Source organism: Bacillus sp. JJ783 (assembly GCF_036963225.1).
GTDB classification, from domain to species: domain Bacteria; phylum Bacillota; class Bacilli; order Bacillales; family Bacillaceae_G; genus Bacillus_A; species Bacillus_A cereus_U.
On sequence record NZ_JBALMG010000009.1, the window covers coordinates 1 to 54037 of the forward strand.

Here is a 54037-nt window from a genome sequence, read left to right on the forward strand (position 1 = left end):
TCTTCTTCAGTTATTCGTAAATTAAATAAACCAGAATCTTATTTAGTATTTATTAATCAAAACGGTTGGTTGAACCTTGGTGGAAATCAGTGGGTGTATAATGATCCATCATATATTAAATATAATCAATATTGAAAATATAATTGAACATGTCTCCATCTTATTGCTGAAATGATAAGATGGAGACATGTTTTTGTATTACTTATTACTTATGTTATTTGTTGACTGGAATAATAATTACTTTCTTATGGTCATTGATTTTTCAAATGTTTCGAATGAAAAAATGAGGGTTAAAGACGGATATATATGTATTTCGAATGGGGAAGAGTGTCTAAATTATATATATTTAAAAAGTTTTCTGATATATGTATTGACAATATGTAAGATATACATTACTCTTTTAAATGTTATTGATAATCACTTTCAACTAGGGGGACATATGACACGAACTAAAAATATGCTTATACTTTGTATTATGTTACTAATGGTCATAATCGCAGGGTGTGGTAAAGAAGAGAAGAAAGAAAACGATACATCGGTAAAGGCAAAAGATTCATATAGTATCAAGCATGCAATGGGCGAAACGACAGTAAATGGGACACCGAAAAAAGTTGTTGTTTTAACAAATGAAGGTGCGGAGGCACTTTTAGCTGTCGGAGTAACGCCAGTTGGAACTACAAAACCACGTGCTGGTGATGAATGGTATCCTCATTTAGCGAAAGAGTTAAAAGATACGAAAGTTGTAGGAACTGAGCGTGATATTAATTTAGAGGCAGTTATGAAGCTTAAGCCGGATTTAATTATCGGGAATAAAATGCGTCATGAAAAAATATATGAGCAATTGAACGAAATAGCGCCAACTGTATATGCTGAAACATTGCGCGGGGATTGGAAGGAAAACTTTACGCTCTATACAAAAGCTGTAAATAAAGAAAAAGAAGGGCAAAAGGCTCTTGAAGATTATAAAAAACGTATTAAAGGAATACAAGAGAAGTTAGGAGATAAATTGAATTCTAAAGTTTCTATTATTCGCTTCGTACCAGGTGATGTTCGGATTTATCAGAAAAACTCATTCTCAGGTGTTGTTTTAAATGATATTGGATTTAAGCGACCACCACTACAAGATAAAGATGAATTTGCGATAAAAGGAATTACAAAAGAGCAAATTCCGAATATGGATGGGGACTACTTATTTTACTTCACATCTGATAAAGATGCAGATAAGAATAACGAAGGAACCACGTTAGCAAAAGAATGGACAGAAGACCCACTCTTTAAGCAGCTACAGGCTTCTAAAGACAATAAAGTATTCCAAGTGGATGAAGTAATTTGGAATACAGCAGGCGGTATTAAAGCTGCAAACTTAATGCTAGATGATATTGAAAAATATTTTTTGAAATAAATGAATGGTTGAGTGCATCACTTTAAATAGGTGATGTACTTTTTTGTTGAGTTAAATACAGAAAATTCCTTCTTTTAAGTGTGGATAAGTTGTACAATAAAACCAATCATGGAATAAAGGAGTGGGAAGGAATGAAAGCTACTCATAAAGATTGGATTTTGTTTAACGGAAGACTTATAAATACGAAAGAAGAACAGCCAATGGTTGCGTTAGAAGAGCGAGGACTCCAATTTGGTGATGGCATATATGAAGTATTTAGGCTATACGATGGGAAGCCTCATTTATTAGACTTACATTTGGAACGCTTTTTTAAATCTATGAGGGAAATAAATATTGTTCCGCCGTTTACAAAGGAAGAGTTAGTTGAAGAACTTCATCAAATGATTGAAAGAAATCAATTTCAAGAGGATGGGAATGTATATCTTCAAATATCACGTGGAGCTCAAGCTCGAAATCATGTGTATGAAAAAGATTTACAGCCAACATATTTTGCGAATATTGTTTCGTTTCCAAGACCTACTACTACTATGGAACAAGGAATAAAGGTTACTGTAGAAGAGGATATACGCTGGAAGTTCTGTCATATAAAATCTTTAAACCTTCTACCTAATATCATGATTAAAAATAAAATAAACGAGCAAGGGTATCAAGAAGCGATATTAGTACGAGATGGAGTTGTAACAGAAGGGTGTCATTCGAATTTCTTTATGGTGAAAAATAATAAATTAATTACACATCCGGCCGATAATTTCATTCTACACGGCATTACTCGCCACTACGTTATTACATTAGCAAAAGTTTTACATATTGAAGTAGAAGAGCGTGAATTCTCATTGCAAGAAGTATACGAGGCTGACGAATGTTTCTATACAGCGACACCACTTGAAATATTCCCTGTTGTTCAAATTGGTGATGAGAAGTTTGGAAGCGGCGAAAGAGGACCAATTACGAAAAAACTACAAGCTGCATATGAAGAAAGTATTAGTTTGTTTAAAGTGACAAATTAATAATGAGGGAAAAAGCTGGTATTCCCCCAGCTTTTTTTCATGATATAATTCAACCATAGGACAAATTTTGAAAACGCTGTAAAAAAGGGGATTTAATGTATGGATTATGAAGATTTTAAAGAAGTAATTCACGGTAGACGAAGTGTTAGAAAGTTTACAGAACAAGAAGTATCCACTAGTGATATAAAAGAAATTATTGATTGTGCTCGTTATGCACCGAGTGATACGAACTCACAAACGTGGGAGTTCTTGGTCATTATGAATCGAGAGAAAATTAAAGAAATTGAACAAATGACATGGGATGCATTACATAAACTTGCGGCAAAGGCAGCAGAAAATGGAGAAGAGAAAGCAGGGAAATTACTTACACGTTCTTTCGGTCCATATGCGACAGCTTTCTCTGAGGCGCCAGTATTAATCGTATGTTTGGCAACACCATATGAATCAAAGTTTCGTGAAAAGATATTTGATCCAATTGCCTTCGTTCCTGATTCAGTGTGGGAAGAGGAAGGAATTAAGAGTAGCTGTCTAGCAGCACAAAACTTAATGTTGGCTGCACATGCGAGAGGACTTGGCACTTGTCCAATGACAGGACCTGTATTGTTAGCTCAAGATGAACTGCGACAATATTTACAAATTGAGCCTCGAAAACAAATTAATATGGTAATTTCACTTGGGTTTCCGAAAGATAGGCCGAAGAAACTTTCTCGAAAAGAAGTTGATGAGATTACAACATTTATTTTCTAAATGTTATGTAGAAAAGACATTGAAATGCCAATGTCTTTTTATTTTGAATGAATATTTCTTTAGTGAATTGGGCTAAAATGATGAATAAGGTGGAATTACTATTTATTTCTTTAAAAAAATTAATGTTCTTAAAATGAAAGTATGGTACAGTAATCGTGAGCGAGCTAATATTTGTTCATGAAAGTGTTAAAAACTAGTTTTAAAATTAAGAAGTTATTTTTGTATAATAAATTATAATGAAATAACAGGGGGGATGAATTTTGAAGAAATTCATAATCACTGGATTGTCTGTATTGTTATTAGTAGGCTGTGGTGCTCCAAAGGAAAAAGAAGATGCACAGTCAAATCAGGAAGAACAAGTTGTAAATGCAAGTGATGAGAATATGGTCGTATTTCCTGAAGGAGCGGTGCCAATCGGGGAAGGGAAAGTAAAAGTAACTACGCCAGATGGTACTTCTGAAAATGGCAATATACCGACTGTATTTATCAAAAAAGATACTTTAATTCAGCAAGTTGAATTAGAACTTTCTAATTTTCAAAACGATAAAGAAACATTCGTATTTGTAGATCAAATATTTGCAGATAAACATCAAGTAACTAGTACAACACAGACAACAGTACAATTAAAAGAAAAGACACTTGAGACAGGTAGTCATACGATTACTGCAGCTCAGTTTGAAAACAATGACCCGAAAGGAAAAGTCATTAGCTTTAATCAAGCGACGTTTGAAACGAAGCCTGCGTCTTAATATGAAAAAAAGTACATTACTCAAAAGTAGTGTACTTTTTAATTTGGATAGAATTAGGTTGTTGAGAATAATTTGTTTCACTTTCTAGTACGTATGAATAGTAAGAAATTACTCTTTACTACTACGAAAGTGAAAGAGGTTGAAGATGTGAATCGGTTTGTTCGTATCTAAATTAAGTTAAGTTATCAAATCCATGACTTGATAATAGGAACTGTATGTTTTGTCATTGTGTACCGATTGTAGGATAAACTCGGATTAAGGTAAGTATTGAGAGGGAAATGTAGGTATTTCATTTGTAATGTCGAATAGTACATACGATGTCGTAATAACAAATTTTCTATTGTTTACTGTGAAACAGAAGAAGGAGAGATTGTAGTTATGAAAAGAGCTCTTATAAATATTGATTATACATATGATTTTGTAGCTGAAAAAGGTGCTTTAACTTGCGGAAAACCAGGTCAAGAAATTGAGAAGGAACTTGTGAGTGTAACGAAACAATTTATTGAAAAAGGTGATTACGTAGTATTTGCGATCGATAAACATGAAGACAATGATGTATATCATCCTGAAGCTAAGTTATTCCCACCTCATAATATAGCAGGTACAAATGGAAGAGACTTGTTTGGTGAATTACAAGATGTATACGAAAAATATAAAAATGCTGAGAATGTATACTATATGGACAAAACACGTTACAGTGCTTTTGCAGGAACGGATTTAGAAATGAAGCTAAGAGAAAGAGGAATAGAGGAAGTGCATCTTGTAGGTGTATGTACAGATATTTGTGTCCTTCATACAGCAGTAGATGCTTATAACAAAGGGTTCCAAATTGTGGTTTATGAAAAAGCAGTTGCATCTTTTAATGCGCAAGGACATGAATATGCACTTGGACATTTTAAATCTTGTTTACATGCAGAAGTGAAGTGAAAAAAAGAGGCCTTCAAAAAGGTCTCTTTTTCACATTTAAATAGAGACGACTTGCTGTTGAATTAACTTTTTAATGAACGGGCTAATGTTTTCTGGTAGCCCATTTAAATCAAAAAATTGTACATGTAATGATTCAACTCCATCAGCTTTTAGCAAGCCACCTTTAATGTCTTTGCAAAGGTAAGCGATTGTTATAGGATAAAATTCATCTCCGTTCGCTAATTTCACAAAAAACTCTTTACCTGAAAATACACTTACTAACTGAAGTGTACCAATTTCAATACCTGTTTCTTCAAGCACTTCTCGTCTTCCGGCTTCTTCTGTGGATTCACCAAGTTCCACAAAACCTCCAGGAACACCCCACATGCCATTTCGTCTTTGTTGTAGTAATATTTGTTCTTGATCATTTAAAACAGCTACAGCAACTCCTGCTAAATTGAGTGGCCTTGATCCAACAATCTCTCTTAGTTCTTCGATATATCCCATTAATTGTAACCTCCGTGAAAAAAGTATCAAATGAACTATTCGGTGTTATGTGAATGTATTCCTTTGAACGAGGTGAGTATTACAAAGTTGTTTATAAAAATTTCTATTGTAATCTCCCTTTAGATTATTAAAAAGGGTATATTTATAGTAAATAGAAAAGAACATCTGAAGTTGAAAGATTGATGAAAGGGTTATATTGTTGAAGATGAACAATGAATACAAATACATAGTTAAGAAAGTACGATTTAAGATCAGGATGAAAGATGTTTTGAAAACAAGTTTTGAGATAATCAATAAGTATTTACAATAGATTAGCTCTGCATGAAATTTTCATTAGTAAGGAAGTGGATAGATGAGTTTATTAACGTATACTGAGGAGTTTTTTAATTATGTAAGGGAGTTTTTACTTTTAAGATTTTTACTATTTGCTTTAGTTCTTATGATTATTTCTTTTGTCATAAACCGCATTATTGATTGGTTTTTTAGAAAATCAAGCTTTTTTGATGAAGAGGTAGAGCAGACGATTCAAAGTGTAATTCGATCTATTTTTAGGTATATCATTATCATCAGTCTGATCATATATTTAATTAGTCAATTTGTAGATATAAAAAGTATTATTGCAGGCGCAGGGATAGCGGGAGTTGTCATCGGTTTTGCTGCACAACAGATGCTAAAAGATGTCATATTAGGCTTTGCAAGATTAGCGGACAAAGAGTTTCGTGTTGGCGATTTTGTTACTTTTAACGGAACAAATTCAGGAACTATTGAGGAAATTAGTATTCGTTTTATGCAAATTCGTGAATGGTCAGGAAAACTCCTTACCATACCACACGGAGAGATTAGAACGATACAAAATTTTAATAAAGGATGGATGCGAGTTATTGAACGCATCACGGTAAGTTATCAGGAAGATCCTACAAGAGTTAAGGAATTGTTAGAAGAGGTCTGTGTTATGTGTAATGAAGAATTGGATCAAAGTCTTTATAGAGTAGAGGATGAGGTTGTTGAACCATTTAAATATGTTGGTGTTACAGACTTAAATCCTAACCTTAAATATGTTGGATATGAATTTTGTATTACAGGTTTGATTAAACCGGAAGATTATTTTGAAACTTCTAGACAAGTAAGATTTGAATTAATGTCTATGTTCCATAAAAATCAAGTACAAATGCCAGCAGCGAATATGTTCGTTACTACTGAAAGTTTACAAAATATCCATGTGGGACAATCTTTATCAGACAGTTAATGAAAACTAGCTAATTTCTGTTTTGGTTTAGAATTTAGATTTGCAAATCAGCAGACTTGAATGAACTGTATGGGATATCTCCTAAAAAAGAGCTGAAGGAATTCAGTTCTTTTTTTGTTTGTAGTATTTAGAAATTTCTTAATGTTATAATGATAGTTGGTGATGAGAATGAACATAGATGAAAAAGAGATGCATCGTTTAGAAGCATTAAAAGAAATTGCTGAGTTACTAAATGAAGCAACAAACTTACAGGAAATGTTAGGAAAAGTGTTACATACATTATTACAAGTTATGAATTTACAAACAGGGTGGATATTCTTTATTGATGAAAGTGGAAAGCATCGTATGCTTGTAGACCAAAACCTACCCCCAGCTCTTACGTGGCAGGAAAAGAAGCCGATGTGTGAAGGAGATTGTTGGTGTGTAGAACGTTTTGTGAATGGAAGATTGGAAAAAGCGACAAATATTATTGAATGTAAACGAATAGAGGATGCGATTGAATGTAATTGGGGCGAGACAGAAGATGTTACACATCATGCGACAATCCCGCTAAGATCGGGATCAGAGAAATTTGGTTTATTAAATGTAGCCTCGCCCCATAAAACACATTTTTCTGAGGAAGAGTTAGCGTTATTAGAAGCGATTGCATTTCAAATTGGAACGACAATACAACGTATTCAATTAGTTGAGAAAGAACGAAAATATGTAGTAGTAGCTGAAAGAAATCGACTTGCACGTGACCTACATGATTCCGTTAAACAATTGTTATTTTCAATTATGCTAACAGCGAAAGGGACTCTAAATATGACGAAGGATAGAGACTTGCAAGAGATGTTAAGTTATATTGGAGAATTATCACAGGAAGCATTGCAAGAGATGACACTTTTGATTTGGCAATTAAGGCCTGAAGGATTAGAGAAAGGTTTAGCAGAAGCGATTCAAAATTACGGAAAACTGTTAGGGATTCAAGTGGAAGTTCGAATTGATGGAATGGTTTTAATTGAAGATGAAATAGAAGAAGTTTTATGGCGTATAAGCCAAGAGGCATTACATAATTGTAAAAAGCATGCTTCGTGTGAAAAAGTATGTGTTTATTTAAGGATTGAAGATAATAAGCTGCACTTTTACATAGAAGATAACGGAATAGGATTTATACAGGATCAAGTAAGAGAGTCAGCACTTGGTTTGAAAAGTATGAAAGAACGAATTGAATTAATGAGGGGAATTTTTCGAATAAAAGCAGAACCGGAAAAGGGGACAAAGATAGAAATTCAATTACCGGTTTGAGAGGGAGAACATCAGTGGAAATTAAATTATTACTTGTAGAAGATCATCATATCGTTCGAAGGGGACTCGTATTCTTTTTGAAAACGAGAGAGGAATTTGAAATTATTGGAGAAGCAGAAAATGGCGAAGAGGCATTAACATTTGTTCAAAAAGAAAAGCCAGATGTAGTTTTAATGGATATATCAATGCCTATAATGGACGGTATTGAAGCGACAAAACGTATAAAACAATATGACGAGACAATAAAAATTCTTATGCTCAGTAGTTTTTCGGAACAAGATTACGTTTTACCAGCATTAAAAGCTGGGGCAGATGGTTATCAATTAAAAGAGGTGCAGCCAGATCAACTCGTTGCGTCAATTGTTGCGGTATATCAAGGGAATACGAATTTTCATCCAAAGGTAACACCTGCGCTATTAGGGCAGTCAGCAGTCAAGAAAGAAAAAGAGAATCCTTTTTCCATGTTAACGAAAAGGGAGCAAGAAGTACTTCGTGAAATTGCGAAAGGAAGAAGCAATAAGGAGATTGCAGCGGTGCTTCATATTACAGAACAAACGGTTAAAACACATGTTTCCAACGTATTGGCTAAATTGGAAGTAGATGACCGCACACAAGCTGCATTATACGCAGTAAAGCATGGGGAAAACTAAAAATAAGTATGAATAATTGTGTCATATGTTACGGTAGAATACATAGGAGCAAATAAAATGTATAGTGATGCGCCAAATAGAGGTTTTTCTTCTTTCAATAATTAGGTACAATAAAGTGAAACTTTAATCAGTGGGGGGGCCATCCCCACTGATTATTAGTTGAACTAATCGGGTTTTTACGGGCAGTTGATCTCCCACCTAACTCCCTTGCATTCATCGAATTTTGAGGTGGGAGTCTTACTGCCCGTTAATACGGGATAAAGCTACTATGGAAGGGGAAGATACACTATGCCTGGTACAAAAAGTGGGATTGGAAAGATTCAGGCTTCGTTAAATGGTTTATCACCGAAATTACGAAGTATTGCCGAACATATTTTGAAACATCCACAAGATGTTGTACATAAATCGATTACGGAATTAGCGGAAGTTACGCGTAGTTCCGAAGCAACGATATTCCGCTTATGCAAACACCTAGGTTTTCAAGGGTTTCAAGACTTAAAAATTACATTAGCTCGTGAGATTGTACATACCCCGATGCAAAACATTCATGAGGAAGTATCGGTAGAAGATAATATGGTCACTGTTGCTAAAAAAGTTTTTCATTCACATATTACAGGACTGCAAGATACATTACATTTGTTAAATGATAACGCGTTGGAACAGGCAGTAAGTGCGCTGAATGAAGCAAAACGAATTGAGTTTTATGGAAATGGTGGGTCGGGTATTATTGCGATGGATGCTTATCATAAGTTTATGAGAACGGGTATTTCTTGTATTGCCCATACGGATTCTCATTTTCAAATTATGGGAGCTGGCTTGCTGACAAAAGAAGCAGTGGTCATTGCAATTTCTCATTCGGGTAGTAATAAAGGATTACTGGAAGCATTAGAAGTAGCAAAAGCAAGAGGAGCTCGCATTATTGCGATTACGAGCTATCAAAAATCGGCATTAAGCCAACTTGCTCATATAACGCTATATACTTCGACGCGTGAGACTGAATTTCGTACAGAAGCAAGTTCATCACGATTAGCGCAGCTTAGTTTATTAGATACTTTGTATGTTGGTTTGTCGTTGCAACGACAGGAGGAAACACTGCAAAATTTACAAAGCATACGTGAAACAATTTCAATGAAGCGAATATAAAAAGCTCTTCAAATGAAGAGCTTTTTAGTTTGTTGATATATCCTCAAGATCTACTTGCCCGTAGAAATATGCAACATGTTCATCTTTAGCGTTTTAATTAGTTTAATCCCGCTATTTTGCGGGCAGTAAGACTCCCGCCTCAAAATTAGGCATATGCGAGGAAGTTAGGTAGGAGATTAACTGCCCGTAAAAGCCCGATCGGTGATATCCCATCACAATCAAGCTAAGAAAAATAAATACCCCAAGATGAACTACAAAAAAATTGTTTGAAACGTTTTACTTATAGTCATAATCTCCCATCTTTACAACCATTCATTTTTTCTAACCTCTATATACTTCACATTTAAAATCAAAAGAATAGCTTGATAAATTCAAATGTAGATATAATAAAGTTTCAGATTTTCCTTTTAAATACATCAAAAATCCTTTATGTAATAATTCGAATATTGTTCAATATTTCGCAATTTGTTTATAAAATTCCATGTTATGATGAACCTGTAATGATGATTGAACACTTAAATTTGGTACAATAATTAGCCAAAACAGTGAGGATAGAATTTGTGAGATGAACTCATTAAAACTCTAAAACACTAAAGGGGAGATCACATATGAAAGCAGTAGTAGTTAATAAAAACAGCAAAGCAAACATTGAAGTTATTGAAAAAGAATTACGTCCGTTATGCTCAGGCGAAGCGTTAGTAGATGTAGAGTATTGTGGAGTTTGCCACACTGACGTACACGTTGCGAATCATGATTTTGGTAATACAGATGGCCGCATCCTTGGTCATGAGGGTGTAGGTATTGTTACGAAAATTGCTGATGATGTTACTTCACTTAAGCTTGGTGACCGTGTAAGTATTGCATGGATGTTCCAATCTTGTGGACGTTGTGAATATTGCGTAACTGGTAGAGAAACATTCTGTCGTGAAGTTAAAAATGCTGGTTATACAGTAGATGGTGGTATGGCTGAACAATGTATCGTTACAGCAGATTATGCTGTGACAGTACCAGAAGGATTAGATCCTGCTCAAGCATCATCAATCACATGTGCAGGCGTAACTACATATAAAGCTATTAAAGTATCAGACATTAAACCTGGTCAACCTATCGTAATCTATGGTTGTGGTGGATTGGGTAACCTAGCAATCCAATATGCTAAAAATGTATTTGGTGCAAAGGTAATTGCAGTAGATATCAATGACGACAAATTAGTCTTAGCAAAAGAAGTTGGTGCCGATATGACTATCAATCCAATTACTCAAGGTCCTGCTGATAAGATTGTTCAAGAGGCATTTGGTGGCGCTTATGCTGCTGTAGTAACAGCGGTTTCTAAAGTAGCCTTCAACTCAGCAGTTGATGCAGTACGTGCTTGCGGTAAAGTAGTTGCGGTAGGTTTACCAGTCGAAACTATGGATTTAAACATTCCACGACTTGTATTAGACGGAATTGAAGTAGTTGGTTCTCTAGTAGGTACTCGTAAGGATCTAGAGGAGGCATTTATGTTCGGTGCAGAAGGCAAAGTAGTGCCGGTTGTTCAAACTTGTCCACTAGATGAAGTACAAGATGTATTCGAAGAAATGGAACAAGGTAGGATTCAGGGCCGTATGGTAATCGATTTTAAACAGCACAAGTGTAATTGCGATTGTAAATAATTCACTTTGTTTAAATCATCGTTGGTGTGAATCTCTTTAAATATTAAAAGGTAGATTTTTGGGCATGAGTCCGGTATTGAACCGGATTCATGCCTTTTAATTTTGTTTTAATCGGTTTGTAGTAGGAGTGAATAGAGTTCTTCAACTCTTGTTTAATGCCCCATAAACTGTAATGCGTAGAAAATATTGAAGGAATATGTATGTGGTGTTAATGAGAGGAAGTTAGATTGCACGCAACAAAGAATGTAATTCAAACTTTCCATGCAGAAAAGCAAAAATTAGTATGCGCGTGGAACGGAAAGAGAGATTTATATTTAATTATGAAAAAAATTTTCTTTTTTTATATTGATTTACGAAAAAATATTTTATATACTAATTCATGTAAACGGTTTACTAGATCGCATTTTGCTAGAAACGAAGGGAAGATTCGCATGGAAACAAGGGGGAGAGTAATCGGGATTGACATCGGTACCACTAGTACGAAGACGGTTGTATTCACTGAAAAGGGAAAAGTCGTTGCTTCACATGCAATTGATTATCCAATCATTCAACCGAACGTCGGATGGGCGGAACAAGATCCTGATGTAATATGTGCTGCTGTATACAAAACTGTAAGCGTTGCCATCGAGAAGGGTAATGTGTTACCGGAAGATATTTCTTCTATCGGGATTAGTACAGCAATGCATGCCTTAATTGCAGTAGATGAAAACGGTGCGCCGTTAACGCGCTCTATCATTTGGGCAGATAATCGAAGCACAAAACAATCAGAAAAACTCTTACAACAAATGAATGGTCATGACATTTATAGAAGAACTGGTACACCAATTCATCCGATGTCACCACTTTCTAAGTTACTGTGGATGAAAGAAGAAGAATCGGATTTATTCAGAACTGCTCATAAATTTATTTCTATTAAAGAGTATGTCATTTATCAATTGTTCTCACGCTATGTAGTTGATTATTCTATCGCATCTGCTACTGGGTTATTTAATTTAGAAACATTAAACTGGGATGAAGATGTTTTAACTATGTTAAATATGTCACCAGAACAATTATCAACACCTGTACCGACTACATATATTTTATCGGGAATGAAGCCGGAATTAGCACAAAAGATGGGGATTAGTGAGGATACTCCCGTTGTTATTGGTGCAAGTGATGGTGTTCTTGCAAATGTAGGTGTCGGTGCAATATCACCTGGCTCAGCTGCAATTACGATTGGAACAAGTGGAGCAGTTCGAACAATTTCATCAAGTGTTAATACAGATGAAAAAGGAAGAACTTTTTGTTACGCATTAACAGATGAGCACTGGGTAATCGGTGGACCGACGAATAATGGCGGGATTTTATTAAGATGGCTACGTGATGAATTCGGTAGTCCAGAGCAAGAAGTTGCAAGGAAGCTTGGGATTGATCCTTATGATTTATTAATTAAGTATGCAGAAAGTGTACCAGCTGGAGCAGAGGGATTGCTATTTTTACCGTTTTTATCTGGAGAACGTGCACCCTACTGGAATGCAAATGCTCGTGGTACATTCTTCGGTATAAACCTTCAGCATAAACGTGAACATTTCATACGAGCTGTCATGGAAGGAGTTTGTATGAGTGTGTATTCAGTTGCACTTGCCATTCGTGATTGTACGGGGCCACTTTCTGAAATACGTGTTTCAGGAGGCTTTGCAAAGTCTGCATTTTGGAGACAAATGTTATCTGACATGATGGGGAAAGAATTGCTTGTTCCAGAAAGTCATGAAGCATCTGCGCTTGGGGCAGCGGCACTTGCTTTGTATGCAATTGGGAAAATTGATTCGCTTGAAGAGGTGAAGGATTGGATTGATATTGTCCATCACCATGTACCGAATAAAGAAAATACGGCTTTATATTTAGAGATGTTTTATATGTATGAACGACTTTACAATCGCTTGAAAGAAGAATTTGATTGTATAGCTGCTTTCCAACGTAAACAATAGGGGGATTGGGAGAAATGGTAGTTGGGATCATACTAGCGGCTGTTGTCATATTACTTTTACTAATTACGGTAGTAAAATGGCATCCATTTGTCGCGTTAATTTTAACAGCAATCGGTGTAGGGCTAGCAATGGGGATGCCCTTAATTGGAACTTCACCACAACATCCAGGGATTATCGATTCTATTAAATTAGGTCTTGGTAATACGTTAGGATTTTTGGCGATTGTTTTAGCTTTAGGAACAATGCTTGGAAAAATGATGGCTGAGTCTGGCGGTGCTGAACGAATTGCTAACACATTAATTGGACGTTTTGGGAAAAAGCGTGTTCACTGGGCAATGATGTTCGTTGCATTTATAGTAGGGATTCCGGTATTTTTCCAAGTTGGATTTGTACTATTAATTCCGTTAGTATTTACAATTGCGTTAGAAACAGGGGTATCACTTATTACAATCGGTATTCCGCTAGTAGCAGGTCTTTCGGTTGTACACGGACTTGTTCCACCGCATCCAGCAGCTATGGCAGCGGTAGGTATATTTAAAGCAGATGTAGGGAAGACAATTTTATATGCATTAATTGTCGGACTTCCAACTGCAATAATTGCAGGTCCGCTTTACGGGAAATGGATCGGTGCTCGTATACATAAAGAAGTACCATTAGATATAGCGGAGCAATTTATTGAAAGAGATAAGAAGAAGGAACTTCCTAGCTTCGGAAATACATTGTTTACTATTTTACTTCCAGTATTTCTTATGCTAGGTGCATCGATAGCGGAAGTAGCATTAAATAAAACAAGCCAACTTGCACAAGTATTGCACTTTATTGGAGATCCAATAGTCGCATTATTAATTGCAACGATATATTCTTTCTTTAGTCTTGGCTATGCAAAAGGGTTTTCTAAAGACAAAGTCTTACAAGTCACAAATGATTGTTTAGGCCCAATTGCAAACATACTGTTAGTTATCGGTGCAGGTGGCGCCTTTAATAAAGTGTTATTAGATTCTGGAATTGGAACTACAATTGCGGAGATGGCGAAAGAATCACATATTTCACCAATATTATTAGGGTGGGGAATTGCTGCACTTATTCGAATCGCGACTGGCTCTGCTACTGTTTCCATGATGACAGCAGCAGGAATAGTGGCACCGATTGCGGCAAGTACACCAGGAGTGAATGTAGAGTTACTGGCACTTGCAACAGGAGCAGGGTCATTAATATTATCACATGTGAACGATTCTGGATTTTGGATGATTAAAGAGTATTTCGGAATGACTGTGAAAGAAACATTATTAACATGGACTGCAATGGAGACAATACTATCTGTTGTAGCACTTGGACTAATTTCGTTATTAAATATATTTGTATAGAATGGGAGATTGATTAATATGAAACTAGGTTTAATTGGATTAGGAAAAATGGGATTCCCGTTAGCTGAACACTTACATGAAGACAAGCATGAAGTAGTTGTATACGATGTAAATAATGAGCTTGTTGAAAAGGCAGGAAAACTAGGGATTACTGCACGTCATACATTAAAAGAAATGATCGCTGAACTAGAAGCACCTCGTACAATTTGGGTAATGGTACCTGCAGGAGAAGTTGTTGAGTCAGTACTAAAAGATGTATATCCATTATTAGAGGAAGGCGATATCGTTATTGAAGGTGGAAATTCATTCTATAAGGATACGTTGCGCCGTGCTGAAGAAGCGAAAAGCTTTGGCTTACATTACGTAGATATCGGTACATCAGGTGGTGTAGAAGGAGCTAGATTCGGTGCGTGCTTAATGGTTGGTGGAGAAAAAGAAATCTATGATCAATTAGAACCGTTATTTAAAGACTTAGCAGTAGAAAACGGTTATTCTTATGCAGGCCGCGTTGGAAGTGGTCATTTCTTAAAAATGGTTCATAACGGTATTGAATATGGAATGATGCAAGCAATCGCTGAAGGATTTGAAGTGTTAGATAAAAGTGATTTTGATTTCAATTATGAAGATGTTGCAAAAGTATGGGCAAATGGATCGGTTATCCGTGGTTGGTTAATGGACTTAACTGAAAAGGCATTTGCAGATGATCCAAAACTTGATGGTATTAAAGGGGTAATGAACTCTTCAGGAGAAGGGAAATGGACTGTTGAAACTGCGCTTGAACTACAAGCAGCGGCACCAGTTATCGCAATGTCATTATTTATGCGCTACCGTTCTCAAGAAGATGATACATTCCATGGGAAAGTTGTCTCAGCTCTTCGTAATCAATTCGGTGGACATGAGGTTGTGAAAAATTAGTTTTGTGAAACTCATACGAAAGTATGAGTTCTTTTTTTATTTCTCATACTATTTTATGAAGGCTTTTACCTCTTTTTACTGTATTTTGTATAGAAATTTCTGATAATATAAAGGTAGAATTTGAAAACAAAGGGGAGAAATGATTATGAAACTAGTCGTAATTAATGGTACACCAAGAAAGTTTGGAAGAACTCGCGTTGTGGCAAAATATATTGCAGAGCAATTTGAAGGGGAGTTATACGATTTAGCAGTAGCGGAATTGCCTTTATATAATGGAGAAGAATCACAACGTGAATTAGAGGCAGTAAAAAAATTAAAAGCTTTAGTGAAAGCTGCAGACGGTGTAGTACTATGTACACCAGAATATCATAATGCGATGAGCGGAGCGCTGAAAAATTCGTTAGATTACTTAAGTAGCAGTGAATTCATCCATAAACCTGTCGCATTGCTAGCAGTTGCTGGAGGAGGTAAAGGGGGAATTAACGCATTAAATAGTATGCGCATTGTTACTAGAGGCGTTTACGCAAACGCAATTCCAAAACAAGTCGTGCTTGATGGATTACATGTGCAAGATGGTGAACTTGGAGAAGATGCAAAACCATTAATTCATGATTTAGTTAAAGAATTAAAAGCATATATGAGTGTATATAAAGAGGTGAAAAAACAATTAGGAGTTGAGTGATATGTCCTCTCTTTATCATGATTCTCGCTTGTATTACATTCTAGGAGCCAATAGTTTATCCGCTATTGGTTCCGGGATTGTTATGATAACGATTCCGTGGTTGTTAATTAAGGAAAGTGGAGGAGATACAACGTTTGGTTATGTTTCTATCGTTGCGACTCTCATAATGTTTTTATTAACGCCATTTATTGGGCAAAGTATAGATCGTTTTTCAAGAAAATCGTTGTTGTTATGTAACGAAGGTATTGGGATAGCGATTATAGGAATGATGGCTATTTGGGGATTTGCTGGGCAATCATATAATTCTATTCATTACATCATTATTTATATAGCAGGTTCTTTCTATTATCTATTATTCTATCCTACAATTTTTGCATTCAACCAAGAAATATTTCAATCTGAACATTATAAAAGTTTAAGTGGCACGATGGAAATACAAGGACAATTAACACAAGTTATTTCAGGAGCGGCTGCTAGCTTTCTAATTGAGATCGTTTCTTTGAAATGGATTTTGTTAGTAGATATGTTAACTTTTGCAGGAGCATTTTTTCTTTTCTTATGTATACCGTATGTAAAGAAAAAAGAAGTAAAACGGAAAGTAACATTTAAGAAGCAATTGTTCGAAGGTATTCATTTTATGAAAAAACGTCCTAAGTTCTTTTGGTTTTTAATTGCCACTTATATGCCGTTTATCGGTGTTATGATGGCAAATTATTTAATCCCAGTTTATATTTCAGATATACTCAAAGCTAGTGCCTCTGTATACGCGATAGAAGGTATGATGTATGGTGTAGGGGCTGTTATTGCGGGAATAAGTATCCCAATCATGATGAAATATGTCAAAATAGAAGTTTCAATCGTTATGACGATGTTTATTTATGTAATTTCAATTACCGCAATGATTATTGAGCCTTCCATTATGTTATTATATGGACTTGCGATTTTTCATGCGATTGGAAATGCTGGAACGAGAGTGGCGAGAAATGTATTGATGATGGAAGAAATCCCAAATGAATTAATGGGACGTGTGGACAGCTTATTTCGACTAATTGGTACAGGAATTCGAATTGTATTATTAATGTTGTTTACGGCAGGCGTATCTAAAGCCGGGGTAATGATCCCGTTTTACGTACTAAGCTTTATATTGATCTTATCATTAGGGATTGCTTTTTATTATGTAATTTCAAAACGTAAAATGAAAGCGAATGTGTCTAATAAATCAATTGTTTAAAAAATACTTCTGCCTCCTTTTCTTTTTCTATATAATAAAAAGAAAGGGAGTGTTAACTTATTTATGAACAAATGGATATTGCTTATAATCTTATTACTACCTCCGCTATACATCATTTATATGACGTTTCGAATGAATAAAGTTGCTCGTGAAAAATTGAGTAATCACTCTCCATACGTTCTTATATTAGGTGCCAAGTTATTTGGAGATAGGCCTTCTTTATCTCTTCAAAACCGTTTGGATGTGGCGCTAGAATATTTATATTCTCACTCTGAGGTGAAAGTAATTGTTTCAGGTGGTCAAGGGGAAGATGAAGATATACCGGAAGCTCACAGTATGCGAAACTATTTAATGGTACATGGTATAGATGAGAATCGTATTTTAATTGAAGACCGCTCTACAAATACGTATGAAAATTTAAAGTTTAGTATGGATTTATATGATGTAAAGCATGCGGTAGTTGTAAGTAATACGTATCATTTATATCGAACGAAAATAATTGCAAAGCGTTTAGGGATAAAGATGGAAGCACTAGCTGCTGAAACACCGAGTCGTTCTAAGAAAAAAGCGTATGTGCGTGAATATGCTGCAATTATGAAAACGATATTGTTCGACCGTTAGAGCTCAAATGAGAGCTCTTTTTTTGTATAATAAAGCGTATCATTTGAAATGAATTCTATATTCCATCAAAATAAAGGAAACAACATGAAAGGAGTTGTGTCTGTGATTCAATTTAATCATGTGTCAAAAGCGTATGAAGATGGCACAAAAGTAGTGGATTCATTGCATTTAGAAATTAAAAAAGGAGAATTTTTTGTTCTCATTGGTCCGAGTGGTTGCGGGAAAACAACGACAATGAAGATGATTAATCGTTTAATTGAAACGACGGAAGGATCAATTTTAATCGATGGAAAAGATATTCAAGAATATAACATAAACGAACTGCGTTGGAATATAGGGTACGTGTTGCAGCAGATTGCGCTGTTTCCACATATGACAATTGCTGAAAATATTGCAGTTGTCCCTGAAATGAGAAAGTGGAGTAAGGAGAAAATAAAAACGCGTGTTGATGAACTGTTACATATGGTTGGATTAGAACCAGATGTATATCGTGATCGTATGCCAGATGAATTGTCGGGAGGACAGAAGCAGCGCGTTGGTGTCGTTAGGGCATTAGCTGCAAATCCGAAAATCGTTCTTATGGATGAACCATTTAGTGCGTTAGATCCATTAAGCAGGGAACAACTTCAGCAGGATATAGTGCAATTGCAAAAAAAAATTCAAAAAACGATAGTATTTGTAACGCATGATATGCAAGAGGCTTTATCACTTGGTGATCGCATTTGTGTAATGAAAGAAGGGAAAGTTGTTCAATTAGATACACCAGAAGGTATTATACATAATCCGAAAAATGAGTTTGTAGAGGAGTTCATTGGAAATCGTGGACGACCTTGGTATGAGGGGAAGAGTATAGAAGCGGTATTGCCGCTAGACAATGGTATACGAGTAGAAGGGAAGGCTCTATCTTTACATTCGACTTTACAAGAAGCGCTAGTCCGCTTACAAACTGAAGAGTCAGTGCCGGTTGAAGAAAATGGTCAATATGTTGGAGCGTTAACAAGTCGTCATATTGTCAATTACATTGTTGAACAAATGAAGGAGAGAGGCTAAACAGTGACTGATTTTATTCAAACGTTTCAAGAACGAAAAGTAGAATTGCTAAGTGCATTAAGTGAACATTTACAAATATCGCTTATTTCATTATTTTTTGCAGTAATTATTGCGGTGCCTCTTGGCATTCTATTAACGAGAAAAGAACGGATGGCTGAATTTATAATAGGGACTTCTGCTGTTATGCAGACGGTGCCATCACTTGCATTACTTGGACTTTTAATTCCATTAGTAGGAATCGGAAAACTTCCAGCCATTATCGCATTAGTTGTGTATGCACTATTACCTATTTTGCGAAATACTTATACAGGAATACGGGAATTAGATGAATCACTTATAGAAGCGGCGAGAGCTATGGGAATGAATAGCTGGAGAAGATTATGGAAGGTAGAGCTTCCTCTCGCATTGCCAATTATTATGGCTGGTATTCGGACAGCGATGGTATTAATTGTTGGAACGGCTACATTAGCTGCTTTAATAGGCGCTGGTGGACTCGGTAAGCTCATACTACTCGGTATCGATCGGAATGATCATGCGCTTATCATTTTAGGGGCCGTACCAGCTGCGTTACTCGCTTTATTCTTTGATATAGTACTTCGCATGCTTGAGAGGCCCAAACGCTCATATAAGCGCGTTATATTAACGATATGTATAGTTGTCGTAATGATCGCTTCGCCATTTCTTTGGAATACACAAAAGAAAGACATAGTTATTGCTGGAAAACTTGGATCTGAACCAGAAATTTTAATTCAAATGTACAAGCAACTTATTGAACAGGATACAGATTTACAAGTAGAATTAAAACCAGGCCTTGGGAAAACAGCATTTGTATTTGAAGCGTTAAAATCAGGTGAAGTAGATATATACCCAGAATTTTCAGGAACAGCTTTATCTACTTTCGTGAAAGAAGAACCGAAAAGTACAAATCGTGATGAAGTATATGAACAAGCTCGTATGGGAATGGAAAAGAAATTTAATATGGTTATGTTAAAGCCAATGGAGTATAACAATACATACGCACTAGCTATGCCGAAAAAAATAGCAGATCAAAATAACATAAATACAATTTCTGATTTAGGAAATATTGCACAGGAAGCTAAGGTAGGATTTACATTAGAATTTGCTGATCGTGAAGATGGTTATAAAGGTATGCAAAAATTATATAACTATAAGTTTTTAAATGTTAAAACGATGGAACCGAAACTACGCTATAGCGCAATTCAATCGGGGGATGTTAACGTAATCGATGCATATTCAACAGATAGTGAACTTGAGCAATATGGACTTAAAGTGCTAAAAGATGATAAAGGACTATTCCCTCCTTATCAAGGAGCGCCATTATTAAGAAAAGAGACGTTACAGAAATATCCTGAGCTTGAAAAAACATTGAATAAATTATCTGGAAAGATTACAGATGAAGAAATGCGAAAAATGAATTACGAAGTAAATGTGAATGGGAAAAGTAGTGAAGAAGTAGCAAAACAATTTTTACAAAAAGAGAATTTACTTCGTTGATTTTACAAGAAATATACAACTTTATATGTTTAAAATAACCGTTCATTACAAAATGAACGGTTATTTTGTGCATACTTATACATTTTTTCAAAAAAGTATTCCATTTTTCTTCATTTTATTTTAGAATAAGTAATGTTTTCCTGAAAAAATATAAGAGAAACGTCTATTAGAGAAAAGGTGACTTTAATAGTTGAACGAACATAACACCTAGAATGACAGATGGGGTGGTACAAATAGAAAAGAAGTTAGGCTTTTTTCCGTTAATCGCATTAGTAGTTGGAACAATGGTTGGTGGCGGTGTTTTTAGTTTACCGCATGATTTAGCAGTAGGAGCAAATAGTGGTGCAACAATAATTGGTTGGTGTATTACAGCGATGGGAATGATTCCGCTTGCGCTCGTATATCAAACGTTAGCAAGACAAAAACCGGAGCTTGAGGGCGGAATTTATAGTTATGCACGAGCTGGTTTCGGTGAATATATTGGTTTTAACAGTGCGTGGGGGTACTGGCTGGCAGGAATTTTAGGAAATGTCGCAACAATTATGTTGTTGTTTAGCACATTAGGTTATTTCTTCCCGATTTTTAAAGGAGGGAATAATATTGCGTCTATCGTTGGTGCCTCTCTTTTATTATGGACACTTCATTTTCTTATTTTATTTGGAATTCGTGAAGCGTCCATTATGAATGTTATCGCAACAATTGGGAAATTAGTTCCGATCTTATTATTTATTGTTGTGATGGTAACGGCGTTTCGCTGGGATACATTTACACATGACTTTTGGGGCGAAGGAACAATCTCAGTTTCCTCTGTACTAGGTCAAGTGAAAAATACAATGCTTGTAACTCTTTGGGTGTTCATTGGGGTTGAAGGAGCAGTTGTATTATCAGGAAGAGCTAAAAATAGCAGAGATGTTGGAAAAGCGACAGTACTTGGGTTAATTTTAGTTATGTCTATTTATATTTTAATTTCTGTTCTGTCAATGGGAGCTATGACGAGAAATGAACTTTCGGTTTTAGAAACTCCTTCAATGGGACATGTATTAGAACATGTTGTTGGACCATGGGGGGCAGTTGCGATTAACATCGGTTTAGTTGCTTCACTTGTAGGGACATTGATTGGTTGGTTTTTACTTGTTTCTGAAATTTCGCATGTAGCAGGAAAAGATGGCGTGTTTCCGAAAGTCTTTACGAAAACAAATAAGAAGCAAACACCGCATATGGCATTATGGATTTCAAATATCGTTGCCCAAATTATATTTATAATCGTTCTGTTTTCAGAATCGACATATCAAATTATGTATTTTATTGCGTCAACATCAATTTTATTACCGTATTTATTATCAGCGCTATTTCAATTGAAATTAGTCATTACGAAAGAGCTGAAAGTTGCGAGAGTAAAAAATGGCTTATTAGCTTTAATTGCTTGTGTATATTCTGTATGGCTCATTTATGCAGCTGGTTTAAAGAATTTATTACTTGTTTCAATTGTATATGGAATCGGGATTATCGTGTACGTTTTTGCAAGAAAAGAAAAAGGGAATCGTTGTTTTGTAGGTATAGAGAGATATGTGATGTGGGCAATTGTTATTGCAGCTATCACATCACTTTATATGTTGCTGACAGGAAATATAAAAATGTAAAAGTCCTTTTAATTTAAAGGGCTTTTTTCCTTGTCTAGAGAATATTTAATACATAAGATATTCAGGAGGGATGAAAATGGAAGAAAAAGAACAGTTGTCTAGAATTATGGATTTAGCTAGTGATTTAAGGAAAGTATTAGTACAAGAATCTTTTTTTAATCATCATCCTGAACTTCGAGGCGTGATTGAAAATTTAGCTAGTTCTGTAGAGAATTTGGCGAGTTTGCAACAAAATAAAGATGAAAATGCCGAAGATCGATTACGGTACGTACTTGCTAAAATGAAAATCGCTCATAATGCCATTTTACAAGAAAAAAAAGCATTTCCTTCTCATTAATATACGTTTTAATTTTGAACCTGACGGATGACGTCAGGTTTTTTATTTCTAGTTTTAGATTGTAGTTCATACACTAAGAATAGTATGAAAAAAAGAAGGTGACTACGTTGAAGTTACATAAAGCTCTTCATCCAAGTTTTATAAAGCGAATGTATTATATGAGGTTTATTGGGAAGTTTGCAAAAGCTGAGGGAGAGAAGAATGGGGAAAATTTCTTTGTACAATGTCTTTCTCCAATACCTTTAACTTTACAAGAGTTATTTCCGACTGGAAAATATTTGTTTGAAGGATTATGCAGTAATAAAAAGAATGAAAAAATCTTTACTGATTTAAAGAAGCGTAAATTAGAAAAGCAACTGGTTATGTTTCGTCTTTATTATGATCGTGGAAATTTATTACTGGAATTAATATGCACAGAAGAGCCTCGGGAAATAGCATCCTCATATAAATTGATTCCTTCACCAAAGGTCTCAAATTATAAAAAGAGAGCGTCTTTGGAACGGAAGTTAGGCAACGGTTACTTATCATTTCTTATACCTAAATTACCAAAAGACTTTGAGCCTCCAGAATTATTGTGGCATGAAGGAAGGCTATATGGAAATTTATCGTTAAAATCATCAATAAGTTCAATTTCATATTTTGAGCAAAGAAAAGAATGTAAATATATTGAAATAAACGAGTGGATGAAACATGTAGAAATAGCAGTAGATGATCATTTATATTTTGTAAGTGAAAATGTGTATGACCAACTAAATAAACGAATTGTTGAAGAAGGTAAGTTAGTTGAAGTAGAAGATATTAAAATGCAAAAGGAGGACTGGGAATGGGATGAGCGTGAATCCTCTTTTTTGCAGTATGTACAAAGTATGGTTCGTAATAAAGGGCTATATTTGGATGATACAGATATATATAATTTTCACATTAGTGTTAAAACCAATATGTTAACAATTGTTGGTGGTATACCAGGTGTTGGGAAATCACGCTTTGTGCAAGCTTATGCAGAAGCACTTGGATTACGTTATGGTGAAGAATTAATTTGGATTCCGATTTCACCATCGTATCAAGAACCACATGATATTCTCGGTTATCTTCATCCGAATGGTAATTTTATTGAAAGTGAAACAAAGTTAGTTCGGACATTGTTAAAGGCTAAAGAAAACCCAAATCAATTGTATATAATTGTGTTCGATGAAATGAACATGTCACATATTGAGCATTGGTTTACTCCGTTTTTATCCGTGCTTCAACTTGAAAAGAAAAATCGTATTTTGAGTTTGTATGAGAAAGTACAAGAAATAGAAAATCAAATTCCACCTTCAGTGGAAATTGGTGAGAATGTTATTTTCGTAGGCACTGTAAATTTTGATGAAACGACGAAAGAGCTTTCCGATCGATTATTAGATCGAACAAATTTGATTACATTACAAAAAATTCCGTTTTGCGAGATGAGTATAGAACATGAGAAAGTTGTTCAGCAACCCCCGCTGAAAGTAACAACGGGAGAATTTCGACTCAATTGGTTTAGGAATAAAGAGATGATCGAAGTGTTTACTGAAGAGGAATTAGAGTTATTGGATAAGTTACATGATGTATTATCATCGCACGATATATCAAAAGGAATTTCTTTCCGATGTGCAAGCGCAATCGCTACGTATTTGCAAAATATACCGTTCCAAAATAATCAATCCTATATGATTAGCAGGGAAGAAGGTTTTGATTTGCAAATAAAGCAACGTGTATTAACGAAATTAAGGGGGACAGAAATGACAGTGGGCTCTCTACTTTCTGAAGAAGCAAAAAGGGGAGCGACATTGGTACCACTTTTACAGTCTCCGCTTGCAAATCGTGTATCTACATTTGAACATTCTTTAGCTTATATAAGACAAAAGCGTAGAGAACTGGAGCTGTATGGCTATGCAAAATGAGGAGCGTTATGAAACAGCAATCGTCGATACGAAAGAAACGCTCCCGTTTGTATTGAAGCTAATTATTGGTACTGAGGGGAAAGGCGATTTTATCCTTTTAAACCGGCTTTGTACGTCTACTACAGCATTAGTTCAATGTATTTATAAAGTACAGGAATTAAAACCACTGAAATTGCATTTCCATTATCAAAATCCAATGGATATTACATTCATATGGAATAAAGTATATGAGGGACAAAAGAATATAAAAGAGTCACAATATGAATTAAATGAAAAAAAACAAAGAGTATTAGTGTATGAACATGGAAAAACTGAATTTTTTTATCCGTGGCGCTGTGGCTTATACCATTTTGAAGTGCGTATAGAAGATAAAACTTATTATGGTGCGTTTCAAGTTGTTCCTAAAAACTTTTTTGATGACCAATTTGAAATGATTCAAGATTATGTGAAGTCAATTTTAAACGAGTTAATTTTAGATAGAGGTTATTACAAGAAAACTTTCTCAGCACTTAGCGATATTGAAGATTCTTCTTATTTGGTATTGTTAAGAAAGTTGCCACAAAAAATGAAAAGAATAAAACAAATTTTTAAGAAAGTAGAATCGAATGCGGAATTTGTACACGAATATGAATGGGAAACGAAAGAGCGGAAGACAACGAGAAAAACTGCCATTATGACGGAAAGAAAGCTTTATGCGAAATATTACAACCGTAAATTTAAGGAGAAAAAAAATAGTATTGAAAATGCATTTCTTAAATTTAAAACGATGCAATTCTATTATTATTTACTTGAAGCAGAAAGTTTTGTACGTAAAACTATTGAAATACTAGAAGGAGAAAAGAAGAAAAAGTCAGATGAATTTCAAGCTGTTAAAACAATTATGAAAACGATTGAACGAAATGGATCCGTGACGGATAGGGAAAAACAAAAATATAGAAATTTACATTTACTGAAAGAAGCAGATTTACGGAAAAGTTCTGTGAAAATACAAGAATATAAAATATTAGCTCATATCGTATATGAAAGCGTGCAATACTTTCGAAATTTATTGTATTCTCCATTTTGGAGGGAAGTTTCTGAAACAGCTACCATTAATTCGAACACTTTATCTATACCGCATCAACAATTAATCTACCATTTAGAATTGTTACCGCAACATACAGAGCAACCCCCATCTTTATTATTCGTATATAAACCAACGTTTTTAGTGTATGAATATTACGCTTTTTTTATCGTTATTTCTATATTAGAACAAATCGGATTTGAAGATAAGAATCCTATCCGTAAACAAATACAAGAACATTTTTATTTAGACGGATTACAAGATGGAACGACAGTGATATTACATCGAGATGATATAAAAGTGCACGTCGCGTTTAATGATTTAATTGAAACACACCCTCTTATTGCACTAAGCAAAGGAAGTAATTTTTATAACGGAGAGGACACAAAGAAGCCGGATATTCGTTTAGATTGTTATGTAAAGGAAGAAGAAAAGTATGTATATAAATCTTCTATTATTATCGAAGTGAAATACAGCCCTATGTACAATATTTTTCAGCCTGTCGGTAATACGAAAGCAACTGAGCAAATGTATAAATACTGGTCCATTAAGTATGTAGAAGAACAGAATGGCAAACGAATTTTTAAGCGAAGAGCGATTTATGAAGTGATTTGTGTATATCCAGGTAGCCATATGCATAGTAAAAAAATTGAATCTGGTTGTGGAGTGTTTTTACAACTATATCCATATAAAACGAAACAAGGAGAAGAGAAGTTGGCTGGGAAGCATGGGATGATTCAAATTTTTGAGAAATGGTTAAAAAGTAATAAAATGTAAAAGGAATCCTTTTTAATGAAGGATTTCTTTAGGTTAAGAAGAATTATATGCCATAAGGAAAGAAGCATAACGTGGGTCGAACTTGAAAGGATAAACATTTTTCATTAGAGCAATTAACTTTCTTTGTATGTATGATTGTATAAGAAAGTAAGAAATGGTACATGTGGGGGAAAAGAGTGTGAAATAGGAATTTAATTCAATTTGCAGAATATAATAAGACATAAATATTTTTAGTTGCATACGAAGATTTGTTCTTATATGATAGTAAGTGAAAGCGTTATCAAAAACAGAACGGCGATGGGAAAGGCGGGTAAATATGTTCCAGCGTGTTCAAACAAAGGAAGAACATTTTTGGTTCGAGCAACTGTGGGGAGATTTTTGTGAAGAAAGAAACTTAATGTTTGTAGAACGTAATTTAAATCCATCACGATTTTTATTAATAGAAGATGAACATCATATTGGTACAGTAGAATGTATTAAGTTTACAGTACCTGAACAATCAAATTCTGAGTTTTTCTATCCGTTTTCTAAAAATGATTTAGTGAAAGATTTGAAAAATGTGTATGAAATAGGAAAGTTAAGTATTGCGAAAACGTCTCGGGGGAGAGGACATTTCAAAAGGCTGGCAGCTATTTTATTTATGCATGCGTTAGAGACGAAAGCGGAATGGTATATTGCAGCAGTTACAAAAAGAATGTATATGTATTTACTTACACTCGGTTTTCCAATTGAACCGATAGATAGTCCATTCCAGTTTCATGATACTTTACAAGGTGTACCAGTGCGGATTCATGCTCGAAAAGGGGCTACACATCTGTATTCTTTGAAAGAATTCCGTGATATTATTCAAGGGAATGCTCATGCGCAGGTACTTATTGCAGAATACAGTAAAAATATTATGTTAACAAAATGAAAATATATGAATATGTATAGTATGAAGAAGGGTGTCATATTACAGTCATCTTTCTTCATACGAAAAAGTAGACCCTTATTTTGGTAATAAGGGTCTACAAGGTTATAGTCCAAATATACTAAAAATCATTTTACGACGCTTCGGTTTCTTTTCTCTTTCATATGTTGGTTTTGCATCAGGAGTAATGTATATTGGTTCTTCTTTTTTTAGGGCAGTTTCTAGTTTTTGAATTCGTTCTAACATTTCCTCCATTTCGCGGCGATGTTGTAAAAGTTGGTATGTAACGACATCATTTGCTTTATCTTGCATTTGTTCTTCCATTCGATCTAGTCTTCTTGTAATTGTGGTTAATTGAGCTGTTAATTGTTTAAAATCATTCGATGATGTATTTTGAACAATTGTGTTTACTTGAGTTTTTAATTTTTCTACATCATTTGAAGATGTTTTTTGAGTAGTTTGAGAGTTTTGAGGCTGGTCCATTTGAGAACGATGGTATTCTAACATTAGATCTAAATCACCTTGTGTAAAAATAAAATGACCATATTTATTTTTTTTTATCGTAAGATTTAATTGTTGTGCAATCCGGACAACAGCCTTTGGGCTAACACCTAATTTCTTTGCGATAAATGGTGTTTTATATTCCAAAATAATCCCTCCTATATATATCCTGTTGAATGATTTCTAGTTATGTAGCAAGTTCCCTTCAGGTGTGACAAAAGAAGTGTGGAATCGGCAAAGAAAGTGTTTTTTCACGAAGTTTAGCTGTTTAGCACATACGATTTATATAAATCATTTTCAGTTATCGGAAAATTGGGATTATTACAGTTTGACGATAATAAGCTAATTAGATTATCATAATTATAAATATCTTTTTTTATGTATGCATATAATATATAAAAAGGTGGTTACTAATGTAGAATTTTATTAGAGTATAAGAATGCTTACTTCACTTGAATAAATTTAAGTAGGAGGTGGCTTCCTTGCTTACACTGTAAGTAAGGAAAAGTATTTGGACATATATAGTATAAGTATAGTGATTGTTTTAATTGCCTTAACGGCATTTTTCGTGGCAGCAGAATTTGCAATTGTTAAAGTGAGGAGTTCACGAATTGACTATTTAATTGCAGAAGGAAATAATCATGCACTATCTGTCAAAACAGTCATTACAAACTTAGACGAATATTTATCGGCTTGTCAATTAGGAATAACTGTTACAGCTCTTGGGATTGGGTGGTCTGGTAAACCTGCGCTAAAGCACATGTTTGATGTGTTGTTTGCAAATTGGAACGTCCCTACTCAACTCGCAGACATTTTCGCTATAATTTTAGTATTTTTGTTTATCACATTTTTCCATGTGGTAGTAGGAGAGTTAGCTCCAAAAACATTCGCGATTCAAAAAGCAGAACAAGTGAGTTTCTTTGTTGCTAAGCCACTCATTTTGTTTTATCGTATTGCATTCCCATTCATTTGGATTTTAAATGGATCAGCTCGGTTAATTACAAAGTTTTTTGGGTTGAAACCACCAAAAGGGCATGATGAAGTGCATTCAGAAGAAGAATTGCGCTTATTAGTTTCAGAAAGTTATAAAAAAGGTGAGATTAATCAATCTGAATATAAGTATGTAAATAAAATATTTGAATTTGATGATCGTATTGCGAAAGAAATAATGGTACCACGAACAGAGATGAATATTTTAAATAAAGAAATGCCTGCTGAAGAGGCTTTACAAAAAATGTCTCATGAAAAATATACGAGGTATCCGGTTGTTGATGGTGATAAGGACCATGTAATAGGCTTTGTGAATTTTAAAGATATATTTACAGATTTTGTGAAGCATCGAGTTGTTAGTGAAAAGACAGTGGAGCAATATATTAGGCCAATTATTTTAGTTATTGAATCTATCCCAATTCATGATCTATTTTTAAAAATGCAAAGAGAAAGGACACATATCGCTATATTAATTGATGAATATGGTGGTACATCAGGTCTTGTAACTGTTGAAGATATTTTAGAAGAAATTGTAGGGGATATTCAAGATGAGTTCGATACTGATGAACAACCGGAAATCCAACAAGTTAGTGAGACGAAAACGATTTTTGAGGGGAAAGTACTTGTTAGTGAAGTGAATGCATTATTAGGTTTGACTATTGACGACGATGATGTCGATACGATCGGCGGTTGGATCCTAACAAAAAATATTGAGATTTCCGAAGGTGATACCATTGAAATTGAAAAGTATAAGTTTTGTGTGAAAGAATTAGATGGACACTATATTAAGAGGTTAGAAGTAACGAAACCTTCAGAATCGATTGTTATTGTAGGAGATGAAAAAAAGATTTCGCTCCAAGAACAAATTAGTTCGTAAACTCTGCCTTGTAGCAGAGTTTTTTTTGAGCAAAATGTTTTTTGGTGTATTAGGGCTATGATACAATTACATAAGTCAGACCTTTCACCAGGTGAAATAAATGTAATGTATTATTGTATACATATATTTGGAAGGAGAACCACTATGAAACAGCATTTATATATAAATGGGATATGGAAATCAGTAGCGACGTATAAACCATTGTATGCACCATATTCTGAAGAAACATTAGCGGAGATTGCGCAAGGTACAGAAGATGACGTTAAGGAAGCAGTAGTTTCGGCTAAAAATGCAATGAAAGAAATGAAAAAATTATCTGCATACGATCGCGCAACCATTTTAGAAAAGGTTGCACAAAAAATGGATGAGAGAAGAGAAGAGTTTGCAGAGATTATCGCAAAAGAAGCTGCAAAACCAATTCGTGCTGCACGGGGAGAAGTAGATCGCACTGTTCAAACATATAAGTTTGCAGCTGAAGAAGCGAAGCGAATATATGGTGAGACGTTACCATTAGATGCTGCGCCAGGAGCAGAGGGCCGTATAGCGTATACAATTCGACAACCAATCGGGGTTATTGGTGCTATTACACCGTTTAATTTTCCACTTAATTTAGTAGCACATAAAGTGGGTCCAGCAATTGCGGCTGGAAATACTATTGTGCTAAAGCCAGCAGACCAAACGCCACTTTCGTCGTATGCATTGGTTGAATTATTTGAAGAAGCTGGTTTACCAAAGGGAGCTTTCAATATAATTTCTGGACCTGGATCTGTTGTAGGTGAGGCATTAGTAAAAGATGAAAACGTTGCTAGTATTACTTTTACAGGAAGTCCGAAAGTAGGTATTGGAATTAAGGAAAAAGCTGGATTGAAACGAGTGACGTTAGAATTAGGATCGAACGCTGCTGTAATTATTGATGAAGATGTTGAATTGACAGACGAAATAATTGAACGTGTAAAATGGGGCGCGTTTGTGAATAATGGACAAGTTTGTATTTCAGTACAACGTGTTTTTGTGCATGAATGCAAAATGGAGGAGTTTATTACAAAATTAACGAAAGCAATGGAAAACGTTGTAGTAGGAGACCCGCTTCATGTAGAAACAGATGTATCGGCACTTATTTCAAAAAACGATGTAGAACGTATAAATTCATGGGTGGAAGAGGCAGTTAAGGAAGGAGCAAATGTTGTATACGGTGGTAACAAACGTGATGCAAGGATTTTTGAACCAACTGTATTAACAAATGTTCCAGAGTATGTATCTGTTCAGTGCCAAGAAGTATTCGGTCCACTTATGACTGTAAATACATTTAAAGAATTTGATGAGGCTTTAGAACAAGTAAATAATTCACGTTATGGATTACAAGCAGGTGTATTTACAAACAATCTATGTAAAGCAATGCGTGCAATTGATGAATTAGAAGTCGGTGGTGTTATGATTAATGATATTCCAACGTTCAGGGTAGATCATATGCCTTATGGTGGTGTAAAAGAGAGTGGCACAGGTCGTGAAGGAATTAAATATGCAATAGAAGAAATGACAGAAATGAAATTAATATGTATTAAAAAATAAAAAGTACACTTTTTTAATCAAGTGTACCTTTTATTTTACTTCATTTCTTGTTTGAAAATATCATCTTCGGCATAAATGTGTTCTTTATCTACAGCAGTGCTATGAGATAGTACTAAACCGATTGGTGTTTCTGTGCCTTTATTTTGAACAATTGTAAAAGGAACATTTTTTTCATTTGCTAATTTAATGTATTTTGATAAATGTGGGTAAGCAATGCTACCATTTAGGAATAGTTGTAATGATTGAGAAGAACGCATGCTACCTGTTACTTCTGTATACACATTACTTTGCATTACTTGACCGATGGTTAAAGCGATTTCTACACGCTCACGTAATGTAGTTAAGTACATATTACGTTCTTCTGGTTTGTTTTGCTTTTGGCCATATATGCCTTCTTGGAGATAGTCTTCCACATTTTTATTTACCATATTTTTCACACCTTTCACTTCTTATTGTACGCAAGAATTAAAAAGGATGCAAAAAAAGTAGTTTTGAACAGGAAAATAATTTAAAAAATGAGAAGGGAAAAGGGATATATGAATACAACTTATTTAAATAAGAAAGGAAAAATAAATTTTATCAACAGAAATTAACAAAATGTGACAAAAATCTATTAACGAAATGTATTTTTTGTGTTAATATTCAAAATATAAAGGGTATTCGTCGTATGGAAATGGAGGGAATGGAGGTTTTTCCAATCGATAAGGATATTAAAGAAGTATTTTGTTCGCACTTGAAAAACAACAGGCACCAATTCGTAGAGAACTGGAAAAACAAAATGATAATTTCCGAAAAAGATCCATTTAAACAAGAAGTTGTTCAAAATGGAGAAAATTTATTAGAGTTAATTATCGAACTTATTATGGAAGATAAAGACATTAATTATCTTCAGCCATTATGTGAGAAAATGGCTATTGAGCGTGCAGGTGCAGATGCGAATATTGGAGATTTTGTTTACAATGCAAATGTGGGAAGAAATGAACTTTTTGAAGCAATGTGCGAATTGGATGTAAGCGCCCGTGAACTGAAACCGATTATGGCCAAAATACATACTTGTTTTGACAAATTAATTTATTATACCGTTTTAAAATATTCAGAAATTATATCGAGGAATTTAGAAGAAAAACAGCAATATATAAATGAAACACATAAAGAAAGGCTTACGATTCTAGGGCAAATGTCGGCTAGTTTTGTGCATGAATTTCGTAATCCGCTAACTTCGATTATGGGATTTGTCAAGCTATTGAAGACAGACCATCCTAATCTATCGTATTTAGATATTATTTCACATGAATTAGATCAATTAAATTTTAGGATTTCGCAATTTTTACTTGTATCGAAAAAAGAAATGTGGAATGAATCGGAACATTTTTGGCTAAATGACTTATTTCAAGATATTATACAATTCTTATATCCAAGTTTAGTTAATGCAAATGTTTTGATTGAAAAGAATTTGCCGTATCCTATTCCACTCGTTGGTTACCGGAGTGAAGTGAGGCAAGTAGTTTTAAATATTTTAATGAATTCGATTGATGCTCTTGAATCGGTGAAAGAAGAGCGGAAAATTATTATTGATGCATTTGAAGAGGATCAGGCTGTTCGCATGGTTATAAAAAATAATGGGCCTATGATTCCAGCAGAAAATGTAGAGACCATTTTTGAGCCATTTGTAACTACTAAAAAGCTAGGAACCGGTATTGGATTATTTGTATGTAAACAAATTGTAGAAAAACATAATGGATCCATATTGTGTCGTTCGAATAACGATTGGACAGAATTTCAAATTACGTTTCAAAAGTAAACAGTCTACACCATACAAATGGTGTAGACTGTTTTAATTTGTAAGTATAACGGTCTCTAATTTTGGATCCTCAGTTGAATAACCTACCATTGAAATTGTGTAAATTGTATTTGGTTCAACGTTGAATTTCGGAATGGTTAATAGTACTTTTTTTGTATCCGCAAGTGAAACTTCAATATCTGCTGTACCAGGGCTAACTTGTAAAAAATCTGTTATTTGTTTAAAGAGTACATTTTCAAATAAATGATCCCCATCTTTTAAATTTACATTTACTACTGGAGTGTCTGGTGAAAAATGTGCAAACCGTATTTTTGCTTGACCAGATGGTAAATGAGTATTATCAAGAATAGGTTGTAATTGGAGATGATTATCGCTATTGACCACTGCAAGGGTATAAGCGTGATTCCCCATTATTGGTACTAATGCTGAGAATATTGGAGTTTCGTTTCCGACAGGGACAATATCAATACGGTATTTACCTTGTACTAATGATAAATAAGGACTGAATTGTTTAAAAGAAATATTTTTAATAACCTTTTGTCCGTTTATTATAATATCAACTGCTGGTGTATGGGGAGCTGTGTGAAAAATTCTCATATGTGACGGTAAAGTTGCTTCTTGCGAATCTCTCTTTTCATATGCTTGTACAAGTTTTGTAATTGCATCATGGTATTTCATATAGAGTTCTACATATCTTTTAGGATTGCTATATTGATAGTAACGAGCGAGCTGTTCGTAACGTGCAGCTTCTTGGCCGTATTTTTCAATTTCGGATTGAGTCATGAACATTCCTCCTTTATCATCATTACAAATATATGCGAAGCTAGAAAGAGGTTATGCAAAAAACTTGCCCTTCTAGAAGGAAAAGTTAAAATGGGGATTTTTTTATTTATAGGCAAACACACATACAAATCGATAATTGTCCTACATAAATTATAAAGGAAAGGTAGTTTGACTTTGATGGAAGGAGTGGAACCCTTGGAATGTGGAAATCCCAATAGTTATTGGGAATGAAGTTATGGAGGGTTTGGTGCTATAAGCTGTGGGACGAATTATGGATTTGCATTATGAGTATTTCTATTAATTTTAGTGATGCGTTGGATAAGGTAATACCGATAAAAGAGCGTCGTGCCGAACTGATTAATATGGTTAATCGGTTCTTTTTTTATTGTTCTAAACAGGTGATACTATTTGTTAAGTAATAGTTACAATAAATGTGGCGAAGTAAAATGTCGAATTTTGTTTGAAAATATGCAATATAAAGTAGGATAATAGGAAGGAGAATAACGGGAGTTCCGTCGAAGTTTACACAATGTCAGCAATTGAGGGGAGCTGATACTATGTTAAAAAAATATTCAATTTGTTGTTATCTTAAATCAGAGAGGGGTATTTAAGCGTACAGGTAAGGGTTGGTCTTCGTTTTAAGTTCTGAATTTTCTGTTTTCAAAATAATATTTAGCACTCATTTGTATATTTTATAATAGTTTTTTGATAAATTCACTGCTTTCGCAGAGGGTTCTTTTTTATGAAAGAAACGTCAATTTTCTTCATATATATATACAAATTGGAGAAATGGGGGAGCGCTATGCGCGATTACTTAATTAAGCCACTTGTTGGTCAGCCGTATCCAATGATTTCACATGGAAAAGGTGTTTATTTATATGATCAAAACGGAAATAAATATTTTGATGGTTCGTCAGGAGCGATTACGGCAGGTATTGGACATGGCGTAACAGAGATTGCGGAAGTTATTAAAAAACAGGCAGAGGAGATTGCGTTCGTTTATAGATCACAGTTTACGAGTGAACCGGCTGAAAAATTAGCGAAGAAGTTGAGTGATTTAAGTGTAGGAGATTTGAACTGGAGCTTTTTTGTGAATAGTGGTACGGAAGCAAATGAAACAGCTATGAAAATTGCAATTCAGCATTTTCAAGAGCGTGGCATTCAAGGGAAACACAAAATTTTGTCGCGCTGGATGAGCTATCATGGTATTACGATGGGAGCTTTATCTATGTCGGGGCATCCGTTACGTAGACAACGTTTCGTATCAATTTTGGAAGATTATCCGACTATTCCAGCTCCATATTGTTTCAGATGTCCGATGCAGAAGGTATATCCAACATGTCAGCTTGCTTGTGCGACTGAACTAGAAAGAGCGATTGAACGAATTGGTGCAGAACATATTGCAGCTTTTATTGCTGAACCGATTATCGGAGCTGCTGGAGGCGCGGTTGTTCCGCCGAAAGAATACTATAAAGTAATTAAAGATATTTGTAGTCATTACGATATATTATTTATTGCGGATGAAGTAATGACTGGACTTGGTCGTACTGGTGCATGGTTTGCGATGGAGCACTGGGGTGTAGAACCGGATATTATGACGCTTGGTAAGGGGCTAGGAGCGGGTTATACACCAATGGCAGCGACAATTGTAAGTGACCGTGTTATGGAGCCGATTTTACATGGATCACGTTCTGTAATGAGCGGGCATACGCTTAGTGCAAATCCATTGTCTGCAGCAACGGCTTTAGCTGTTATTGAATATATGGAGAAACATAATTTACCTGAAGAAACAGCAGAAAAGGGAGAGTATTTATTAAAAGGTTTGCAGAAAGTTCAGCAACAATCTACAATCATTGCCGATGTGCGTGGAAAAGGATTGCTAATTGGAATAGAATTGCAACCGTTTACAAAAGCGTCGGAGCTTATTTCAGTTGCTGCTAAAAATGGACTGCTCTTATACCAAGCTGTTTCAGGGCAAGCAGGAAAAGAGGATAGTGCACTGCTTGTTGCACCACCAATGACAACTACATATTCTGAGTTAGATGAATTACTTTCAATTTTTGTACAGAGCGTGGAAGAGATGATGCAAAAAGGAGGGCATAGTATCGCATGACAACCATTACAAATACATTTGGTAAATTAAAAGAAATAGAGGAAGTAATTTCTTTGTTCCATGATGATATGACATTAATGTTTGGGGGATTTGGAGGAATAGGATCCCCTCCATCTTTAATTCAAGCTGTTTTAGATAAAGGCATTACAAATTTAAATTTAATAGGAAATGATACTGGATTTCCTGATGTAGGAATCGGTCGTCTTGTTACGAATGAAAGGGTTAAATCTTTAGTTACTTCTCATATTGGTTCAAATCCAAATGCGGGAAGACAATTAAATGAAGGAAGATTGCAAATTGAATTCTCTCCGCAAGGAACACTCGCAGAGCGTATTCGCGCTGGTGGTGTAGGGCTTGGTGGTATTTTAGTTGATGTTGGTGTTGATACGATTGTAGAAGAAGGAAAGCGTACAGTTGAAATGAATGGAAAGATATATTTAGTTGAAACAGCTTTAACGGCTGAAGTCGCAATTGTATACGCGAAAAAGGCGGATCCGTTTGGCAATCTTGTATTTGATAAAAGCGCTCGTAATATGAATCCACACGTAGCTATGGCTGGTGACATAACGATTGTAGAAGCAGAAGAAATTGTTCCACTTGGAAGTTTAGATCCAGAAGAAATTGTCGTCCCAGGTGTATTTGTAAATTATATCGTGCCATCGGAAGGAGTGAATTGGAAATGGGTATGGGCGTAGAAGTAAGAGATAAGATTGCAAGACGTGCAGCGAAAGAAATTCAAAATGGTATGCTTGTAAATTTAGGTATTGGGATTCCATCGCTTGTACCGAATCATTTGCCAGAAGATATGAATGTTATGTTTCATGCGGAAAACGGTATTGTTGGTATGGGACCAACGCCAAGTAAAGGGAATGAAGATGAGAATTTATGTAACGCAGCCGGTTTACCAACATCTCTCATTACAGGAGCAAGTTATTTTGATAGCTGCATGGCATTTGGCATGATTCGAAAAGGATTACTTGATGTTACGATACTTGGTTCGTTACAAGTAAGTGAAAATGGTGATTTAGCGAACTGGATTGTACCAGGAAAACGTGTTCCAGGTATTGGAGGAGCGATGGATTTAGCGCAAAAAGCGAAGCGGGTCGTTGTTGTGATGAATCATGTTGATAAATACGGAAATGCAAAGATTGTTTCGGAATGTACATTGCCATTAACCTCGAAAAAATGTGTAGATTTAATTATTACAGACATGGCTGTCATGGAAGTGACTCCAAGAGGACTTGTCTTACAAGAATTAATGAGTCCGTACACTGTAGAAGATGTAAAACGACATACGACAGCTGATTTTCATATAAGCTCAAATTTACTAGTAATTGAATGAGGGGAGTTGTAATATATGGAGCAATTAAAAAAACAAGTTTGTGATTATATTGAGAGTCATGAAGAAGAGAGCGTAAAATTTTTAACACGATTAATTCAAGAAAAGAGCGTATCTGGTGATGAAAGTGGTGCGCAGGCAATTGTTATTGAAAAGTTGCGTGAGTTAGGTCTAGACCTTGATATTTGGGAGCCTGCTTTTAATGAAATGAAAGATCACCCTTATTTCGTATCACCTCGTACAAGTTTTACGGATAGCCCGAACATTGTAGCGACTTTAAAAGGAAGTGGCGAAGGGAAATCTATGATTTTGAACGGGCATATTGATGTCGTGCCAGAAGGGGATGTAAATCAGTGGGATCATCATCCATACAGTGGAGAGAAAATAGGAAACCGCATATATGGACGTGGAACAACAGATATGAAAGGCGGCAATGTCTCACTTATGCTTGCGATGGAAGCGATTGTTGAATCTGGTATTGAACTAAAAGGTGATATATATTTTCAAAGTGTAATAGAAGAAGAGAGCGGTGGGGCAGGAACATTAGCCGCTATTTTACGAGGATATAAGGCAGATGGCGTTATTATTCCTGAGCCGACGAATATGAAGTTTTTCCCGAAACAACAAGGGTCAATGTGGTTTCGTCTACATATAAAAGGCAAAGCAGCACACGGTGGTACACGTTATGAAGGAGTAAGTGCAATTGAAAAAAGTATGTTTGTTGTAGATCATTTGAGAAAATTAGAAGAGAAGAGAAACGGTCGAATTACAGATCCGTTATTTAAGGGGATTCCGATTCCAATTCCAATTAACGTTGGGAAAATTGAAGGGGGAAGCTGGCCAAGTTCTGTTCCCGATTCATTAATTTTAGAAGGAAGATGTGGTATTGCGCCGAATGAGACTATAGAGGCAGCAAAAGAAGAGTTTGAAGGCTGGATTGGTGAATTAAAAGAAGTGGATAGTTGGTTTGTAAAAAATCCTGTAGAAGTAGAATGGTTTGGAGCGAGATGGGTTCCTGGTGAACTAGAAGAAAATCATCCACTTATTACAACGCTTGGGCATAATTTTGTTGAAATCGAAGGGAACGAACCGATTATAGAAGCTTCGCCATGGGGAACAGATGGAGGTTTGTTCACACAAATCGCTAACGTACCAACGATAGTATTTGGTCCAGGAGAGACGAAAGTAGCACATTATCCAAACGAATATATAGAAGTTGATAAAATGATTGCTGCCGCAAAAATAATTGCATGTACATTACTAGATTGGTGTGAGGTGAAGAAATGAAATACTATGAATCTTTTAGTGAACAGACAAAGCATTACACAGTAGAAGGGGTTTTAGATTATTTTAATAAACGTGTTAGAGTTGATCACTATACAGGAAATGTTGAAAGTATTATACAAACAATCGATGAATTAGCAGAGAAACATTCTTTCACTAAATGTATTATTAAAGGAAAGGGAGAGCATGTTTCAACATGGCTCTCTTTCGGTTTCTTACTGGAAGCAACGATACCTCATTATTTTCAAGGACACGATGCGCACTTCTTCGTGAAATATCATAATGATGAAAGACGAAATAGTATTCATTGGACTGAGGAAGATACCATTTTAAGTGGTGTAAAAGCAAAAGAAGTGAAAGAAAAAATAGTCCCAGAGAAATTTGTGTTAAGAAAAGCGACAGAAGAGGATGCGGAAGAATTAGCAATTGTCTTTGGAAAAGTATTTGAAGTTTATCCGACACCTTTAAATGATGCGAGTTATGTAAAGCAGACGATGAAGGAAGACGATACAATTTACTATGTTTATGAATTCGAGGGGAAAATTATTAGTACAGCATCTGCTGAAATGAACGTGAAAGAAGGTAATGCAGAATTAACGAATTGTGCTACATTACCTGAATATCGAAAACATGGTTTCATGAAAAGTCTGTTAATTAAATTGGAGGAAGAGCTCCAAGAAAAATCTATTTTTTGTTCTTATACAATTGCTCGCTCGCTATCTTTCGGTATGAATGCAGCCTTTCATCAATTAGGCTATACATATACGGGAAGGCTTGCGAATAATTGCTACATTTTTGATAAGTTGGAAGATATGAATATATGGGTGAAAGATTTATCCAGCTATTCGAAAGCAGTAAGACTCCCACCTCAAAATTCGGCTGTAAAGCAAAGAAGTTAGGTGGGAGTCGGGTTAATAATCAGTGGGGATGAATAAAGCTTCACTGATTAAAGTTTCATTTAACCATAAATAAGCAATAGAAATATATATAAATTTCATCAAAATAATAGAACGGAATCGTCATGCTTATAATCGCACAGAGGGATGCCGAAAATCCGGCATGCATTTGCCAGATTTTCGGCAAGAGGGGGAATGACATTGCTAGCAGTTTCGACACAAGAAGTCATTGAAGCGATTTTGGGCAGTATTGATGAGGCTATACATGCAGTGGATGAAAATGGTATTACAATTTTTTATAATACAGTTGCTGCAAAACATGATGGATCGAAAATTGAGAATGTGCTAGGAAAACATTTATTAGAAGCATTCCCTTCATTATCTAGGGAAACGAGTACACTAATGAAAGTGTTACATACGAAAAAACCGATTGTACATCAAGTTCAGCATTATCAAAATTTAAATGGGGAAGACGTTTGTACGGTAAATACGACGCTACCTATTTTTATAGATGGAAATATTGCCGGTGCTGTTGAAATTGCGAAAGATTATTCTACAATTCAAACGCTTACTGACACAATCGTAGATTTACAATCGAAAATAAAACGGTCGACTAGCAAAAAAATGGTAAAAAAGCATGTTGCATTCGAGACAATTGTAACAAATGATTCCCGCTTTAAACAGACGAAAGAGTTAGCTCAAAAAGTAGCCCCAACTGATGCAAATGTTTTAATATATGGTGAAACAGGAACAGGGAAAGAGCTATTTGTGCAAGCAATTCATGAAGCTTCTAAACGGAAAAACAAGCCATTTATTGCACAAAACTGCGCAGCTTTGCCAGAGTCGCTATTAGAAAGTTTATTGTTTGGAACTACAAAAGGAAGCTATACAGGGGCAATTGAACGAGCGGGATTATTTGAACTTGTAGATGGAGGAACATTGTTTTTAGATGAACTTAATTCAATGCCACTCGATTTACAAGCGAAGATGCTACGTGTATTAGAAGATGGAGTTATTCGTCGCATTGGTGATAATAAGACGAGAAAAGTAGATGTTCGCGTTATTACTGCAATGAATCAGCCTCCAGAAGTATGTTTAAGAGAAAATAAAATTCGCACTGATTTATACTATCGATTAAATGTGTTTTCATTATATATTCCGCCGCTTCGCGAAAGAACTGAGGATGTACTGTTATTAGCGTCTTACTTTTTGAAAGAATATAATAAAAGTTATAAAAAAGGTGTACTTCAAATTGATAAGGAAGCGAAAGAAAGATTACAAGCTTATCAATGGCCTGGAAATGTTCGTGAGTTAAAACATACGATTGAACATGCTGTCATTATTACGGAAGGGAATTCGTTAACAGCAAATTGCTTACCACGAACATTTCGGAAAGAGAAACTTCCGAAGAAGAAAAGTATATTACCACTTAGGGAAGCTCTTCATCAAACGGAAAAGGAATTAATAGATCAAGCATTAATTGAAACGGAAGGGAATATTTTGCAAGCAGCAAAAATGTTAGGTATTCCGCGTCAAACGCTTCAATATAAACTGAGCAAGTACGACAAAACCGCCGAATAATCGGCGGTTTTTGTGTGTTTGCACCAATAAAAGAGCGTTTACATATATAACGAGTAATGAATATGATAGTAAATATCGTTTTAGTACAGCACTTAAAAATATTTATTCTCTTATATAATAGGGTATTTCTCGCATTTACTTATCAAGTATATGAAGTTGGCATAATTATTGCTTATATAAAGGATGAGCGTATAAAAAGGGGGAATAGCAATGTTACATGATGTATACAAACCAAATCGTCACTGGAAGGATATTGAATTATGGAAAGATGTTACAGAAGAACAATGGAATGACTGGGTTTGGCAATTAACGAATACGATCAAAACTTTAGATGATTTAAAGAAAATAATTAACTTAACACCTGAAGAAGAAGAAGGTGTTAAAATTTCAACGAAGACGATCCCGTTAAACATTACACCGTACTATGCTTGGCTAATGAATCCTGATGACCCACGCTGTCCGATTCGGATGCAATCAGTACCGATTTCGGAAGAGTTATATAAAACAAAATATGATTTAGAAGATCCTCTTCATGAAGATGAAGATTCACCAGTTCCAGGATTAACGCATCGCTATCCAGACCGCGTACTATTTTTAGTAACGAATCAATGTTCTATGTATTGTCGTTACTGTACACGTCGTCGTTTTAGTGGACAAATTGGAATGGGCGTACCGAAAAAGCAATTAGATGATGCGATTGCTTATATTAGTGAAACACCACAAGTACGTGACGTTTTAATTTCTGGCGGTGATGGACTTCTAATTAATGATAAAATTTTAGAATATGTATTAAAGAATTTACGAGCAATCCCGCATGTCGAGATTATTCGTATCGGAACGAGAGCACCAGTAGTATTCCCGCAGCGTATTACAGAAAACCTGTGTAACATTATTAAAAAATACCATCCAGTATGGTTAAATACGCATTTTAACACTTCTATTGAGATTACAGAAGAATCGAAACTAGCATGTGAAATGCTTGCGAATGCTGGTGTTCCAATTGGAAACCAAGCTGTAATTTTAGCTGGAATTAATGACAGCGTTCCAATTATGAAAAAACTTATGCATGATTTAGTGAAAATTCGTGTTCGTCCATATTATATTTATCAATGTGATTTATCAGAAGGTATCGGTCATTTCCGTGCACCAGTTTCGAAAGGTCTTGAAATTATTGAAGGCTTACGTGGACATACATCTGGTTATGCAGTACCGACATTCGTTGTTGATGCACCGGGCGGAGGCGGAAAAATTGCGCTTCAGCCAAACTATTTAATTTCACAAAGTGCGGATAAAGTTGTTCTTCGTAACTTTGAAGGGGTTATTACAACGTATCCAGAACCAGAAAACTATATCCCAGGAAGAGCAGAAGGCTACTTTAAAGAAATTTATCCGACTTATGAAGAGAAACGTTCTGATATCGGCGTTGCAGGATTGATGAGTGATAGGAAATTTAATCTTGTTCCAGATGATTTACAACGTATGAATCGCCGTAAAGATTATGAAGTCAATGAAACGCATGCTTCTTTAAAAGATAAACGTGATAAGCGTGATCAATTAAAAGATAAAAAATATCAAGCACAAATGGCAAAGTTAGATGACGACAAAAAAAATGAGGGTGACGTAGTATGAATTGTATGTGGTGTGACAGTACAGAAGCGAAAGAAAGCTTGAATACTGTATATTGGGAATTACCAGATGGTACGAAAGCCATTGAAATCCAAGAGACACCATGTATTACTTGTTCCTCATGTGGAATGGACTATCAAGCAGACCATACTGTAAAAGAAATTGAAGATCAGTTGTTTTTAATTTATACGAAAGATTTGCCAAAACAACTAACATTCGAAGAGTTGATGGGAAGACCACGTTTATTAAAAAGGAATTATTTCGACTTTTAACCAGCTTTTATGCTGGTTTTTTTCTTTTTTGCCTTGTATAATGTACCCAAGTTAGAAAGGTAGGGAATATTTTTGAAAAAGACATTTTACCATTATATGATGAAGCACCGTGCAGCTTTATTTAAAAATGAAATATCAGATTTAGCAGAGGCGATGTATGATGATTTAAGTTTTCCGAAGCAATCTGAAGACTATGATGTAATTAGTTCATACTTAGAGTTAAGTGGAATGCTAGAAAGTATGTCTATATTTGATGATGCATGGGATTTATATATACAAGAGAGATAACGATATGAAGTTTTAGGAAAATGAAAACATAATGAATACATTACTTTGAAAGAAGTGAAGTATTCATTATGTTTTTTTATTTACAATACGTCTTGCTGTTAGAACATAAATGAAAAGTGCAAGCTAGTTTAAATACTAGTTTTTTTGAGTTATATACAAATTCTACTTTTTTATTGAAAAAATTTATGAATATAAGCTTCTGTGATAAGCGTTTTTATGTAGGTTGCATATACTGTTATCAAAATCACGACGTTTAAAAAAGGAGAGATATAGATGGCAAGGAAAAAACAACCTAAATATAACGTAGGGGACATAGTCGTGATTACGCTATATGGAACCGTTGGGAAAATTACAAATATGAAGATTTTAGATGGAGTTTACGTATACGAAGTAAATAATCACGATGGATTTTATGTAGAACAAACTTTGCAGCATGTTACAGAGCAAGAAATGAAAAAGGGCGACACAGAGTGGATTGAATTAAATTATAACTTTACGTTTGGTGATCTCGTGCAAGTAACTGGATATGATAAAGACGTTTTTCGTATTGTTGGTTTTCGTACAGAAGTATGGAGATATAAAAATGATGCATGGGAAGATACTATATATGAATTGTCACGAATTACTGATGGTGAATGGTTAGAAGCTGATGAATCTGATTTAACATTACTTGCCAATGCACAAACGGCAAATGCAATTTTGAAGAAAATGAAACAAGATAAAGCTGGTATGAATAAATTGGATTTAGGAAAATTGAAGTCAATTAACAATTCGAAAAAAGTAAGTGTAAAGACGAATCGCCAAGAAATTATTGATGGGTTATTAGATATTTATAATGATTATCATTTATTATTCGATACATTTAAAGATGAAGAATATAAAATTGTTATGGATGTTGTTCAAAATTATTTAGTTAAATTGACAGAGAAAAAATAGTTAACTAGAAAGAGAGAATAAATTGAACAACAACATATGCAGTATAAGGTATGCCTACAATTATTAAAAAAATAAAAAGCCATTTAATAAGAGAGTCTGCCCATTGATCTTCATGCATGAACTCTTCTTTTGTTTGCTCTACTTCGTATTGGTATTCCATTATTATTTCCCCCTTTGGATAGCTTGTACTAACATCGTATGCCCTTTGTCTACATGATATGACTTATAAAAAAGAAAAAACTATTTTTCTAATCTCATATACATAATTTTGAGATTTTTTCATAAAACAGAAATAAAGGAGTGATGCTCATGAAGGAAATTGAAGTCGTAATTGACACGGAAGAGATTGCGGAGTTTTTTTATGAGCGACTAATTGAAAGAGGGTACGTTCCAAAAAGAGAAGAAATTGAGGACCTGGCAGATATTACATTTGAGTATTTATTAGAGAAATGCATGATTGATGAAGTTTTTGATGAAGAGGAAGATTGAAAGTAACGGCGGGCTTAACTCGTCGTTTTTTACTCTTTACAAACTTGTCACAAATATAGACAAGAATTGTTGGTATAATTAAAAGAAAATTTTATACAAGAGGTGAAGGGATGTTCAAAAAAATTATTGATTCTTTATTAGGAAAGAAAAAACATCGTTCGTATTCAAGTAGTGATTATCGTCATAGAGGGCGCTCGTATTCAAGTAGCGATAATAAACGACGTTCATCTGGTTATGGGCATCAGCATTATAAAAGAAAACGTAAAAGCCGTAGCTTCTTTTCAAGTAGCTGATGAAATGGCGTCGTATACTAGCTTTATTTGATAGACCACTGCGAAAAAATACAATCGTTGCAGAGCGTTATAAGATTGAATCAGTAATTGGAATGGGCAGTTATGGGGTTACATATGTCGTTAATGATTTACAAATAAATAAATATAAAGTCTTAAAACAATTAAGGCAAAGTAAACAAAGATATGAGTCTGGTAGAAAATCATTTGAGCAAGAGAAAGTGATTTTACAAACATTAAATCATGCGTCAATTCCTAATCTACATGATCATTTCATATGGGAGAAAAAGAACTTTTTTGTGATGGAGTATATGCCGGGGGGAAATTTCGAAGATCATATTTTCTTAGATGGGCAAATATATGATGAACGTGAAGTTTTTGAAATTTTATATGAAGTACTAGGAATTGTTTCGTATTTTCATAGTAAAGGTATCATTCACCGAGATTTACGTATTCCAAACATATTAATGAAAGAAAATCAGATTAGTATTATTGATTTTGGATTGGCTAAATTGAAAGGTGAGGGTGATGAGCGAGCTGTAACTTATGAAGGTGAACAAGCTTTGATGCGAGAAGTTCACTTTCGTAGCGACTTTTATGCGCTCGGTCATTTCGTATTATTTTTATTGTATGCTGGTTATGAATCGACTGAAAAAAAGGAAAAACCTTGGTATGAAGAGTTAGTGCTGGAAGAATATAATCGCGACATGCTAATGCGAATGTTACAAATGAAAGCGCCATACTATGAAAATGTACAAGATTTGAAAAAAGATGTAGCTTACGCTTTAGAAAGGATGGAGACCCCATGTTTCAAAAGTTTTTAGCAAGCGTTGGAATTGGAAGTGCAAAAGTAGATACTGTTCTTGAAAGAGATGAGTATACAGTTGGAGAAGAGATAGTAGGGAAGGTTCATATAACTGGAGGTTCAGTTAGCCAAGAAATTGAAAGCATTTACTTAACGTTGTCGACGTCATATGTAAGAGAAGTGGATGATAAAAAAGTAACTGCATCGTATGATTTAGAGCGAGTTCGTTTAACAGATCCATTTTCTGTAGAGCCAAATGAAAAAGTGGAAATTCCATTTTCGTTTTTAATGCCAATTGAAGCACCACTAACACTTGGAATGAAAACGGTTTGGGTTCATACAGGTCTTGATATTAAACGTAGTATTGATCCAAGTGACCGTGATTATATTCAAGTATTGCCGAATGCGCTATTGAACAGTGTATTAAATAGTGTAAATCAATTAGGTTTTAAAGCGCGTCATATAGAATGCGAAGAATTACCGTATCGATTACGTAAGCAAGTTCCATTCGCGCAAGAATTTGAGTTTATTCCAGTTTCCGGAGAGTATTATGGGAAATTAGATGAATTAGAATTATTAATTTTGCCAAGTGCCCACGACCGATTAGAAATCATTATGGAAGTAGATAGAAAATCACGTGGATTGGCTGGTTTATTCGCAGAAGCGCTTGATCTTGATGAGAAGGTTATTCGCTTTACAGTAACAAACGAAGATATTCCAACGATGCAGCAAAAAATTAACAATAATATTTTTTAATAAACTATGCATAAAAAAGAAATGGAGAGGAAAACTAAAACAACCGCTCCATTTTTTTGCATAGTGAGGTTATGTATGTGAAACGATACCGACATTTATACTTGTTAAGTTGTACACTACTCATTTGTTTTGTCGCACTATCACTTTCGTATCATACCGCTTGTATTGAAAAATTTGATAATGTAGTCGCACACTTTATTCAAAGTTTCCGAAACGATTATTTGACAACCTATTTTACTTGGGTATCCTTTATCGGTTCAAAAAGAATATATTTCCCGTTACTCATTATACTTGTAATGTATTTTCTTCTTAGAAAAAAAATATTAAGTGCATTACTTCTAACAATTAATTATTACGGATCACGTTATTTGAACAGTATGCTCAAACTATGGTACGAACGAGCAAGACCTGATGTGACGCAGCTTGTTACAGCAACTGGATATAGCTTTCCGAGCGGTCATACGATGAACGCTACTGCTTTTTTAGGATTTATTGCATACGTCACAATTACAGAAGATCGTATTTCATTGCATAAAAAGTTGCTGATTATTTTTATAGCAAGCTTCGTTGTATTATCTATTTCAGTTAGCCGAATTTATCTTGGCGTGCACTATCCATCTGACATATTAGCTGGATGGGCAGCTGGCGGTAGCTGGCTCGTTTTATGTGTTATATTTCATAAGGCGTTCATTAAAAAAGAACCTATGTCATAATAGGTTCTTTTTGCATGGGCTCCACATGAATATGAGCATGGTAAATTCCGAATTTCTTTCGAAGCATATCTTCAATATTGTCAGTAATACAATGGCTTTCGCTAACATCCATTCGAGCATCTACTTCAATTGTAATATCTACATACGTTTGATTCCCATACATACGAGCGCGAATATCTACAATATGTTCTACACCTGAAATATGCTCGATAGCATCAGCATATTCATCCATTTTCTCAGGATCGATTCCATCCGTTAGCATATGAGAAGCTTCTACGAAAATTTCCCATGCAGTCTTACAAATAATAAGACCGACAATTAAAGCAGCAATAGGGTCTAAAATAGGCATTTTGAACTGTGATCCGACAATACCTATTACTGTACCAATACTTACGAGAGCATCTGATAAATTATCTTTTGCAGCGGCTTCTAACGACTTACTCTTTGTTTGAATCGCAATCTTTTTCGTATACTTATATACGAAATACATTACGACGGCAGAAAATAAAGCAACCCACGCAGCGAGTACATTAGGCGCTGCGTGTTTCGGATTTAAAAACGATTGAATTGCACTAATCACAACTTCTAATCCGACTGTTGCCATAATAAAGGAAGCAACAAGTGATGCGATTTGTTCTGCGCGTGAATGCCCATATGGATGATCTGGGTCACGAGGCTTACGAGAAATTTTTAGGCCAATTAATATTGCTAAAGAAGCACCAATATCCGTTAAGTTATTCAAACCATCAGCACGTAATGCGCTAGAGAGGGTAATATAACTGATGATGATTTTCAAAGAGGATAAAAATATGTAGGCTATAATGCTGACAATAGCACCTTTATCAGCTTCTTTATGAGAAAGAGAATCCATTTTAATCACTCGCCTTTCTACAGGGAATTTCTTTCTATACATAGAGTATCAAACGAAACTCGTGTGGGTCTATACAAACATTGTTGACGTTTTATAGCTTTTTAAGAAGGGGATAACAAAGTTTCGTTAAGGAAAAATATGTTGAAAAGTACAAAGTGGAAATTTATTAAACAATTAATGATGATTATGGCAAAAGGAAAGAGGGCGAGAATAATGATTCTCATAATTTCTTTCATATATATTTTTCACAAAATGACTTTTTGTAATTCCCTGTGTGAGTAATATATAAGAAATGATAAAAAAATTCTCGATTAAGAAGAGGAGAAAAGCATAAAAATGTTCATCTTCCATAAAGAGACAAAGGCAAAGAACAATTTGAAAACGAAAAAAACCTCTGATGATTTTTCAGAGGTTTTTCGTTTCTTAGTATGCTTCTAAAAACTCAGTAACTTGCTCTTCCGTTTTTGCATTTGCACTATGTAAGTGACCTAACTTTTCGCCATTTTGATATACAAGTAGGCTTGGAATACCCATTACTTGATACTCTTCAGCAATACTTGGGAACTCATCTTTATTAATAGAATACCATTCAAACTTATTGAACTCTTCCATTACATCTCCGATAAAGTTGTCCATACGCACGCAATCTGGGCACCATGTAGTAAAGAACTTAACAACTACTGGCTCCTCGCTTGCGATGATGTCTTTGAATTCCTTGTCAGACTTGATTTCTCTCATGTTTTGTTGCTCCTTTTTCACTTATAATATTTGGGGTTATTTAGGCGGTGTTTTTGCCTAAAAACGAAAACTTCTAACGAAAGTTTTTCTTTCCGAATAATTCGTTTGCAAATTGATCCACCGCAGTTTCCTGAAGTCCTGGTACAACATGTGAGTAGGTTCCAGTGTGATACCTACTCTTTTATGTCCTAATCGTTCACTTACAATCTTCGGATGTACGCCTTAGATCCTGGAAACGAATATTAGGAACTTCACTTTTCTTTATAAGCTTTTTCATGAGCTGTGTCAAACTTCTGAAACGGCAGACCAAATCGCAGTCATTATAGCGTTCACCATATCGCTCTTTTTCCTCAGAGATTTTTTGCAGATGGTCATTTAGTGCCATTAAAGTAATGTCAGGCAAAATCAGCAATCTCTTTCCTGAAGAGGCTTTTAGTTCATGGAATCCCTTTGTAATGTGAGAGAGGGAACGGTTAACAGATAACGTTCGTCTCTCAAAATCAATATCTTTCCATTGTAGACCTAAGATTTCACCTTTACGCATTCCACATGTAATAGCAAGAAGATAAGCGATATAATAACGGTTTTCTTTTGCATGTTCTAAAAAACAAAGAACTTCTTCATCGATTAAAAAACTAGGGGGTTGACGCTGATTTAGTGGAAAGAGCTCATTATATCACTCTTTCGGAGGAGGTGAGTTAGGATGCGGAAATGGTTAAAGAAACTATTTTCGAAAAAAACGCCCACCCTGCATTGTTTGTGAGGAACAAGAAGGTGAGCTTCAATTAAACGAAACTGATTCGATTTGTGAAAATTGTGCCCAAATTATGCATGAACAAGGTATTGAAAGAGATGAATAGTACCCTTTACATCTTATTCCATATATAACAAAGCTGGTTAGCTTCTGATTCAAGTGCTATTAAATGATCATTATTAATAGAGTTATTCGTATACATTCGGTTCTTTTGGATGTTAAGAACCGTATAATTCACATCGTTATGTTCATTTGAAAATGTTGATTCGTTTAATAATGTCAGCGTTGAGTTGATGTTGTATTTATCAATTCGCTCTTTCTTTCCTTTGAAAAACAGTTTGATAAGATGCGGCTCATCATTAATGAGCAAACCGAGTTCAGGTGATGAGCGGACGATTAAATCATCTGATATCCAATGTAATTTACCTGGATCGAACCAAGAGACGTCTTTGTTTTTAATAAATTTTTTGTACTGTTTTATGACATCGATATAGTTTTGCGTTTTCCTTTGATCAACCGTTTGTACTAATGTTTCGAAACATTCAAAAGGTAGTTCGTTTTGATGAAATTTAATAACAGTATCTCGTAATTGTTTCCAGTAATCAAAAGCTGGTTGGTATTCCGGTTGAGATTTTAGATTTTTTACAAAGTTTGTTTTAGCTGCACTACTTTTCAGTGTGAAGTCTAGAAATTGTGTAAGTCCTACTTTAATTTCTGCCATATTACACCCCCTTTTCAAACATTACTAATTCGATAATGGAAAGGAAAATCCTGCATTTTTCAAGGAGGTGAGCTAGATGCTAGAAAACCCAATGTCCATGCACAATGGCTACGGCAAAGCTGATCCCCAGGAGCAAGAAGGTATCATGACAACGTCTATCGATGCCGAAAAGTTACAAGATGCCATCAGTCGAGCGGTAATGATTTTAGAGGAATATCCAGAAGGCGCGGAACCTGAGGGTGTGAATAGGAGCATTAATGAAGCGTTGGAATTGTTACAAAAGTATTTGGGGCAATAAAAAAGGACTCACGGCAATGAGTCCTCATAAAAAAATATATGTTGGTATCAGTATAATATGGAAGGTGAGTGAATAGAACATGCAAGTAAAAGTATTGGTTAACACACTAAACATGGACCACGCTCAGTGGTTGCAAGCTATTGGTGGCTCAGATGTTTCTACAATCGCAGGTTTAAATTAATGAAAATCAGCAGTTCAAGTATTCTTTGAAAAAACACAAGCGATTGAAAAGAAAGATTTACAAAGTGAATCGGCATATTTCGGAAACGTTTTGGAAGAGGTAGTTGCAAAAGAATTTTCCAAGCGTACGAATTTAAAGGTACAACGCAGAAATGCAATCCTGCAGCATCCTGAATACCCGTGGATGATTGCAAATGTAGACCGATTGATTGTCGGTGAGAAGATTGGCCTTGAATGTAAAATATCGTCTGAATATTTTGGGAAAATTGAGGATCAAAAGAAGGAAGGTGAGCAAAAACGCTATTTGAATAAAAGCTAGTGGACTAGTTTTTAACACTCACTGAAATTAAGAATCATAACATACTTTGTAATAACTTATATGGAAGTGAGTTGAATACTAATGTTTTATTCATATTTTGATACCGGAGATAGAATGCGTCCGTATGGTACGGCGGGTATTACGTATAGCGGAGCACAAAGTACAATTCAAGCTGTTCAACAAGCGTTACAAGCACAGCAGCAAATGCAACAAGGCATACAACCGTACTATTCATCTATGGAGTATTATTACCCAATGCATCATATTACACCATACGGAATTTCTGTTTCAACAATTCCATATGGAACTGTATACAATTTATAAAAATATACGGGGGAATAAATTTGAGTATTTATTATATTAGGGCGCAAGTACAGAGCGTCCTTATAAGAAATGATTCGTATCTAGGGAACAATTGTAAAATTTTAGATATTGGAATGAGAATGTTACAACCTCATGAGTTATATGCAGCGTAAGGATTCCCAAGCAACTACATTATTGATCATGATTTTTACGGGAAGCCTTATCCGAAAACAGAACAAGTTGCCAGATGCGGAAACGCGGTACCGCCACCATTTGCTGAACAATTAGTCAGAGAAAACTTACCAGAAATGAGCGTAGCGGAGGGGGGATAATAAATTCAAGAGGGCAGCAGCAATGTAGGGTGTTATAAAACGAGAACATCCTAGGCCAAGGAATGCATCATTAAAGATACTACTTTAGTAATATAATTGGTGACGCATTCCGAACATTAAGCCTTGTTACACTTGCTATTCTATCTGCCCACCATGGATTCCTGAGAAAGTGCCAAGGCACCTAGGATTGTAGCGAAATGGAATAGCATAAGCATCATCTCCGTTACAAGTTTTTTCTTAACTAAGAAGTTAAGTACTTCAGAAATGGAGCAGGAAAGTGTGCCAGCATACAAGATGCCAACAAACCATCCTTTACTACCCAGCTACACTGGTAAGTCGGTCAGGAATGATTGAATCGAACAATCAACAATTAAAACCAAAATATAGTAAATAGTTTATTAGATTTGAATACAAGTGTAAAATTAATCCATTGTATAGCCCGAACGGAGGATTTTTTTTCTGAAAATCCGAGTTGATGAAACTAGATAATTTGTATTACTCATATAACCGGAATATTATATGAGTGCTTTGTTTTTAAAAGTTATACTTTCTCTTCGCTCTGCCTTATGGTGGAGCATTTTTATTTTTTGTAATAGCAACAACTTGTCCAATTTTTTCAAGTTTAGCATACATAGTATGCAGTAATAGAGTAGAAAGGAGCGCTATATATGTCTTGTTATTACTACTGTAAGAATTGTGAGAGTTACCAAAAGAAAAATCATGATTGCTGTAAAAAAAGAAGTGAGTATTATAATAAGTGCGGTAAAAGATGTGATGACTGTTCTTGCGATCATAAGGAGAATAACCTTGTAAGAGCATCTGCCTTTAGAGCTGTAAATACAGTTAATCAAAACCTTCCAGCCAATACTTTTGTTAAAGTATTATTTCAAAATGAACAATTTGATTTAGCGAACGAATATAACCCAGCAACATCAGATTTTACTCCGAAGACTAGAGGCGTTTATTCCGTAATTGGAACGATTGGTTTCTTTCCAAACGATACAAATTTAAACTATAGAGCACGTGTAGAGGTTCGAGTGAATGGAAATGCGGCAATTGCTATTGATAACGACTTTTTTGGTCCAATAAATTTCGGTAATGTTGTAAGTGTTTCAACAATACTTCAATTACATGCAGGTGATATTGTCGAGATTTTTGCACAAAGTAGTATAGATGGGGTTATTAGTAGTACAGAAGATGGTTCTCATTTTGAGGCTGCAAGATTCCCATCTCCAATTGTATAAATATTAAAAAGGAAAAAATTTTATTAACTCTGCTTTTCGGTGGAGTTTTTTTAATTTCATAATAGCAATAGCTCGTCCAAACTTTTTAAATTTATTTTGCATAGTATACAACAATAGATTTAGAAAGGGGATATAAATATGTCCTATTATTATTGTAAGCATTGCAATGGCTATAAAAAGACACAGCATACTTGTTGTAAGAAGTGTACGGATTATTACGATAAGTGTTGTGATAATGAGAAAGATAAGCTTGTAAGGGCATCTGCTTTTAGAGCTGTTAGTACAGTAGATCAAAATGTCACTGCAAATACTTTTGTTAAAGTATTATTCCCAAATGAACAGTTTGATTTAGCGAATGAATATAATCCAGTAACATCAGAGTTTATTCTATTATTGGTACAATCAGCTTTGCACCTAATGATAGTAATACGAATTATAGAGCGCGTGTAGAAATTCGGGTAAATGATAATCCAGCTATAGCGATAGATAATGACTTTTTTGGTCCACCCAATTTTGCAAATGTCGTAGCTGTTTCAACAATACTTCAATTACATGCAGGAGATGTAGTTGAAATTTTTGCTGAGAGTGATGTAGATGGACTGATTATACAAAATGATCCAGGATTTATTAGTACGCATTTTGAAGCTGCAAGATTCCCATCTCCAATAAAATAAAAGACATGTTTGTGATTTATGGACTATTTTTTTAAAAAAGGCTCTACCTTATGGTAGGGCCTTTTAGTTTAAGTTATTTAGACGGTAATATATTAAAATAAGTTCATAAATACTTGATAAGCAACACCTAGAGTTAATACGATAGCTAATAGTTTTGCTACCCATCTCGGTGCATTTAAATTTAGTAAAAGGGAATGACATATACTAAATGTAATGCAGAGTGTTAAAAGAATTGCGATAAGATATAAAATTAATAGGAAGAAAGGTTGCTCTATGGAGCCGAAGTCAATTTTGGATGGATTCATGTAATATGTCCCTCGTTTTTTATTGATATATTAATATAATAATGAAAAATACAAGAAATTGGAAGAGTAATGTAATAAATACTATAAAAGTAA

At 34.9% G+C, this 54037-nt stretch carries 53 protein-coding genes and 6 pseudogenes; 48 read left to right on the forward strand and 11 right to left on the reverse strand.

From position 1 onward, the window contains the following. The 6 genes and pseudogenes from V7038_RS02200 to V7038_RS02225 all read left to right on the forward strand — a co-directional run. Positions 1–135 (forward strand): annotated as a pseudogene (locus V7038_RS02200) (N-acetylmuramoyl-L-alanine amidase); the annotation flags it as partial. Positions 136–439: 304 nt separating this feature from the next. Further along, entirely contained in the window at positions 440–1402 is a 963-nt protein-coding gene (locus V7038_RS02205) for an ABC transporter substrate-binding protein (protein ID WP_070170106.1), read from the forward strand. Between the two features lie 131 nt (positions 1403–1533). After that, a complete protein-coding gene (dat, locus tag V7038_RS02210; protein WP_070128312.1) occupies positions 1534–2409 on the forward strand; it encodes a D-amino-acid transaminase in 876 nt (291 codons plus the stop codon). Positions 2410–2508: 99 nt separating this feature from the next. Further along, the gene (locus V7038_RS02215; protein ID WP_002202139.1) at positions 2509–3156 is read left to right on the forward strand and encodes a nitroreductase family protein; all 648 of its coding nucleotides are present in this window, start codon (positions 2509–2511) and stop codon (positions 3154–3156) included. A 260-nt stretch (positions 3157–3416) separates the two neighbouring features. Continuing rightward, positions 3417–3905 (forward strand): hypothetical protein, encoded by a 489-nt coding sequence (locus V7038_RS02220; protein WP_002157997.1) that lies wholly within the window; start codon positions 3417–3419, stop codon positions 3903–3905. A 378-nt stretch (positions 3906–4283) separates the two neighbouring features. After that, entirely contained in the window at positions 4284–4832 is a 549-nt protein-coding gene (locus V7038_RS02225) for a cysteine hydrolase family protein (protein ID WP_070139236.1), read from the forward strand. Between the two features lie 36 nt (positions 4833–4868). Here the strand turns inward: V7038_RS02225 and V7038_RS02230 are convergent, their stop codons facing one another. Further along, positions 4869–5318: an NUDIX hydrolase gene (locus V7038_RS02230; protein WP_070128315.1), complete on the reverse strand. Its 450-nt coding sequence runs from the start codon at positions 5316–5318 to the stop codon at positions 4869–4871. 352 nt (positions 5319–5670) lie between these two features. Here V7038_RS02230 and V7038_RS02235 point away from each other — a divergent pair, with 352 nt between their 5' ends. The 18 genes from V7038_RS02235 (at position 5671) to V7038_RS02320 (ending at position 27299) form a co-directional block, all read left to right on the forward strand. Next, positions 5671–6564, forward strand: coding sequence for a mechanosensitive ion channel family protein (locus tag V7038_RS02235; protein WP_070128316.1), 894 nt, complete (start codon positions 5671–5673; stop codon positions 6562–6564). Positions 6565–6753: 189 nt separating this feature from the next. Further along, entirely contained in the window at positions 6754–7851 is a 1098-nt protein-coding gene (locus tag V7038_RS02240) for a GAF domain-containing sensor histidine kinase (protein WP_223260363.1), read from the forward strand. Positions 7852–7865: 14 nt separating this feature from the next. Beyond that, on the forward strand, positions 7866–8501 hold the full coding sequence (locus tag V7038_RS02245; RefSeq protein WP_070128317.1) for a response regulator: 636 nt from the start codon (positions 7866–7868) through the stop codon (positions 8499–8501). Between the two features lie 288 nt (positions 8502–8789). Then, positions 8790–9644, forward strand: a complete 855-nt coding sequence (locus tag V7038_RS02250) for a MurR/RpiR family transcriptional regulator (RefSeq protein WP_070139237.1) — start codon at positions 8790–8792, stop codon at positions 9642–9644. Between the two features lie 608 nt (positions 9645–10252). Then, entirely contained in the window at positions 10253–11296 is a 1044-nt protein-coding gene (gene adhP / locus V7038_RS02255; protein WP_070128319.1) for an alcohol dehydrogenase AdhP, read from the forward strand. A 431-nt stretch (positions 11297–11727) separates the two neighbouring features. Then, positions 11728–13266, forward strand: coding sequence for a gluconokinase (gene gntK / locus V7038_RS02260; RefSeq protein WP_002157987.1), 1539 nt, complete (start codon positions 11728–11730; stop codon positions 13264–13266). Between the two features lie 14 nt (positions 13267–13280). Continuing rightward, positions 13281–14630, forward strand: a complete 1350-nt coding sequence (locus V7038_RS02265; protein ID WP_002157986.1) for a GntP family permease — start codon at positions 13281–13283, stop codon at positions 14628–14630. 18 nt (positions 14631–14648) lie between these two features. After that, positions 14649–15545: a phosphogluconate dehydrogenase (NAD(+)-dependent, decarboxylating) gene (gnd, locus tag V7038_RS02270; protein WP_002202129.1), complete on the forward strand. Its 897-nt coding sequence runs from the start codon at positions 14649–14651 to the stop codon at positions 15543–15545. 145 nt (positions 15546–15690) lie between these two features. Then, positions 15691–16227 carry an NADPH-dependent FMN reductase gene (locus V7038_RS02275; RefSeq protein WP_070128322.1) on the forward strand — a complete coding sequence of 179 codons (537 nt, stop codon included), beginning with the start codon at positions 15691–15693 and terminating at the stop codon, positions 16225–16227. A gap of 1 nt (position 16228) precedes the next feature. After that, entirely contained in the window at positions 16229–17458 is a 1230-nt protein-coding gene (locus V7038_RS02280) for an MFS transporter (protein ID WP_002202128.1), read from the forward strand. Positions 17459–17521: 63 nt separating this feature from the next. Next, the gene (locus V7038_RS02285) at positions 17522–18079 is read left to right on the forward strand and encodes a YdcF family protein (protein ID WP_002119043.1); all 558 of its coding nucleotides are present in this window, start codon (positions 17522–17524) and stop codon (positions 18077–18079) included. A gap of 102 nt (positions 18080–18181) precedes the next feature. Beyond that, positions 18182–19129, forward strand: a complete 948-nt coding sequence (locus tag V7038_RS02290; RefSeq protein ID WP_033714154.1) for an ABC transporter ATP-binding protein — start codon at positions 18182–18184, stop codon at positions 19127–19129. Between the two features lie 3 nt (positions 19130–19132). Then, complete coding sequence (locus V7038_RS02295) at positions 19133–20644, forward strand: ABC transporter permease/substrate-binding protein (protein ID WP_002119047.1); 1512 nt, start codon at positions 19133–19135, stop codon at positions 20642–20644. A 212-nt stretch (positions 20645–20856) separates the two neighbouring features. Further along, positions 20857–22284: a basic amino acid/polyamine antiporter gene (locus V7038_RS02300; protein ID WP_002119048.1), complete on the forward strand. Its 1428-nt coding sequence runs from the start codon at positions 20857–20859 to the stop codon at positions 22282–22284. Between the two features lie 76 nt (positions 22285–22360). Next, positions 22361–22621 (forward strand): hypothetical protein, encoded by a 261-nt coding sequence (locus V7038_RS02305; protein ID WP_002085825.1) that lies wholly within the window; start codon positions 22361–22363, stop codon positions 22619–22621. A gap of 107 nt (positions 22622–22728) precedes the next feature. Continuing rightward, the gene (locus tag V7038_RS02310; RefSeq protein WP_002202125.1) at positions 22729–24546 is read left to right on the forward strand and encodes an AAA family ATPase; all 1818 of its coding nucleotides are present in this window, start codon (positions 22729–22731) and stop codon (positions 24544–24546) included. Next, complete coding sequence (locus V7038_RS02315; protein WP_002202124.1) at positions 24536–26386, forward strand: hypothetical protein; 1851 nt, start codon at positions 24536–24538, stop codon at positions 26384–26386. The genes V7038_RS02310 and V7038_RS02315 overlap by 11 nt, the downstream gene beginning before the upstream one ends. A 316-nt stretch (positions 26387–26702) precedes the next feature. Further along, positions 26703–27299, forward strand: coding sequence for a hypothetical protein (locus V7038_RS02320; RefSeq protein WP_002157977.1), 597 nt, complete (start codon positions 26703–26705; stop codon positions 27297–27299). Positions 27300–27401: 102 nt separating this feature from the next. Here the strand turns inward: V7038_RS02320 and racA are convergent, their stop codons facing one another. Next, positions 27402–27944, reverse strand: a complete 543-nt coding sequence (gene racA / locus V7038_RS02325; protein ID WP_002200614.1) for a chromosome-anchoring protein RacA — start codon at positions 27942–27944, stop codon at positions 27402–27404. 364 nt (positions 27945–28308) lie between these two features. On the opposite strand from racA, the gene V7038_RS02330 reads away from it, so the two are divergent. After that, positions 28309–29664, forward strand: coding sequence for a hemolysin family protein (locus tag V7038_RS02330; protein WP_070128325.1), 1356 nt, complete (start codon positions 28309–28311; stop codon positions 29662–29664). A gap of 144 nt (positions 29665–29808) precedes the next feature. Further along, positions 29809–31233 carry an aldehyde dehydrogenase family protein gene (locus tag V7038_RS02335; RefSeq protein ID WP_071151235.1) on the forward strand — a complete coding sequence of 475 codons (1425 nt, stop codon included), beginning with the start codon at positions 29809–29811 and terminating at the stop codon, positions 31231–31233. 35 nt (positions 31234–31268) lie between these two features. Here V7038_RS02335 and V7038_RS02340 read toward each other — a convergent pair whose 3' ends face one another. After that, positions 31269–31661 (reverse strand): YueI family protein, encoded by a 393-nt coding sequence (locus tag V7038_RS02340; RefSeq protein WP_002157973.1) that lies wholly within the window; start codon positions 31659–31661, stop codon positions 31269–31271. Positions 31662–31900: 239 nt separating this feature from the next. Here V7038_RS02340 and V7038_RS02345 point away from each other — a divergent pair, with 239 nt between their 5' ends. After that, complete coding sequence (locus V7038_RS02345; RefSeq protein WP_100246138.1) at positions 31901–33034, forward strand: BA2291 family sporulation histidine kinase; 1134 nt, start codon at positions 31901–31903, stop codon at positions 33032–33034. Between the two features lie 33 nt (positions 33035–33067). Here V7038_RS02345 and V7038_RS02350 read toward each other — a convergent pair whose 3' ends face one another. Continuing rightward, positions 33068–33817 carry a DUF4397 domain-containing protein gene (locus V7038_RS02350; protein ID WP_070139239.1) on the reverse strand — a complete coding sequence of 250 codons (750 nt, stop codon included), beginning with the start codon at positions 33815–33817 and terminating at the stop codon, positions 33068–33070. Between the two features lie 802 nt (positions 33818–34619). Between V7038_RS02350 and V7038_RS02355 the strand changes: the two genes are divergently transcribed. From V7038_RS02355 to V7038_RS02400, 10 genes are all read left to right on the forward strand, one after another. Next, the gene (locus tag V7038_RS02355) at positions 34620–35930 is read left to right on the forward strand and encodes an aspartate aminotransferase family protein (protein ID WP_070139240.1); all 1311 of its coding nucleotides are present in this window, start codon (positions 34620–34622) and stop codon (positions 35928–35930) included. Continuing rightward, positions 35927–36625: an acetate CoA-transferase subunit alpha gene (gene atoD / locus V7038_RS02360; RefSeq protein ID WP_002202119.1), complete on the forward strand. Its 699-nt coding sequence runs from the start codon at positions 35927–35929 to the stop codon at positions 36623–36625. Before V7038_RS02355 ends, atoD begins: the two co-directional genes overlap by 4 nt. After that, positions 36610–37272 (forward strand): CoA transferase subunit B, encoded by a 663-nt coding sequence (locus V7038_RS02365; RefSeq protein ID WP_002202118.1) that lies wholly within the window; start codon positions 36610–36612, stop codon positions 37270–37272. Before atoD ends, V7038_RS02365 begins: the two co-directional genes overlap by 16 nt. Positions 37273–37287: 15 nt before the next feature. Further along, positions 37288–38556 carry a peptidase gene (locus V7038_RS02370; protein WP_002202117.1) on the forward strand — a complete coding sequence of 423 codons (1269 nt, stop codon included), beginning with the start codon at positions 37288–37290 and terminating at the stop codon, positions 38554–38556. Next, positions 38553–39452, forward strand: a complete 900-nt coding sequence (ablB, locus tag V7038_RS02375) for a putative beta-lysine N-acetyltransferase (RefSeq protein ID WP_002202116.1) — start codon at positions 38553–38555, stop codon at positions 39450–39452. Before V7038_RS02370 ends, ablB begins: the two co-directional genes overlap by 4 nt. Before the next feature lie 192 nt (positions 39453–39644). Next, a complete protein-coding gene (gene rocR / locus V7038_RS02380) occupies positions 39645–41030 on the forward strand; it encodes an arginine utilization transcriptional regulator RocR (protein WP_087952667.1) in 1386 nt (461 codons plus the stop codon). 210 nt (positions 41031–41240) lie between these two features. After that, positions 41241–42659, forward strand: coding sequence for a lysine 2,3-aminomutase (ablA, locus tag V7038_RS02385; RefSeq protein ID WP_002148177.1), 1419 nt, complete (start codon positions 41241–41243; stop codon positions 42657–42659). Then, positions 42656–42928 (forward strand): YokU family protein, encoded by a 273-nt coding sequence (locus V7038_RS02390; RefSeq protein ID WP_002202113.1) that lies wholly within the window; start codon positions 42656–42658, stop codon positions 42926–42928. Before ablA ends, V7038_RS02390 begins: the two co-directional genes overlap by 4 nt. A 72-nt stretch (positions 42929–43000) precedes the next feature. Then, positions 43001–43216, forward strand: coding sequence for a YozE family protein (locus V7038_RS02395; RefSeq protein WP_002085796.1), 216 nt, complete (start codon positions 43001–43003; stop codon positions 43214–43216). 273 nt (positions 43217–43489) lie between these two features. Further along, a complete protein-coding gene (locus tag V7038_RS02400; protein WP_002119090.1) occupies positions 43490–44152 on the forward strand; it encodes a hypothetical protein in 663 nt (220 codons plus the stop codon). 4 nt (positions 44153–44156) lie between these two features. Here V7038_RS02400 and V7038_RS02405 read toward each other — a convergent pair whose 3' ends face one another. Continuing rightward, a complete protein-coding gene (locus V7038_RS02405) occupies positions 44157–44312 on the reverse strand; it encodes a DUF3930 family protein (RefSeq protein WP_002018281.1) in 156 nt (51 codons plus the stop codon). A gap of 149 nt (positions 44313–44461) precedes the next feature. On the opposite strand from V7038_RS02405, the gene V7038_RS02410 reads away from it, so the two are divergent. The 5 genes from V7038_RS02410 to V7038_RS02430 all read left to right on the forward strand — a co-directional run bounded on the left by V7038_RS02410 (position 44462) and on the right by V7038_RS02430 (position 47205). Next, the gene (locus V7038_RS02410; protein WP_002012644.1) at positions 44462–44641 is read left to right on the forward strand and encodes a YozD family protein; all 180 of its coding nucleotides are present in this window, start codon (positions 44462–44464) and stop codon (positions 44639–44641) included. Positions 44642–44751: 110 nt separating this feature from the next. Then, positions 44752–44934, forward strand: coding sequence for a hypothetical protein (locus V7038_RS02415; protein ID WP_002141661.1), 183 nt, complete (start codon positions 44752–44754; stop codon positions 44932–44934). Next, positions 44934–45755, forward strand: coding sequence for a protein kinase domain-containing protein (locus tag V7038_RS02420; protein ID WP_199693139.1), 822 nt, complete (start codon positions 44934–44936; stop codon positions 45753–45755). The genes V7038_RS02415 and V7038_RS02420 overlap by 1 nt, the downstream gene beginning before the upstream one ends. Continuing rightward, complete coding sequence (locus V7038_RS02425; protein ID WP_002202111.1) at positions 45737–46492, forward strand: sporulation protein; 756 nt, start codon at positions 45737–45739, stop codon at positions 46490–46492. The genes V7038_RS02420 and V7038_RS02425 overlap by 19 nt, the downstream gene beginning before the upstream one ends. 77 nt (positions 46493–46569) lie before the next feature. Further along, positions 46570–47205: a phosphatase PAP2 family protein gene (locus tag V7038_RS02430; RefSeq protein ID WP_002148169.1), complete on the forward strand. Its 636-nt coding sequence runs from the start codon at positions 46570–46572 to the stop codon at positions 47203–47205. Here the strand turns inward: V7038_RS02430 and V7038_RS02435 are convergent. The 5 genes and pseudogenes from V7038_RS02435 to V7038_RS02455 form a co-directional block, all read right to left on the reverse strand. Continuing rightward, positions 47195–48076, reverse strand: a complete 882-nt coding sequence (locus V7038_RS02435; protein WP_002202110.1) for a cation diffusion facilitator family transporter — start codon at positions 48074–48076, stop codon at positions 47195–47197. The two genes, V7038_RS02430 and V7038_RS02435, sit on opposite strands and share 11 nt — an antisense overlap. 423 nt (positions 48077–48499) lie before the next feature. Next, on the reverse strand, positions 48500–48814 hold the full coding sequence (locus V7038_RS02440) for a thioredoxin family protein (RefSeq protein WP_001206934.1): 315 nt from the start codon (positions 48812–48814) through the stop codon (positions 48500–48502). Between the two features lie 73 nt (positions 48815–48887). Then, positions 48888–49199, reverse strand: a pseudogene (locus V7038_RS02445) (site-specific integrase). 111 nt (positions 49200–49310) lie between these two features. Beyond that, positions 49311–49442 (reverse strand): annotated as a pseudogene (locus V7038_RS29480) (site-specific integrase); the annotation flags it as partial. 238 nt (positions 49443–49680) lie between these two features. Next, positions 49681–50289 carry a hypothetical protein gene (locus V7038_RS02455; RefSeq protein ID WP_335468963.1) on the reverse strand — a complete coding sequence of 203 codons (609 nt, stop codon included), beginning with the start codon at positions 50287–50289 and terminating at the stop codon, positions 49681–49683. Positions 50290–50365: 76 nt separating this feature from the next. On the opposite strand from V7038_RS02455, the gene V7038_RS02460 reads away from it, so the two are divergent. The 6 genes and pseudogenes from V7038_RS02460 to V7038_RS02485 all read left to right on the forward strand — a co-directional run bounded on the left by V7038_RS02460 (position 50366) and on the right by V7038_RS02485 (position 53639). Then, the gene (locus tag V7038_RS02460) at positions 50366–50587 is read left to right on the forward strand and encodes a hypothetical protein (protein ID WP_335468966.1); all 222 of its coding nucleotides are present in this window, start codon (positions 50366–50368) and stop codon (positions 50585–50587) included. Between the two features lie 79 nt (positions 50588–50666). Further along, positions 50667–51059: pseudogene (locus V7038_RS02465) on the forward strand (lambda-exonuclease family protein); the annotation flags it as partial. Between the two features lie 108 nt (positions 51060–51167). Next, positions 51168–51410 carry a DUF3947 family protein gene (locus V7038_RS02470; RefSeq protein WP_070128329.1) on the forward strand — a complete coding sequence of 81 codons (243 nt, stop codon included), beginning with the start codon at positions 51168–51170 and terminating at the stop codon, positions 51408–51410. Between the two features lie 83 nt (positions 51411–51493). Beyond that, a pseudogene (locus V7038_RS02475) lies at positions 51494–51721 on the forward strand (DNA cytosine methyltransferase); the annotation flags it as partial. A 668-nt stretch (positions 51722–52389) separates the two neighbouring features. Then, entirely contained in the window at positions 52390–52965 is a 576-nt protein-coding gene (locus V7038_RS02480) for a C1q-like domain-containing protein (RefSeq protein ID WP_002157954.1), read from the forward strand. A gap of 138 nt (positions 52966–53103) precedes the next feature. Then, positions 53104–53639 (forward strand): annotated as a pseudogene (locus V7038_RS02485) (ABC transporter permease). A gap of 92 nt (positions 53640–53731) precedes the next feature. Here V7038_RS02485 and V7038_RS02490 read toward each other — a convergent pair. Continuing rightward, positions 53732–53944, reverse strand: coding sequence for a hypothetical protein (locus V7038_RS02490; RefSeq protein WP_002200596.1), 213 nt, complete (start codon positions 53942–53944; stop codon positions 53732–53734). Positions 53945–54037 lie beyond the last annotated feature (93 nt).

Excerpts from the sequence above, each read along its gene's own strand:
- V7038_RS02410 (WP_002012644.1), top strand. The coding sequence starts at position 44,462 with ATGAAGGAAATTGAAGTCGTAATTGACACGGAAGAGATTGCGGAGTTT.
- V7038_RS02405 (WP_002018281.1), bottom strand. The coding sequence starts at position 44,312 with ATGGAATACCAATACGAAGTAGAGCAAACAAAAGAAGAGTTCATGCAT.
- dat (WP_070128312.1), top strand. The coding sequence starts at position 1,534 with ATGAAAGCTACTCATAAAGATTGGATTTTGTTTAACGGAAGACTTATA.
- ablB (WP_002202116.1), top strand. The coding sequence starts at position 38,553 with ATGAAATACTATGAATCTTTTAGTGAACAGACAAAGCATTACACAGTA.
- V7038_RS02275 (WP_070128322.1), top strand. The coding sequence starts at position 15,691 with ATGAAACTAGTCGTAATTAATGGTACACCAAGAAAGTTTGGAAGAACT.
- V7038_RS02425 (WP_002202111.1), top strand. The coding sequence starts at position 45,737 with ATGTTTCAAAAGTTTTTAGCAAGCGTTGGAATTGGAAGTGCAAAAGTA.
- V7038_RS02250 (WP_070139237.1), top strand. The coding sequence starts at position 8,790 with ATGCCTGGTACAAAAAGTGGGATTGGAAAGATTCAGGCTTCGTTAAAT.
- rocR (WP_087952667.1), top strand. The coding sequence starts at position 39,645 with ATGACATTGCTAGCAGTTTCGACACAAGAAGTCATTGAAGCGATTTTG.
- gntK (WP_002157987.1), top strand. The coding sequence starts at position 11,728 with ATGGAAACAAGGGGGAGAGTAATCGGGATTGACATCGGTACCACTAGT.
- V7038_RS02470 (WP_070128329.1), top strand. The coding sequence starts at position 51,168 with ATGTTTTATTCATATTTTGATACCGGAGATAGAATGCGTCCGTATGGT.
- V7038_RS02265 (WP_002157986.1), top strand. The coding sequence starts at position 13,281 with ATGGTAGTTGGGATCATACTAGCGGCTGTTGTCATATTACTTTTACTA.
- V7038_RS02215 (WP_002202139.1), top strand. The coding sequence starts at position 2,509 with ATGGATTATGAAGATTTTAAAGAAGTAATTCACGGTAGACGAAGTGTT.
- V7038_RS02355 (WP_070139240.1), top strand. The coding sequence starts at position 34,620 with ATGCGCGATTACTTAATTAAGCCACTTGTTGGTCAGCCGTATCCAATG.
- V7038_RS02240 (WP_223260363.1), top strand. The coding sequence starts at position 6,754 with ATGCATCGTTTAGAAGCATTAAAAGAAATTGCTGAGTTACTAAATGAA.
- V7038_RS02305 (WP_002085825.1), top strand. The coding sequence starts at position 22,361 with ATGGAAGAAAAAGAACAGTTGTCTAGAATTATGGATTTAGCTAGTGAT.
- V7038_RS02435 (WP_002202110.1), bottom strand. The coding sequence starts at position 48,076 with ATGGATTCTCTTTCTCATAAAGAAGCTGATAAAGGTGCTATTGTCAGC.
- V7038_RS02390 (WP_002202113.1), top strand. The coding sequence starts at position 42,656 with ATGAATTGTATGTGGTGTGACAGTACAGAAGCGAAAGAAAGCTTGAAT.
- V7038_RS02235 (WP_070128316.1), top strand. The coding sequence starts at position 5,671 with ATGAGTTTATTAACGTATACTGAGGAGTTTTTTAATTATGTAAGGGAG.
- V7038_RS02420 (WP_199693139.1), top strand. The coding sequence starts at position 44,934 with ATGAAATGGCGTCGTATACTAGCTTTATTTGATAGACCACTGCGAAAA.
- V7038_RS02205 (WP_070170106.1), top strand. The coding sequence starts at position 440 with ATGACACGAACTAAAAATATGCTTATACTTTGTATTATGTTACTAATG.
- atoD (WP_002202119.1), top strand. The coding sequence starts at position 35,927 with ATGACAACCATTACAAATACATTTGGTAAATTAAAAGAAATAGAGGAA.
- V7038_RS02370 (WP_002202117.1), top strand. The coding sequence starts at position 37,288 with ATGGAGCAATTAAAAAAACAAGTTTGTGATTATATTGAGAGTCATGAA.
- adhP (WP_070128319.1), top strand. The coding sequence starts at position 10,253 with ATGAAAGCAGTAGTAGTTAATAAAAACAGCAAAGCAAACATTGAAGTT.
- V7038_RS02415 (WP_002141661.1), top strand. The coding sequence starts at position 44,752 with ATGTTCAAAAAAATTATTGATTCTTTATTAGGAAAGAAAAAACATCGT.
- V7038_RS02480 (WP_002157954.1), top strand. The coding sequence starts at position 52,390 with ATGTCTTGTTATTACTACTGTAAGAATTGTGAGAGTTACCAAAAGAAA.
- V7038_RS02440 (WP_001206934.1), bottom strand. The coding sequence starts at position 48,814 with ATGAGAGAAATCAAGTCTGACAAGGAATTCAAAGACATCATCGCAAGC.
- V7038_RS02335 (WP_071151235.1), top strand. The coding sequence starts at position 29,809 with ATGAAACAGCATTTATATATAAATGGGATATGGAAATCAGTAGCGACG.
- V7038_RS02300 (WP_002119048.1), top strand. The coding sequence starts at position 20,857 with ATGACAGATGGGGTGGTACAAATAGAAAAGAAGTTAGGCTTTTTTCCG.
- V7038_RS02315 (WP_002202124.1), top strand. The coding sequence starts at position 24,536 with ATGCAAAATGAGGAGCGTTATGAAACAGCAATCGTCGATACGAAAGAA.
- V7038_RS02490 (WP_002200596.1), bottom strand. The coding sequence starts at position 53,944 with ATGAATCCATCCAAAATTGACTTCGGCTCCATAGAGCAACCTTTCTTC.
- ablA (WP_002148177.1), top strand. The coding sequence starts at position 41,241 with ATGTTACATGATGTATACAAACCAAATCGTCACTGGAAGGATATTGAA.
- V7038_RS02455 (WP_335468963.1), bottom strand. The coding sequence starts at position 50,289 with ATGGCAGAAATTAAAGTAGGACTTACACAATTTCTAGACTTCACACTG.
- V7038_RS02285 (WP_002119043.1), top strand. The coding sequence starts at position 17,522 with ATGAACAAATGGATATTGCTTATAATCTTATTACTACCTCCGCTATAC.
- V7038_RS02365 (WP_002202118.1), top strand. The coding sequence starts at position 36,610 with ATGGGTATGGGCGTAGAAGTAAGAGATAAGATTGCAAGACGTGCAGCG.
- gnd (WP_002202129.1), top strand. The coding sequence starts at position 14,649 with ATGAAACTAGGTTTAATTGGATTAGGAAAAATGGGATTCCCGTTAGCT.
- V7038_RS02345 (WP_100246138.1), top strand. The coding sequence starts at position 31,901 with ATGGAAATGGAGGGAATGGAGGTTTTTCCAATCGATAAGGATATTAAA.
- V7038_RS02225 (WP_070139236.1), top strand. The coding sequence starts at position 4,284 with ATGAAAAGAGCTCTTATAAATATTGATTATACATATGATTTTGTAGCT.
- V7038_RS02230 (WP_070128315.1), bottom strand. The coding sequence starts at position 5,318 with ATGGGATATATCGAAGAACTAAGAGAGATTGTTGGATCAAGGCCACTC.
- V7038_RS02320 (WP_002157977.1), top strand. The coding sequence starts at position 26,703 with ATGTTCCAGCGTGTTCAAACAAAGGAAGAACATTTTTGGTTCGAGCAA.
- V7038_RS02340 (WP_002157973.1), bottom strand. The coding sequence starts at position 31,661 with ATGGTAAATAAAAATGTGGAAGACTATCTCCAAGAAGGCATATATGGC.
- V7038_RS02400 (WP_002119090.1), top strand. The coding sequence starts at position 43,490 with ATGGCAAGGAAAAAACAACCTAAATATAACGTAGGGGACATAGTCGTG.
- V7038_RS02460 (WP_335468966.1), top strand. The coding sequence starts at position 50,366 with ATGCTAGAAAACCCAATGTCCATGCACAATGGCTACGGCAAAGCTGAT.
- V7038_RS02280 (WP_002202128.1), top strand. The coding sequence starts at position 16,229 with ATGTCCTCTCTTTATCATGATTCTCGCTTGTATTACATTCTAGGAGCC.
- V7038_RS02350 (WP_070139239.1), bottom strand. The coding sequence starts at position 33,817 with ATGACTCAATCCGAAATTGAAAAATACGGCCAAGAAGCTGCACGTTAC.